Raw genomic sequence first — 53516 nt, 5'->3', positions numbered from 1 at the left:
GTTTCCTGATCAAAGAGCTGCTCGTTGATGTAGAGGATAAACCCGGCATGGTTGCCGTTGAGGTAATAGCGGCGGCGAAACAGCGTGGCATTTTCCGAGAGCAGCGCCGATTGCAGCGCCGAGAGCCATTCGGGCAGGCCATAGATCTCCTGCGCCACATCGGGCTGCATCAGATGGAACACGCGCCCCGGCACAAACTGATGCTCCTGCCCCAACCCCATGTTGACGAACCAATAGGTGTCCGCCGCCACCCCGGCCCGCGTGTGGACCGCCGGACTGTGCTTGGCCGCCGCGATCCGGCCCGACAGGTTGGGCACGTTTTCCAGATAGGCATTGCCCATTTGTACGAAATCCAGCGCAAACCGCTCGAAATCATCGCCGCTCAGCCAGCGAGAGGCCACCATCTGCTGCACCAGCAAATTGACCCGCAGGGCCACCGCGCTGCGGTGATAGGGCGAAACATTGAACACCTGCGCCAGACGCCCCATCGGCAGCGGCGGCTCATACCAGCGCCCATTGTGCCAGACCTCGAAATAGGCCGACAGCTCGCGCCGGTCCAAAACGCTCTCGGCATCGCCAAAGGTGAATACATTGCCGCGTAGGGGCGCATGGGCGCGCGCAGGCTCACCTTCCTGCTCGATCAGGGCCAGTTCGGTCGAAGGCGCATCACTCATAAATCAGGCTCCTGTCAGTCAGAAAACACCACGCGCCCGATGCCTGCCCCACTGGCGGCCCCGGCATCGAGCGGTTCATTGGAAAGGGCGTTGAGCAAGGCCCAGGCAAGGTCGGCATGGCCAATCTCGCCATTGCGCCGGGCGACATAGGTGACGCCGCGCCCGCTGCCGGTCAGCGCGGGCCGGATCGCCATCAGCGCGGCCATCAGGTCGGTCCACTTCTCGTCAAACTCGATGCGGCCGGAATTGAAGACGTTCTGGGCCTTGACGACGAGCGCCGTCTTGCTGGCCACCGAATATTCGATCCGCCGCGCGCGCGGGAACCAGCCCACCACCAGCTCATAGACCGCCTGGCCCGCCCCCGTGGTGTCGATGGCAATGTCGGTGACGTTGTAGCGGCCTGCGATCCCCTTGATGAAATCAGCCTGCCCTTGGAAATCGCGTCCGTTGAGCCGGTACTTGGCCAGCACCCGGAACTTGCCTTTTCCGGGGACGTCCGGCGGCGCCAGCACCACCAGCGCGGCATCATCGCGCCCCTGCTTGTTGGGGTCATAGCCCAGCCACACCGGCCTGTCGCCAAAGGGCCGCCCGCCGGGCACATCGGCCAGCGCGGGCCGGAAATCGCGCCAGCGATAGAAGGCATCAACCCGCGCAGGCGCGATCCGGCTAAACGGAAAGCTGCTCTCGCTGTCATCGACAAACTGGCAATTATAGAGGTTCTCGAACTCCTCTTCGCTGCATTCGGCGCGCAGCTCTTCCTTGTCGATGCGGCTCCCGGCCCCGCCCGCGATGGCGTCGTCCAGCGTGACGATCTGGCACCACGAACCATCGGGCTGCACCGCGCCCGCGCGCAGGTGCTTGTGGCTGGTGTCGAAGCGGCGCTGATCGCCCTTCTTGCGCCCCCGGTTCCATTCCTCGCCGCTCCAAAAGGCATAGGCCTCATGGGTTTTGGTGCTGGGCGTCGAGAAATAGGTGCGCTTGTAAATAGTGAGCGTCGCCATCGCGGCGGCCACCTTGCGCAGCTGGGCAAAGCCGTGGACCCAGAAGAATTCGTCGAAATAGAAGTCGCCGCTTTCGCCCTGGGCGGTGTTGCTGTTGGTGGAAAGCGGATAGAGGCCCACGCTATCCAGCCGGATCTCATCCTTGCCCGCCTCCTCATCCGCCGGGTGCAGGCCTGAGAAATCCAGCATCAGCGGATTGCCCTTGAGGTCCACGCCGGTCACGCGCTTTACCCAACCGACAATCTCGCGGATGAATTTCTTGGCCTGCCGCTCGCTGGCCGACAGGAAGATCTGGTTGCGCGGCTGCTCGCCATTGAGGACCGCCTCGGCAATCTTGGCCATGGCCTCGCGGGCAAAATACCATGTCGCGCCGATCTGGCGGCTCTTGAGGATCTTGCGGGTGCGCTGATCGCGCTGCTCCCACCAGCCCTCCTGATAGGAATCATTCTTCTCGTGGAAATCCTCGAGCAGCGCTTCCCACTGCTCAAGGCTCAGGAAATTCTTGCGCTTCTCGGCCCGCTTGGCCTTGGCCTTGTCATCATTGCGGCGGCCCACCGCCTCGTTGAGGTCGCTCTCCTTGCCGGTCTCGCCATATTTCTCGATCCGGGCCGCGCGCTCCAACATCCGCATCAGATGATCGACGCGCTTCATGTCGCCTTCGGTGTAAGGCTCCCGGCAAAGGTAATTGGCAATCTTGGCCTCGAGATGGTCCTGCACCACTCGCACCGGCTTGTCGTCGTCCCACGCACCGCGCCGCTTCCAACTGGCCACGGTGTCATATTTCTCGCCCAGCTCGCGCGCGATCTCAGCCATGTCAAAACCGCGATGATACATCGACCGCGCTTCCCGCACCTTGGCGCGCGTCACCTGTCGGCTCTGGGCCGTGCGCGCGTCATCGTCGGGGGCGGTTTTGGTGGCCATGATCCTGCCATGCCCTGATCGGGGGGCCTCGCGCGCCACCCATGCCGGGTAAAGCGCCGCCTTACCGCGCCCGCGCGTTGCAGGATCGCCGGGCGGCGTGGATTTCAGGGGGCATGCTGATCCGCCCCGCGCAATCCCTCCCGGAGTAACCCGATGAAGACCAAACCCATTCTGCTCGCCACCGCCGGTTCAACGGTCGATGGCCGCGAAATTGCCGAAGCCGATATCGACCAGATGGCCTCGAGCTATGATCCGAAGACCTATGGCGCGCGGACCAATATCGAACATATCCGGGGCATCAGCGGACAAGCCCCCTTCTTTGCCTATGGCGATGTGGTGTCGGTGTCGGTGGGCGAGGTCGATGTCAATTTCAACGGCAAGCCGGAGAAGCGCAAAGCGCTCTATGGCGTCCTCGACCTGACCGACAATGCCAAGGCGCTGATCGAAGCGGGCCAGAAGGTTTACCCCTCCATCGAGATCATTCCGAACTTTGGCGGCAAGGGTTTCTCGTACCTGGGCGGCGTGGCGCTGACCGACAGCCCCGCCTCCATCGCCACCGACCGGATCAAGTTCAACCGCTTCCAGCCCGGCGCGCTCGTCCTGTCTCGTGACGAAGCCACCACCCTCGAATTTGCCGCCGATGACGCCACCATTGACAGCGCCAAGGGCCTGTTGGCCAGCATGGGCGCCATGTTCGACAAGTTCACCGCCAGCTTTGCCCCCGCCCCCAAGACCGAAACCCCGCCCGAACCCAAGCCCGAAGGCCAGATGCCGGCCACTCTCGATTTCTCCGCCCTGCGCGGCGTGTTTGAGGAATTCGGCCAGACCGTCACCACCTCCATTGATGGCCTGCGCAGCGAATTCCGCGCCGAAGCCGATGCCATGGCGCTCAAGGTCAAAAGACTTGAGGACGCGCAGGAAGCCACCCCCGCGCCCCATTTCCAGCGCCGCCCCATCGCCGACGGCAACAACAACACCGCCATCGAAAAAGCGGTCTTCTGATCCGCCCGCCGCCTTTCAACGCCCCAACGCCCCGCATCCATCCAAGGAACGCAGCTTCATGTCTCAAATGTACACCCTTTCTGATCGCGGGCGCGGCGCGCTGGATCAGCTCTTTGCCGCCATCGCCAGTGTCAACGGCACCCGCAACATCAGCCGCAATTTCGCCCTTTCCCCCACCAGCGAACAGCGCCTCGAGGATCTCCAGCGCGAAAGCGTCGGCTTCCTCCAGCGCGTCAACGTCATGGGCGTGCGCGACCTTCAGGGGCAGGTGATCGGCCTTGGCACGTCCAACATGATCGCAAGCCGCAAGAGCCGCTCCAACCTGCCGCGCACCCCGCGCTATGTCGGCGCACTCCAGGACCGCAAGTTCCAGCTCTATTCGACGCTGTTCGACACGATGCTGCCGTGGGAAGTGATCGACGCCTGGTCGAAATTCCCCGACTTTGCCGCCCGCTATGCCCGCCATGTTGCGGTGTCGGTCGGCCTGTCGCGGATCTCGGTCGGCTTCAACGGGATCGAGGCGGCCGACGATACCGATGCGGAGGACAACCCGCTGGGCGAGGACGTCAACATTGGCTGGCTGCAAAAGCTGCGCCTTGAACGCCCCGACCATGTGGTGGGCCGCGCCACGGTCACCGCCGGAGGCATCACCACTGCGACCGGCGCCGCCGCGCCGATCTATATCGGCCCCGATGCCAGCCATGCCGCTGGCGATTACAAGAATGTCGATGCGCTGGCCTATGAGCTGATCGCGGGCATGCCCTCCTATGCGCGGGCCAGCACCGATCATGTCGTGATCGTCAGCCAGGATCTGGTGGACGAGAAATACTTCCCGATGATCAACCGCCCGCTCTCCGACACGATCGACGGGGGCCGCTCGACCAGCGATCAGGTGGTCTCCGACCTCATCATGTCGACCAAACAGATCGGCGGGCGCCCGGCGGCGATTGCCCCCTTCTTCCCCGAAGGCACGATGGCCATCACCCCGCTGGGCCGCGCCAATGCGCCCGACAGCTCGAACCTCTCGCTCTATTATCAGGAAGGTTCGCGCCGCCGCTACATCAAGGATGAGCCGGAAAACATGGCCGCGCTGGTCGATTATAACAGCGTCAACGAAGGCTATGTGATCGAAAGCACCGATTACATGGTGATGGCCGAAAACATCACCTTCGGCGCCCGCCCGTAATCCCCCCGACCTGCCCGCTGGCGCGCGCGCCGGTGGGCAGGCATCCAGAAAGCCCCGCCCATGGTCTCCGCCTTTCGCCGCCACCAGATGCGCGTGCGCGCCCTGCAATCGGGCGCGGCGCAGCCCGAAGCCGCCCCTTCCGCGCCCGAACGCTCGATGGATACGCCGCCGGGTCAGGAATATGCCGCCCTGCGCGTGACGCTCCATGACAACCTGCGCACCCTCTCCGACATCGCCAGCATCGAAGCCCGCAACCCGGTCAAGATCGAGATGGCCCGCACCTTCGGCCCGTGGATCGAGGGCGTCCTACTGGCAGGCGAACAGGGTCAGGCCGCGCAGGATGAGATCCTTGTTTGGAACCTCGTCTGGGCCATCGACTATCGCGATTGGGATTACGCCCTGCGCCTCGCCGCCCATGCGATCCGCTTCCATCTGGCCGCCCCGGAACGCTACAACCGCACCATCCCCTGCTTTGTGGGCGAGGATATCGCCAAGCTCAGCCTCGATCAGCAGGACGCCGTGCCCCATGATGTGCTGTGCCGCGTGCTGGCGCTTATCGAGGGCCACGATATGCCCGATCCGGCCAAGGCCAAGCTGCACAAGGCGCTGGCCCGCTCCTTTGCCCGCCGCGCCGAGGCTTTCGATCCCGCCGCCGACAATGCCCCCGCCGGTGGCAAACCCGCCTATCTCACCGAAGCCCTCGAACACGCCCGCCGCGCCCACCAGCTCGACAGCAGCATCGGCGTCAAATCCGACATCCGCAGCCTCGAAAAAGCCCTGCGCAAGCTCGCCCCCGAAGGCGCGGACGATGACGCGGGCGAGGATGAGGCCGACACCGAATAACCAGTTCGCCCCACGGCGGCGGGGGGCGGTTAGCGCGGGCGGCGCACTGATGTGACAGCCATCCCACACTATCCTCACCCCCCGTTTTGATAAGGAAGCGCGCATGAGCAGCTTTACTCCCACCCCCATCGCCCCGCCCGATGGTCCCGATGCGCAGGTGGTGGCCGATGGCTGGTTCCCGCCGGTCAGGCTGGCCGATGTGCGCGAGGGAATGAACATCGGCGGCGGCGCGATCACCCAGCTCCAGCTCACCCTCGCCATCGAGGGCGGAATGCTCTCCGCCCTGCGCCAACTGGCCGCATGGCGCACCACCCGCGCGCTGGCCGGGGCCGCCAGCCTTGCCGATGTCACCACCCAAACCCTCAACGAAAAGAACCGCGCCACCCTGCTCTGGACCCGCGCGGTGGGCTATTACGCCGCCGCCGATCTGGCCGGTGGCAACCGCGATCTGGCCTCCTCCGACACCGGCCTTGCCCGCGCCTCAGAAAAGGCAGAGCTGGCCGACGAATACCGGCGCGAGGGCCATGCCGCGATTGCCGACCTGCTCTCCATCGGCGGCGCATCAGTCGCGCGCAACCGAGTGGAGATGCTGTGATGGCCATCAAGCGACACGAAAAGCCTTGCATCCAATGCCGCCATTTTTCGGCCATCACGAGCGGGCGCGACACCTGCCGCCGCCCGATTGCGGCCAGCCCTTGCCCGGTCGAAGGCCTGAAAATCACGCCTCTCAACCGCTCGGCCTATTCAGAGCGCAGCGGCAATTGGTCGCTGTTCGGGCGCCAGAAATGCGGACCGGATGGGCGCCACTTCTGGGAAGGAACGCCCGGCTCTTTTCTGCCTCCTCCTCCCCGGCGCAGGTAATGAGCCAATGACCGACGACGAACGAAAAATGGTCGAGCAGTTGGGCAATGTTTGGAATGCCTTCCTTGCCCTCCCCGACCAGCATCCGCAGGATCAACACGAAATGCTGCATGCGATCCACATGGCCCAACGCATTGTCATGGCCCGCCCGGCCCTTCGTGAAATGCAGGCATCTGGCCAATGACCCAAACCGCCACCGCCATGGACGGCGAAACCGTGGATGAAATCTGCCACCGCGTCCTGGGCAAAACGGCGGCGGTGACCGAACAGGTGCTGGAACTGAACCCCGGCCTTGCCGAACTGGGGCCGCGCCTGCCCGGCGGCACGGCGGTGATCGTGCCCAATGCCAGCGCCGCCCAGACTGTCACCCTCGATATCATCCAGCTCTGGGATTAAGGCCGATGCTCAAGATCAACCTCCTGCGCGCGGCTCTGATGCAGGCAATGCCGGAACTCAAAGCCAGCCCTAAGAGCCTGATAATGTGGGTGGATCGCGGCAAGGCGGTGTCGCGCGATACCGCCGACCTGTCCTTCACCTTCGAATTCCAGCTCAATGTCCTGCTGATCGAATTCGCGGGCGACATTGCCGCCTTTGCCCTCGCCATTCTGATCTGGCTGCGCACCAATCAGCCCGACCTGTTCGCCATGGGCGCCGATGCCTTCGATTTCGAGACCGATATCCTCGACAACGGCAAGGCCGATGTGCAGATCCGCCTGCAACTGCGCCAAAATGTCGAGGCCGTGGTCACGCCCAATGGCGTCACCGCCACCTATCTGCCCGAACCCGATCCGCTCTTCCCCGATGACCTGCCGCTGGGCGGCCTCGATGCGATGCCGCTGCTGAAATCGATCACCGTGAATGACGAGGATCTGCCGCCCGACAACGCAATGGGTAATGCGGTCGATGGCGGATGACCTCTCCCGGCTCGATGAATGGTTCGGCCGGATCATCGCAGGGCTTGAACCGGCCCAGCGCCGCAAGGCCACGCTCAAGCTGGGCCGCCTGCTGCGCCGGTCGAACCTCAAACGCATCGGCGCCAACGTCGATCCCGACGGCGTCCCCTTCGCCCCGCGCAAAGCCCGCCTCGACCGGCGCGGACGCCTGCGCAAGGGCGCGGGCGGCAAGATGTTCAAGGGCCTGCGCAAACTGGCCAAATGGCGCATCAACGCCGCCGCCGATGGCGTGGAAATCATGCCCGTCACCAACACCGCCGACCGCGTCGGTTCGGTCAGCCAGTTCGGCCAGACCGTCACCGTGGGCCGGTTGCGCAATGGCCGAAAGATCCGCGCCAAATATGAGGAGCGCCGGTTGCTGGGCTTTAGCCGCGAGGATGAGGATCTGGCGCTGCAGGTGGCGGGAGAACTGCTTGAGCCGAAGGGGATTTAAGAGCTGGCTTCTGATCTTGTATGTCACCAGCAACGTTGGCTTGAGGCGTAGATATTTTAAGCGAGCAGGCCAAAGTAACAGATGCAATTGAAAATAGTATAGCTGACAACCATCCCGCCAAAGGTATCCACCTTTTATTAAAAACAGAACGAACGGCGAATTTATGAAGCAAATATTCTGATCGGCGGAAACGATTAGTAGTGGTCTCTGCAATCAGCCAATAATCGTGAGCTTCACGAAATAAGGGCATGTCAGTAATTACCGATCTCTGGATAAGCCATCCGTTTAGCAAGGCTGAAAGTACACCGCCGCAGTAAAAAATACCGATAAGCGATGGATGATTTATCTGCCTAACGTTGGAAAGCATTGCGATAAACCCACCGGAATTGAGTGTTAGCAAGCTTGCGAGAAGCCATTTCGCCATATCAGTGGTTTGACTATATAAAATCGTTTGCCCCTCCAGCATCTGCAAACGTTTGGCCTTAGCAAATTCAATGGATGCTTCTGTTGGCATCTCTTGCATTCTAAATCTGAAACGCCGCAGTTTGTTTATTTTCATTTTCTTAAAGTGCATGGATACCACCCCGATATAATCCCCTAAAGCGGCCTGATTAGATCAGAACAAGACGTTCAACAATCTTGGCATCCTTGCTGCGCGAGAAACGATTGGGAGGATTGAGCTGGACTTCTCATCCCCCACCCCCGGTAAACCGCCCCCTTACCGCCCCGCCCTCTCCCCGCGCGCGCGAAGGCCATGCACTGGTTGGGCATGGCCACCAGCACTTCCGTCATCGACCTCTCGCAGCTCCCCGCCCCCACGGTGGTGGAGGCGCTCGACTATGAGGCCATCCGCGCCTCATGGGTCGCCCATATGCAGGAACTGCTCCCGACGTGGGATGCCACGGTAGAGAGCGACCCGGCGGTCAAGGTGCTGGAGGTCGGCGCCTACCGCGAAATGCTCAAGGAACAGCAGTTCAACGAGCGCGCCCTGCAATGCCTGCTGGCCTATGCCAAGGACAGCAACCTCGACCACCTCGGCGCGCTGCTGGGCGTTGCGCGCCTGACCGGCGAGGACGACACCGCCTTTCTTTATCGCATCCAGCTTGCCCCCAGCGCCTTCAGCGTGGCCGGGCCGGAAAGCGCCTACGAATATCTCGCCCTCTCCGCCGACAGCACCTTGGCCGATGCCAGCGTCACCAGCCCCAGCCCCGGCGTGGTGCTGGTCTCGCTGCTCTCCAAGACCGGCGACGGCACGGCCAGCGCGAGCCAGATCGCCAATGTCGAGGCCGCGCTCGCTGGCGCCCGCCCGCTCACCGATCAGGTGATCGTGCAATCGGCCCAGATCATCCCCTACACGATCACCGGCTCGCTCACCCTGTTCGACGGCCCCGACGGCGATGTGGTGGTCGCCACCTCGCAGGCCGCGACGCAGGCCTATGCCGCCGCCGCGCGCAAGATCGGGCGCGACATCAACCGCGCCAATATCTTTGCCGCCATCGCGGTCGCAGGCGTCTCCAATGTCGCGCTGGAAAGCCCGCTGGCGGACATGCCGATGGACAAGACCCAATGCGGCCATTGCGTGGCTATCGACCTGACGGTGGCGGGCCGTGGCGAATAAACGCTCCCTGCTCCCGCCCAACGCGCGCCCGCTCGAACACGCGCTGGCCGCCGCCACGGATCGCATCACCGCGATCCCCACGCCGCTCACCGACCTTGTGCGCCCCGATGCGATTCCCGCCAGCATCCTGCCATGGCTGGCATGGGGCCTGTCGGTTGATCGCTGGCGCCCAAGCTGGAGTGAAGCCCAGCGCCGCGCCGCCACCGCCGCCGCCATCCCCAATGCCAAGATCCGGGGCAGCCGCGCCGCTGCCGAGGCGGTGATCGCCGATTACGACCCGCGCATCACGCTCACCGAATGGTGGGAAGAAGGCGGCACCGGCGTGCCCTACACCTTCTATTGCACCCTGCCGCTCGATGGCGCGTTCGACGATCTGGCCACCGCCGCCTTCGCCACCGAGCTTTACCGCGATCTGGTGCGCGTCAAACCCGCCCGCGCCCATTTCGAGCTGCGCCAGCGCGCCATGGCCAAGGTCACCCTGCCCATGGCCGCCGTGGCGCGCGCATGGCGGATGGACCGCACAATGGCGACCATGATCGCCCCCGACCCCGCCGACGATCTCAAAATCACCACCGAATATGGCGAGCCGCTCGAGGACGCGGACGGCATCGCATGGGAGTACATCTGATGGACCCGCTGCTGATCACCCTCACCAAGGCGGGCCTGTCGGCCATTGTCGGCGATGACAGCCCCTCGCTCGGCCCGGTGGTCATCACCCAGCTCGGCCTGACCGATGCCGCCTTCACGGTCGCCTCCACGCTCGAGGCCCTGCCCGGCGAGTTCAAGCGCGTCGATATCTCCGGCCAACAGGCGGGCGATGACACGCTGCACATGACCGCGCTCGATGCCTCCGACGACACCTACACCTATCGCGGCTTCGCGCTCTATCTGGCCGATGGCACGCTGTTTGCCGTCTATGGTCAGGCTGGCCCCATCGCCGCCAAGGCCGCGCCCTCGGCCTCCTTCTTCGTGCTGGATATCAAGCTGGCCGAGGGGCAGGCCGATAACATCAGCTTCGGCGACACCAACTTCCTCAACCCGCCCGCCACCACCTCGCGCCAGGGCGTGGTGGAACTCGCCACCCATGCCGAGGCCAGCGCGGGCGCCGACACCCAGCGCGCAATCACGCCCGCCGCGATGCAGGCCGCGATCCTCGCCCTGCTCCTGCGCGTCGATGGCGCAGGCTCCGCCCTCGATGCCGATCTGCTCGATGGCCAGCATGGCGCTTGGTATGCCGATATCGTCTCGCGGCTTGGCTATGTGCCGTTCGACAGCGTGGGCTTTACCGGCGCAGCCATCCTCACCCTGCTTAAAACAGTCGATGGCGCGGGCACGGATCTTGATGCCGACCTGCTCGACGGCAAACACGCCGCCGCCTTTGTCCTGGTCGAGGATGCCGCCACCTTCGGCTCCAACGCCAACGGCTATTGGCGCAAGATGCCAAACGGCCTGATTGAACAATGGGGCGAGGCCACCGCAGGCGAGAGCAGCTCGCCGCCCTCCTCCAGCTTCCCGATCCCTTTCACGGATCTCGCCTCGGTCAACCTTCAGGTGACCGCCCGCACCCCCAACCCCGGCGCCGTCAGCGGCAACAGCGTGGGCGGCAACAAGGTCAGCCTCACCCAGTTCAACGTCTTCTCCGACGACCTCGACCGCGCGGTCTTCTGGCGCGCCATCGGAAAGTAAGCCCCCATGGTCAAAATCACCAACCTCGACCTGCTTGATGACGACGCCATCGACGGCACCGAAACCCTGCCGGTTGTCAAAGGCGGCAAAAGCTGGCGCGCGCGTCTGGCCGATCTGGCCGCGCCGATGGTGGCCGCCGCCACCGCTGCGCGCGATGCGACCCTTGCCCTTTTGGCCAGCACCCAAGCCGTGGCCGCCACGCTGCCCTATCCCAACTATGCCAGCACGGCGGCAGCGCAGGCCGACACGCTGCTGTTTGCGGGGCGGCAATATACGGTGCTGTCGGGGCAGCAGATCCTGATTTACACCAAGAACTCGCCCACCGCGTCCAGCTTCTTCGGCGTCATCCCGACCCAATCCTATGTGGATCGTCTGAAATCGCGCGTGGCGATCCCGACCGTGGATTACGGCGCGATTGGCGACGGCGCGCATGCCGTGGCCGATCAGGCGGGCCTTGCCGCCGCCATCGCCGCCTCGGCGGCCAGCGTGAACACGCCCATCGCCAATCAGGTGCTGATCAAGCAGCATATCCCGATTGTGCTGGAACCGGGCGTCTATGATGCGGGCGGCTTCACCTTCAACAATGTGCCGATCAACTTTCAGGCGCGGGTGCCCAATACGGTGGTTATCCGCAATCCCGATGGCGTCTATTTCGCGACGCATACCGGCTCTGCCGGTCCCGGCCATGTCCGCTTTGACGGGCTGATCTTCTCGGGCGGCCTTGGCGTCTATAACTCGACCCATACCGGCACCAATGCCACGTGGCAGGCCGAGTTCCTCAACTGCGGCTTCTACAATTACACCGAATGCGCCATCGGCAACAACGGCGCGGACAGCCCCTTCCTGCACGTCAAGAACTCCCGCTTTGGCGGGGGTGTTGCCTCGGGCAACCAGACGATTGGCATCTGCTGGGGCGGCTATGTCGATGAACTGGTGATTGAGGACTGCTATTTCGGCGGCAATTCCTATCACATCGCCATCGGCCCGCGCCTGTCGGGCCATGCCGTCATTACGCGATGCTATTTCCAAGGCGGCAACAATGCCGGTTTGGGCATGCGGACGCTGGCCGATATCTGGATCAAGCCCAACACCACCGACAGCGGCGAAACCAATTCCGGTCACGGCATCTATGTGACCTATAACAAATTCGGCGGCGAACTGCTCGACACCGCCTATCCCGGCCCGCGCATCCTGATTGCCAACGAGGACACCACCACCGGCGCGCCGACCCGCCGCCAGCAATATAAGCCCGCCACCAATGATGCAGGCTCTATGTCGGGGCTGCATATCTTCGGAAACAAGGTGGGCCAGCCTTCGCCCTGGAGCGCGCCTTTCATCCGCTCCTACATCTCGAACATCCGCTATTGGCGCGTCAATACGAACGTCTTTGTCGGCGGCAATAACTCCTATGCGATTGAGTTTCCCAACGGTCGCAGCGGCAACTATTCGAACAACAACAACCTGTTTCAGTTTGACGACACCGCCGGTTCCGCGCCGCTGCTGTTTACCAACGGGGTGCAGCTGGGGCGGCTGGAGGATCTGTCCGGGCGCTGGCCCGGCGATGTCAACGCGGTGCAGCTGGTGCCGGTCAGCGATGACCCGACGCTGGCCCCGGTCGCGGTGGGCCTGTCGGGCTATGAAATCGGCTATGGCTCGGGCACCACTTCGGTTGCCGTGGCCGACCCTTACGGCACCACCGATTACGCGGCGGTGACCGGGCTTGCGCTTGTCGGCTTCACCGATCCCTATGGCGGGGCGGGCGGGGCGATGTTTGCCGAGGTCAGCCTGTCCAAGGCCGCAAGTAACTCGCTGTCCTATGTCGTGGTCGATGTGGTCAACTATGCCAACAGCACCTATGCGGTGCAAAAGACCGTCGCGCTGCCCGCCAATGGCTCGCCGGTCAAGGTGACATTCCCGGTCCTGCTCCCGCCCAATGCCAGCCCCGGCACGTGGCAATTCCGGGTCTATGGCAGCGGCATTGTTGCGGGCAGCGCCGACACCTTTGTCGTGGGCGATATGTTCCTCTCCAAGGGCAACGGGCGGCTTGGCCGCGCCAAGGTTCTGGAGCGCTTCGGCGGTGTCCAGCCCGCCAACCGTCGGCTTGTCGGCGGCGCGGCGGCAACGCTGCCCAACGGCTGGTCGATGAGCGGCACCCCGGCGGGCGCGACCATCACCGTCACCAAGGTCGGCACCGACAAATATGGCGATTTCGTCGAGTTTTCGCACACCGGCACCACCACCGGCTCAGGCGGTTGGGTGCTGCGCCCGGCCCCGCAAAAATCCATGAGCTATGAGGCAGGGTCCAACTATCGCTGCATCTGGCCCGTCCGCATCATCAGCGGCGATTTCTCGGCGGCCACCACGCAAACCGGTTACGACGGCTCCTCGGGCAAACTCACCATGCAGGTCGGCAGCTACAGCGCGGCGGACGGTCTGCTGGTGCAGCGCGGCATCGCCTTCACCCCGAACAGCACCTTCGCCCTCTACGGGCGCACGCTGACCGAGGGCGCGGCCTATTTCCACAATGCCGCCGATTACCTCTGGCCGCTGCTCAACATCAACTACGCCAGCGGCGTCACGCTGAACACGGTTTTCCGCGTCTACGCCCCCATTTTCAACCGCACCAAATAAGGGCTTTGTCATGTCCACTCCCTTCGCCTTCTCGCTTTCCGGCCTGATGAAAGACGCCCGCACCGATCTGGCCGCGCGGCCCGCCAATGACCCCAGCTTCCCGCAGGCCTGCGCCGATTTCATCCTCGGCCAGCTCGAAGCCATCCCCGAGGACAAGTCCGTCACCCTGACCATTCAGGGCACGCTGGGCTGGCAGGAAGGCCAGATCGCCGGGCCGCTGGCCTTCAGCGTCTTTGGCAATGTGGCCTGAGCCGTGCCCCATGGCTGACCTCTCGCCCCTGCCATCCCGCGCGCTGGCAACCGCAACGCTGGCCGCGCCGCATGCGCGCGGCTGGTGGGACACAATCCTTGCCCTGATGGTGATGGCCTTGGCGAAGTTCTGGGAGGCCCTGCCTCACCTCATCCAATTGGGCGGCCTTGTCGTGGTCTGCCTCACCGCCGTGCAGAAGCTGATCGAGCTGGGCTGGATCAGCAACCCTCTGCGCCGCAAAAAGGAGCAATCCGATGACCTTGGTTGATGATGCGCGCGCGTGCTGGCGCTGGTGGTCGGTGCGCATGGCCGCGCTGGCCGGTGTGGTGGCGGGCGCGCTGGTCGCCCAGCCCCAGATCCTGACCGGGCTGGTCGCCTATGTGCCCGAACCATGGCGCCCCGCCGCCTCGGCGCTGGCCGGGCTGGTGGTGTTTGCCGCGCCCACCATGGCGCGGCTGATCCAGCAAGGGAGCAAGGCCGATGGCAACGCAGCCTGAAACCGGACAGGTCAAACGCGGTGGTGTCGTCGTGCTGATCGCGGCGCTTATCGCCTTGATCGGCCCGGCCACGACGCAACTGGTGCTGACCGAGGTGCCCAAGGAAGAGAGCGGGCGCAAGGTGGCGGTCGCCGTCTCGCCTCAAGCCGGGACCGCCACGATCACGCATATCAGCGGCAAGCAGTATTTGCGAGTCTACCTCGATATGATCGGCGTGGCGACCGCCTGCGACGGTCTGACCGGCGAAGGCATCAAGGTGGGCAAGAGCTTCACCGAGGCCCAATGCGCCCAGATGCTGGTGGACCGGCTGACGGTGGACGGCGCGCATATCATGGCCTGCACGCCCGGCCTCGCCCTCTCGATCCCGCGCCGGGATAATGTCCGCTATGCCGCGCTCAGTCTGGGCCATCATGTGGGCTGGCCGACCTATTGCGCCAGCACCATGCGCCGCCGGATCAACGCGGGCCAGATCCGCGCCGCCTGCACTTCGCTCACATGGTTCAACCGCGCCGGTGGCCGCGTCGTGCCCGGCATCGTCGCGCGCCGCAAAAGGGAGCAGGCGATTTGCCTGAGGGATGCCGCATGATCCGCAAGATCCTCTCCGTCGCCCTTTCCCTGCTCACCGGCTCGCTCTGGCGCTGGCCGCTGGCGCTCCTGCGCTGGATCTTCGCCACGCCTGCGCGGGCTTGGGCCGCTACAGCCATCCTCGCGCTGGCGGCGGCTGGGCTGCAGCACCGCCGCGCCGACCATTGGGAAGAGATCGCGCGCCAAACCCAGACCTCATGGGATGCTCAAAACGCCCGCATATTGGCGGCCGCACGCGCCGCCAAGGCCCAATCGAAGAAGGATGCCGCCCATGCCGACACCAACCACACCGCGCTTGCCGCTGGCGGCGATGGCCGCTTTGCTGCCTATGCTGCTGATCACGGGCTGCGCCAAAACACCGCCCATCGCCCCGGCCCCGTTCAAGCCGACCCTCCCGCACTTCCTGAAAGCCCCGCCCCCGACGCCATCATGGCGGACATCTCCCGCGTCTGGATCACCCGCTCCGACTGGCTGACCTGTGACGCGGATTGGGCCTATGCGCGCGCCGCCCATGATTGGGTGCAAGGGGTCGGCGAGTGAGGATAACGAAATGGCGGTGCCAGCTTGTGCCAGCACCGCCATCTGCGATCCGTTGATAGATCTTTTGCGACCCGAATGACTCGTTTGGCCATTCCGATGCCCAATTTATATATGTTTTTTATACAAACAACACAGCATCAACATAACGATTTCATCGAAATCGTCAGACCAGAGCGACTTGTCCACCGATGCGTTACGATGAAGACGACATTCCCCTCGATCCCTCGACGCTGATCCGCCTCGGCGTGATCAGCGCGGTCACGCTTTCGCCCCCGCGCTGCCGCGTCCGCTTTGGCGATCCCGATGCGGACGATGGCGCGATTGAAAGCCCGCCCATCCGCTGGCTTGCCCTGCGCGCAGGCGCCACCCGCCGCTGGAGCGCGCCCACCGTGGGCGAGGAATGCGTCCTGCTCTGCCCCGATGGCCAGATCGGCAATGGCGTCGCGCTGGCGGGCCTCAACAATGACAATAACCCCGCCCCCGCCTCAACGCTGGCCGAGCTGATCGCCTTCGCCGATGGCGCGATCCTGTCCTATGACCCCGAGAGCCATCATCTGGCCGCCGCCCTGCCCGATGGCGCCAGCGCCACGATCAAGGCCACCACCATCACGCTGGACGCGGAAACGGTCCATGTGACGGGCGACATCACCGCTGATGGCGATATGGTGGCGGGCGGGATAAGTCTAAAAGGGCACCGGCATGGCGGGGTGCAGGCGGGTGGGGCTGTATCGGGTTTGGCGGTTTAACTGCGGGGAATAGAGCAGTCCCTAATCGGTCTGGACAGCGACGCCTCAGGCTGGCCAAAGCCCGTTTGCCAGCTTTCAGAATGACCGGGTAATGGCTATCGATGCGTTGAATGGGCGCTGGGGCGTATATTGCGGGATGCCCAGCCGAAAGGGATTGCCATAGGCAAAGCGATTATCCAGCCGGTTGAGCAGATTAGCAAGTTTCAGGTCGAAATGGCTACGCCCCCAATCGACGCCAGCCTCCAGTCGGCTCTCCAGAACATCACCCATCGGCCTGTTCAAGGCCGGGTCGAAACTGAGGCTTTCAGATCCCAGATATCGCAGGCTCAGTTTGACGTTGGCGGAAATAGGTCCCACCCGAAAGTCGTGATCCATGCTGCCACGTAATGTCAGCATCGGAATCGTAGGTAACTTGCCGTACATGTTTGCAATGAAGGAATTGGTTTCAACAACTTCCGCGTTCTGCACGGTAACGCCTGTGGCAAGGTGCCAACCGTACCTGAGTGGCAGGTCCAGCGTAGCCTCAGCCCCCACGATGCGGGCTTGGCCTACATTATGTGTAACGATCAGCCCGTTAGGCAGCACATGATCGGTTTGAATATCGTGCCACCAGGTTATAAACCCGTCAGCCTCAAAACTGCCGCCATTGGCGAATTTTTCGCGCCAGCCCAACTCAAGCGTGCGCACCCCATCGTCAGCAAGTTGCTTAACCTTGCCGCGCCAACTGAAGTCCATAGCGCCGGGGCGGTTTGCTGTACCATAGTGGATATAGAGCAAGCGGTCCGTAATATGCCATGACAAGGCAGCTGACGGCGTAAATGCCCATTGCCTCGCCCACCGCGTCAGGGTTTGAATGCCGCCAGTAAAATCACCGCTCTGCTCACCATGGTAGACCCGGCCGCCAATCTCAAGCCCCAAACGACCGGTCAGGGGCAGGTTGATTTGCCCGAACGCGCCCGTTTCCTCGGTCTTGCGCAGGGCATAATCGATAGTCATCGGGGAAATGGGATCGAAAGATGAAAGTGTCCGGCTGCCGCGCTCTCGGGCAGCCATATAGGCGAGGCCCAGCAGCCAGCCAGCCCGGCCAAGAGCACCATTGAGCCGGACTTCTGCATCGACAAGACGGTAGCTGCGGACATCCCGAAACAGACTCGGATCAGCCAATCCGAAAGCATCGGCACCAATGGTCGCTTCGAATGTGTCACTGACATTTTGCTCGGTATAACCACCCAGGACAACCGCCTTTACGCTGCCCAGTTTCCCGACAAGTCGGGCCGAATAATGATCAATATTGCTGTCATGCGGTTCGGCCAGTTGCGACGGGCGCCAGAAGCTGCCCTCCGTGTAGGTATACTGGCTGTCGGAAGTATTGATATGCTGGGTCATGGCGCCAAGGTCGGCCCGCCAGCCCTCGCCCAGTTCGACGCCCAGACTGGCCCGACCGCCACGTGTCACGCTGAAATTGCCGTTCGGCCTGTTGCCGGTATCGATCCATCCCGGCTCGTGACTTTCATAACCCACCAGCCGCAGCGCGATCCGGCCCGGAACAATCGGCGTGTTGACAATGACCGAGCCGTTTTCTCCAAAAGTCCCATGCATGGTGAAATTCAGCCCGGCTGAGACGCTGCCGGTAAACTTTTCGACATCGGCCTTTGCCGTGACGATATGAAACACCCCGCCAAGCGTACCCAGCCCATAGAGGGTGCCCTGCGGGCCTTTGAGCAGCTCTACACGCTCGACATCGACCAGCCGCAAATCAGGAGCGGGCGCGGAATAGGTCAGGCGCGTTTCATCCAGCACGACGGCGACCGGCGACTGGTTGGAATCGTTAAACGGGCTGTCGGCCACGCCGCGCAGGAACATCCGGTTCCGACCGGGCCCCAGCGCCGTCAGATTCAGCCCTTCCACCTCGCTGGCGACATAACCGGTATCCCGGTTCGGATCATAACGGTCATGAGGCGTCAGTGCGAGAACGGACAAGGACTGGGGTATGCTGAACAGCGATGCATTTTGCTTCGTGCCCGTCACCACGATGGTGCTGCCTTCTCCAGCCTCGACAGCCGGTGCAAACCGGGAGACCGGGCGGGGCGGCGGCGCTTTTTGCCTGACGATGCGCCAGGCATTGCCGCCCACCTGTCTAGCCTCAAGCCCTGTGCCGTTCAGCAAGCGTGCCAGCGCATCGGCGGCGCCGTGAGCCTTGTGTACCGATGGCGTGCGGATATTAGGAAGATTGCCATCGACGCCGATGGACAGGCCGGTTTGCCGAACAAGGACTTCGAGCGCCTCGGCCAGCGCCAGCGAGGGAATTTCAATTTTGCGGCCGGACGCCTCCGGCTGCGCTTTGGCCTCAGCGCCCGGAAGCGGACAGGCGATCACCGCCAGCATCACGCACAAGCGTGAGGCCCAAGAGCTGGGCAAGATCGCGCTTGGTCGCTTCCTCATCCTTAACCGTCAGAATTCCCGTAAAGCGCCGATCCCGCAATTCCACCGGCACGCCCAGACGTATCCCCGCATAACGCTCAAGATCGAGCGCGACCAGCGATAAAGGTGTCTGCTGGTAACGCAATGCGCCGCCGCGCCAGCTTCCGGGGATGGAAGGATCGATATTCTGTGTTTCGGCAAAGCTGGCAGCAGCATTGTACAGGAGGGCCTTGCCGCGCTGCAAATTGAGCGGCTTAGCAAGTTCGGCAGAAGAAACGGCAACTTGCCCATCCGTTACGCCTATCCGTACCAATGAACCATCGACGCGCACATCGAAGCTGGTGCCGATATCGCGGATCACCAGCGGACCGGCCGCGATTTCCAGAGTGCGCGACGGAACATGGCGAATGGTGAACCACGCCCCGCCCTCCAGTCCCATATGCCCTTGATCCGCGCCTTTGATCGTCAACCTGCTGTGGGGGGCAAGAACGGCCTGAGAACCATCCGCCAGAGTGACGGTGTGCATTTGGGCACCGGCAGTATAGACAAGCTCCGGCTCATGCAGCAGCAACGGCAGGGTAAATACGGCCGCCGCGACCGCCGCAACCGCACCGATACCCAAGGCCCGGTAACCAAAGAGAGATGGCGCAACAATCTTTGCTCGCTGCGCCTCCATAGCTTCAAGCACCTTATGCCGCGCTTCAATCAATCCTGCATCAGCGATGGCAACTTCCTGATAACAAGTTCGATGTTCGGGGCTGGCATCAAGCCAGAGCGTGAACCTTTCCCAGTCCATGTCATCACCCGAGATTGCAAGGTGCCAACGAATAGCCTCTTCAACAACGGTATCAAGCGACGGTTTTTCGTTCGGGTGCATGGTCACTGCTCTCCACCCAGTTGGATCTGGTTCTGTTTTCCTCTTTTACTAGACGAGGACGTCTTCGAATTGTCACACCTCATTTAATCACGATCGCAAAAAAATTTGCGTAAGTGGCGCATGGCCACCACGAGATGCTTTTCCACTCCGCTGCGGGAAATGCCCATGATCCGAGCGATCTCGGCATGCCCCAATCCTTCAAGGCGATAGAGCGTCAAAGCCTTACGGGCTCCCGGTGGAAGATTGACGATGGCCTGCGCCAAAGCTTCGGCTTCCTGCCTCTCTTCAATAACGGCTTCCGCGTTTGGGGATGGATCAGCCTGGTCTTCCGGCGCTCCATCCCCGCGGCCCAAGCTTTCGAGCCAGCTCGACTGGCGGGCCATGGTCTGTTGACGCGAACGGAAATGATCGATCGCCAGATTGTTGGCCATGCGGAACAGATAGGCCCGGCCGTTTCCGACAGGGCCGACCTGCACAATCGCGACCTTGACCCACAATTCCTGCATCAAATCATCCGCCTCGCCCGCATTCTGGCAATGGGCTTCCAGAAAGCGCCGCAATTCGGCGCGATGCTGCTCAAACAGACTCGCAAGGCCGGAGGGGTTTGCAGGAGAAGATGCGGCGGCGTCCATCGGAGCTCTTTGACAGGGAGTCGATTCGAGTTAGGCCCAAGCCCTATAGTGCATCCATTCACCTGCCGCGAGGGGACCAAACACCCTCTGCCAAATAACGTAAATCTACATTTTTTCTGCGCCTGCCAGGATCGAAATACCTGCATTTTCAAACGTATATGGCGATATCTGGTCCGCGCAGGCCTGGGCAACCGCTGCGTGATCCCACCACAAGGCAGGTGCATCTCTCAGACATTGGGTCAATTGCGCCAGATTTCCGGACTCGAACACAAGACCACAGGCAGAATTATTCGCCAGTTCAGGCACACATCCGCACCGGTCAGAGACGATCACAGGGCACCCGAAATGCAACGCCTCATTCACGACCAGCCCCCACGGCTCACTTGAACTCGGCAGAATGAGGGCCGTGGCGTCCAGATAATTCGAATAGAGCGCCTCGCCGGAAAGAGCGCCGGTGTACTCAATCTTGTCGGAAACGCCCAAGTTTTCGGCGAGAACCTTCAACACCTCATCCATCGGGCCCGCACCAACCAACCTCAGCCGCGCCTCTGGAAGATCCACGCTTACCCGCGCAAAGGCCTGGATCAGCAGATCGATACGCTTTTGCTGTGCGAGCCGTCCCACATAAAGGAACAAAGGCGCATTGGCCGCAGGAGCTGCCCTCAGCCTGCGTGCCAACACCTCGGCAGCATCGTAGGTATCGGGCAAGGCCGCCGCCTGACACCCTATTACAGTCTGCTCCACGTCGACCCCAAGACTGACAACATATTCCCGCGACCGCAGACCATAACAAAAGACGATCCTGGCCTTGCCCAGGATGAAGCGCTTAACGAAATCCTTCCACCATACATGTTGACGATCAAATATCGTGGAATCGCAAAAAACGCCCCATGGCTTCCCTCTGGCCCGAAGGATCAGACCCTGCACGATATATTCCGGGCGGTCATAACCTGCGAGAATAACGGCATTTGCTTTGGTCTTAAGGGCATGCCGGGCCAAAACCCAAATCCGCCGCCAAACCGGCGTGTCCGAATAGCTGCCTTTGAACACCAAGGTCATGGGATAGCGATGCAGCCCCGCCTCGACCGAGCCCAGGCCGATACGTTCATGATCGGTTTCGGCTATCTGGAAGACATGCATGGCGATCTGGTGTGTGGCGGCTGCGTTCGCCATCGCGGAGAATATCAACGCTTTATACCGCGACCACATGATATTATGCCATATTTCCAAGGAACTATGCCTTGGCCGCCGGGCATCCAGTCTGGGCAGAACTGGATCAAACATGGAATCTCCCTATCTCATCGGCGCAAAGCAGGTCTCCAAAGCATGAGCGCTCCATGACCTCGAATATTTGACGAAATGCCCCGGTGATCTCCGCAGTCGGTCAGGTAAAAATTTTTATATGTTTTTTATACTCGCTCCCCAACGAGGGAATGCCCACCTTCAGGCATATGACCTCGTGGTAAAACCAACTAAGTTTGATGATGCGCACCTGGCCAAGGCGTGATCCTCGATCCGGTCGAGCAGATTTAAATGCTCGGATTGGAGCGAATTGGCGTCCCCCTCCCCCCTAACTCCCCGGTAAACCGCCCCCTTACCCCGCCGCCCGCTGGCCCGCGCGCGCGCGTCGGGTCATGTCCTTCCCCATGAACGGAATGGACGCCACCACAGGAAAACCCCTCTCGGGCGATGCGCATCTGGCGCAGTCGGTGGCCGATATCCTCACCACGCCCATCGGCTCGCGCGTGATGCGCCGCACCTATGGCTCGCTGATCCCCAGCCTGATCGACGCCCCGATCAACGCCGCCACCCCCATGCTGATCCGCGCCGCCACCGTGCTGGCCATCCGCGCGTGGGAGCCGCGCCTCTCCATCGCCCGCGTCCGCCTGTTCGGCGCGCCCGCGCAGGGCAAGCTCACCATCCAGATCAGCGGGCAGCGCGCCGATACCGGCAAACCCGTCACCCTCTCCATCTCACCCTGAAGGATCACGCCCATGCCCCACGGCCTTACCCTCACCGAATCCACCAGCGGGGCGCGCAGCCTCGCCACCTCCTCCATGGCCGTGATCGGCATCATCGCCACGGCCAGCGCGGCGGCAGGCGCGGCCACCACCGCGCTCGATGCCGCCTTCCCGCTCGACACGCCGGTGCTGATCACCAACATCGCCGAGGCCATCGGCAAGGCGGGCTCCGGCGGCACCCTGCTCCCCACGCTCGAGGCCATCGCCGATCAGGTCACCCCGGTGCTGGTGGTGGTGCGCGTGGCCGAGGGTGAGGATGAGGCGGAAACCAGCGCCAATGTCATCGGCGGCAATGTCGGCGGGGTGAAAACCGGCCTGCAGGCGCTGATCGCTGCCAAGAGCGTCGTCAACGTCCGCCCGCGCATCATCGGCGCCCCCGGCCTCGATACACAGGCCGTCACCGCCGAGCTGGTGATCGCGGCCAAGCGCTTGCGGGGCCGCACCCATGCCCGCGCCATCGGTGATACCGACGCCGAGGTGATGACCTATCGCGAGAATTTCTCCGCGCGCGAACTCACCCTGATCTGGCCCAACACCTCGCCCACCTTCATCGGTGACGCCACCGCCCGCGCGTTGGGCCTGCGCGCCCGGATCGATGAAGAAACGGGCTGGCACAAGACGATCAGCAATGTGGCGATGGATGGCGTCACCGCGCTCACCCGCCATGTCGATTTCGACCTGCTCGATGCCACCACCGAGGCGGGCGTCCTCAACGATGCCGGTATCGTCACGATCATCCGCGAATTCGGCGGCTTCCGCTTCTGGGGCAACACCACCTGCGCAGGGAGCGATCAGTCGGAATACAGCTTCGAAAGCGCCGTGCGCACGCTCCACGCGCTGCAGGATATCGTGATCGAGGCTTTCGCGCCGGAATTCGACAAGCCGATGTCGGTCGCCCTGGTCAAGGATCTGCTCGAAAGCTGCAACACGAAATTCAGCGAGCTGGCCACCTCGGGCTGGATCATGGGCGCCAAGGTCGCGCTGGCCGCCACCGGCAACACCAGCGCCGAACTGGCCGCCGGTCGCCCCAAATTCGCCCTGCGCTTCACCCCCTGCGCGCCGTTCGAAAACCCCACGGTCGATTTCGCGATCACCGAGGAGTTTTACAGCGATTTCGCCTCGCAGGTCGCCGCCTGATCACGCCTTCGCCTTTCTGCCCCCTCTTCTGACAGGAGCGTCCCATGGGCCTTCCCCGCAAGCTCGTAAACCTCAACACCTTCGTCAACGGCGCCGATTTTCGCGGCATCATCGGCGAATTCGAACAGCCCAAGCTCTCGGAAAACACCAATGACTGGCGCGGCGGCGGCATGCCCGGCACGGTCAAGGTCAAGAACGGCCTCAACCCGATGGAGGCCACGCTCACCTTCGGCGGCCATGAAACCGCGCTGGTCCGCCTGTTTGCGCGCGATGACACCCGCATCCGCCTCGTCTGCGCCTATCAGGCCAAGTCCACCAGCACGCCGCAGGCTGTCGATATCTACATGCGCGGCAGCTTCAACGAGATCGACTTCGGCAAGGACAAGCCCGGCGATCAGACCGAACACAAATACAAGGCGGACCTCACCTATTACCGCCGCGAGGTGAACGGCGTGGTCGAAGTCGAGATCGACATGCTCAACGGCATCTACATCGTCGGCGGCGAGGACCGTTACGCCGACATCATGGCCATCCTCGCCGGGTAATTCCCTTTCCCCAGATCCGTGCAGGCGGTCCTTTTGCGGGGCGCCGTCTGCCCGGTGGGCCGGTGGCGCCCTCTCCCGCCACCGGCCCCTTCCCCGCCCCGCGCCATCCGAAAGCCCCGCTCATGACCGACACGCCCCCTGTTGCCGCCGCTCCCGGCTCTTCCAGCCACACCTTCACCCTTGCCGCCCCCATCCTACGCGGCGAGATCGCAATCGATGCCCTCACCATCCGCAAGCCCAGCGCGGGACAGCTGCGCGGCCTCTCGCTGCAAAACCTGCTGGCGCTCGATATCAGCGAGATCCTCAATGTGGTGCCGCGCATCACCATGCCGCCGATCACCGGCGCCGAGGCCGACATGCTCGATCCCTCCGATGTGGCCGAGATCGGGGGCGCGATCCGCGATTTTTTTATGACGCAGGGCGAGCGCAAGCTGCTGCAGATGGTGATCGAGCAGAACACGCCGAAGAGCTGATGGCCGACATCGCCGCCATCTTTCACTGGCCGCTGTCCGAGATTGCGGCCCTCACGCTCGACGAACTGATCCTCTGGCGCGGCCTTGCCGTGGAGAGCTGGAACCGCATGTGGGCGGGCAAGGAAGGTGAAGGATGAGCGACAAGAAGCTCTCGCTGCTGGTCAATTTCATCGCCATCGACAAGATGACCGGCGTGATGAAGAACATCGTCGGCCTTGGCCGCGACGGCTCCAAATCGATCAAGGCGCTGACCGGCGAGACCAAGAAGCTCGATAACCAGTTGCGCAAGGTGCAGGCCGATATTGCCAAGGGCGCGGGCAATATGACTGCGCTGATCGACAAGGAACGCGCGCTGGCGGCCCAACTCGCGCTGACCAACACCCAGCTTGAGAAACAGAAGCGCCTCGCCGCGATCCGCGCCGATACCAATGTGATCCAGCGGCGCGGCGCCGACCTGCGCCAGCGCGGCCAGGACAACATGCTGGGCGGCGTCGGCATGGCCACGCCCTTCATTCTGGCCAGCAAGGCCGCGATGGATTTCTCCAGCGGCATGGTCGATATCCAGCAAAAGGCCGAGCTGACCAACGGCGAGACCGCCCGCATGGCCGCGCGCATCCTCGACCTGTCCAAGGTGGCGCACCAACTGCCTGAGGATATGCGCAGCGGCATCGACACGCTGGCAGGGCTCGGCCTCGATCCGCGCAAGGCCATCGAGATGATCGGCCCCATCGGGCGCCTCGGCACCGCCTTCAAGGTGGATCTGGCCGATGGCGCGAACGCTGCCTTCTCCAACCTCAACAACCTCAAAGTGCCGATTGCCGAGACCGCCCGCGCGCTCGACATCATGGCCGCCTCGGGCAACGCAGGCGCGTTCGAGGTCAAGGATATGGCGCGCTGGTTCCCCTCGCTCACCGCCCAGATGCAGGCGCTGGGGCAAAAGGGCACGCCCGCCGTCGCCGACCTTGCCGCCGCGCTCCAGATCGCCCGGCGCGGTGCGGGCGATGCCGATGCTGCGGCCAACAATATCCAGAACCTGCTCTCCAAGATCCAGTCGCCCGAGACGGTCAAGAAATTCGCCAAATTCGGCATCGACCTGCCCAATGCCCTCAAAAAGGCCGCACGCGAGGGCAAGACGCCACTCGAGGCGATTGCCGAGCTGACCCAGAAGGCGACCAAGGGCGACACCGCCAAGATGGGCAATCTGTTCGAGGATATGCAGGCACAGGGCGCCCTGCGCTCGCTGATCCTCAACATGGATGATTTCCGCAAGATGCGCGCCGATATCGCGCGCAGCGGCGGCACCGTGGACAAAGCCTTCGCCCAGCGCGAGGCGCAGGATGCCAGCATCAAATGGCGCGACTTCATGGGCGCGGTCCAGCGTCTGGGCATTGTCCTGGGCAATGGCTTCCTGCCCGCCGCCACCCGCTTTCTGTCCGTGGCCGATGGCATGATCTCCCGCGTGGCCGCCTTTGCCCAGGCGAACCCGCGCCTCACCACCAGCCTGATGACGCTGCTCGGCGTTCTGGTCGCCGCGCGCATTGGCGTGGGCGCGCTGCAATGGGGCATCGGCGGCCTGTTTGGTCCGATCGCGCTGCTCTATCGCCTGCTCAAAACCTATGAAGGCCTCGCCGGTGTGGTGGCCATCTTCCCCCGGCTTGCGGGCGGCATGGGTCTGGTGGCGGGCATCGCCCCCAAAGTCTCCGGCGCGATCAGCGGCATCATGGCCACCATCCGCCTCTTTGGCCTGTCCTTGCTGACCACACCTTGGGGCCTTGCCGCTCTGGCCGTGCTGGGCGTGGCGGCGGGCGGTTATGCGCTCTATGCCAATTGGGACACGATCAAGGAAAAGTTCGGCGGCGGCCCCGCCAAGCCGACCGGCCCGGCGCCCAAGGGCAATTGGGCGGGCGCAAAAGTCGCCAACCCCTTCCCCGCCCTCGCCCCCGTCCGCCCCGCCGCCAGCGCCGCCGCTGCCCCCGGCGCGCGCGGCCCGGTCACGCTCAACGTCTATCCCGCCCCCGGCCAAAGCCCCGACGCCATCGCCAACCATGTCATCCGCAAGATCGACCATGCCCAGGGCGTGGCCGCGCGCTCCAACATGAACGGCGGGGATGGACGCTGATGGCTGACCTTACCTCTTCCAGCCTGATCGACCTGTCCACGCCGGTCACGATCAACCAGCGCGACCTGCTCTCGCCCGCCGTCCTGATGAGCCTTGGCCTCTTCACCTTCGGCATGGAGCAGGCCGCCTATGACCAGCTCTCGCGCCGGATGACATGGCGCCATGAACAGAACGACCGCTTCCTTGCCCGCCCGGCCAGCCAGTTCGCCGGGCCGGGTGACGATCATGTCTCCATCGCGGGCACGATCATCCCCGAAGTCGCGGGCAATTACGGCGCGCTCACCTTCCTGATCGACATGGCCGATGGCGGCGATGCCTATCCCCTGCTCGATGGTTTGGGCACGCTCTGGGGCTTCTACCGGATCGATGCTCTGGATCAGGCGCATAAGGTCATCATGGCGGGCGGCATCCCGCGCATGATCGACTTTGCCCTCGAACTCTCGCGGGTGGAATGATGGCGGCGAACAAGGCTGGCCTGCGCCTGACGCTCGACAATGGCACCGATCTGGCGGCTAAGATCAACCCGCGCCACCTCTCGCTGACCCTCGTGGAAAAGCGCGACGGCTCGGCGGATGAACTGTCGCTCTCGCTCCAGAATGTCGATGGCAGGCTGGCCGTGCCCAGCGCGGGGGCGATCCTCTCTTTGGCGCTGGGCTGGGAAAGCCGGATCGACGATCACCCGGTCGGCCTGATCGAAAAAGGCCGCTTCCGCGTGGATGAGGTTGAGGAAAGCGGCCCGCCCGATATCATCACCATCCGCGCGCGCTCGGCGGATCTGGCCGGCACCTATGCCAAACGGCGCAACCGCGTCTGGCATGACACCACGCTGGGCGCCGTCATCGCCGACATCGCCGCGCGCCACGGTATCACCGCCCGCGTTCACCCCGATCTGGCGGGCGAGCCCATCGAGGCGCTGGAGCAGCACAACAAATCCGACATGGCCATGGTGCAGGATCTGGGCAAACGCTTCGACGCGGTGGCGACATGGAAGGATCGCAAGATCCTGATCCTGCCCAAGGGCAGCACTACCACAGCGGGCGGGAAGACGATTCAGGCGATCACCCTGTCACGGCAAGATGGCTGGCGATGGCGCTACATCCGCTCCGAACGCGGCGCGCAGTCGGGCGTCGAGGCGCAATATCACGATGGATCGACCGGCGCGCGCAAGACGGTGAGCGAGGGCAGCGGCGATGCCTATCGCCTCAAGCATATCTATGCCAGCAAGAGCAGCGCCACCCGCGCGGCCAAATCGAACCTTGCCAAGCGTCAGCGGGAGAAGAGTAAGTTCGAATATTATCTGGCCGTGGCTGATTGTCGATTGCGGCCGAACCAAAGAGTGGCGCTCACAGGGTGGAGCGCGGCGGTAGGCGGGACAAAGTGGCTGGTCGAGAGCATCGACACGACGATGGATGCCGGTGGGATCAAGCAGATGGTGAGGTTTGAGGGGGGCGTAAAATTCTATCAATTGCCTTTGGCCAGCAGATAAATTTTCACCCCCGCGCCTTTTGCATGACGGCCAAAAGTTGACACTCGACTCGACCTATGTCGAATATCGAACACGGATGTCTGGCAAGAAAGACTTGGTTCGGCTTCGGCTCCAGTTGGACAATCCGTCCTATTGTGTCGTTCGAAAGCACCTGTAGGGGGCCGCAACGGAGCTCAGAGTAGGTATGGACGAAGCATCAGCAAAGGCTCAGGTTTTGAGCCACATCAGGCGATCAGCGCGCTCGGCATTGCCCTTGGTTACGGCTGAGTTTTCTTTAGGGAAGAGCGGTGTGCGGGCCGATTTGGTGCTTCTGGCTGAGAACGAATTGATTGGCATAGAAATCAAAACTGAGCGCGACACTCTCCGCCGCTTGCCGACCCAGATCGCCGGATACAGCCGATATTTTGATTATACCGTGGTTGTAGTTGCGGAATGTCACCTGCCCGGTCTTGCCGCTATTGATTTGTGCGGGGCCAGCGTGTGGGCTTTCTCCAACAACGGCATTCGTACGATTTCCAACGGCCATCGCAACAGTGTGTTGCCATCGGCGTGGCTGGAACTGCTGCCGCTTCAAGAGCGCCGTCGCGTTGTCGCAAGCGAAGTTCCGCTCAGAGACCATGTTTGCCAAGTCTTCACGAACCGCTACAGCAAAATCAGTGCAAGGTTTTGGGCGGAAATAAGCGGTAGAACTATCACGGCTAGGCACATGCCATTGCTCAGCCGCTTTTCGGAGCGGCGAGAAGCCGAGCGCCAAATTTCACTTCAACGCGAAGCCTGCTGGGATAAATGGCACGATGCGATCGCAGCCTTTGCCTAACCATCCCAATCTTCTTCGGTATCATTCGCCAGTCCGGGCTCACCGTAGAAAGTCTGTAGTTGCAGGTGCAGATTGATACGGGCTGCAGTTGCCTTGGTTGGATTATCAATCGCAGAATGATCCCCGCGTGCGGTCCGCTCAATCATTTGCGTGCCCCAGACTCGCAGATCGGGATTCCAGACAGCATTTGCCATAAGCGCTCTAGCTTGCGCACCATAAGCAGACGCTCCCGCATCATCATCACGGAAAAACCACCAGTTATCGAACTGAGGATAGTCGATCCGCGCTGGAATGACCCCGCTCCCGCCCGATAGCGGCTCAGCTCGCGCGCTTCCTCGATCGCTGTATATCAATCGGCCTTCCGGTACGTGCCTGACCACCTCTCGAAAAAGAAGCCTTTCATAAATTTCCCTCTGACGAGGGATATTGCTAAAATTGGAAGGAAACGACGATGCCGAAATTGAAACATGGCTCAACGGGGCAGCGGCAATTATTGTTTGGAAATAACCTAAAACTTGCAAACCGATCGAGAGATGGTCCTTGCTCGCCGTGCCAAAATCGATGAGAAAGCAAACACCTCGTCCACCATCTGTGGCACGCGCCACCCCTTGCGCCAGAACAGGAAGCGAGGGAATGGCCTGCCGTTCCACTGGCACCACAAGCCCCCGTCCCAGTTGAGATAACTGGCGGATCTGCTCAAGTTCATTAAGAGGATCTGACCCGATCTGCGCTACTGGTATGTAATTTGGGTGATTTCGTAAAAAATCTACCCAGTTTGAAAAGCCTTGCACGGGATTTCGCAACCTGTCGATCTCTTGAAAAACCTCTCGGTCACGACCTACTTCTCGCTCTCCCACCGAAACAGCGACTGGCCGTGCTCCATAAGACTGCTCAATACGGTCTGTAACGCTTTTCAACTTTCGTGCAGACACCCAAGACTTAAGGGGAATAATCGGCAACATGGCATCTTTGGTGGGGCCTGGGAGTTCCTCGAGCGCACGCATTTCTGCTGGTTTCATACTCAAGATCGGCAAGTACGAAACTTCAGACCAATTCCTAAGCATCTACGGCCACCCCCAACTGATCGAGCTTAATTTTCATCGCAGCTTCGGAAACAGAAAATGCCTCTGCAAGATAAATGATCAACCCTGCTCCGCCTCTCTCTTCTGCAATTTCCAGATATTCAAGAACAAGGTCATCAGGCATCAGAATATCTGCCGCCAGCCTGTTGGCCTCCGCCTCCACCCGGTTGGAAAGTGTCGAGCGATACAAGACGTCATCTGTTATGCCCTCGCCAATCTGGTCTGCATGCAAGAGAACATGGGCCAGTTCATGCGCAACCGAAAATCGCTGACGCTTCTTCGGATCATGCCGGTTGATACGAGCGATAAACCCGCCGTTGCCATCGGGTCTGACTTCGCCCGAAATCCCAGGCGCCAAAGTCGCTGCTTTGACGGGTACACCCAGCGCTCTCGCAAGATCCGGCAAACGGACGGGTGCGACGTCGTGAAACTGTTTAATCAACTCCCGGACTCGCTCCGGCAAGTGCCTCCATTCAGGGCTCATGCTTCGCTATCCTCTTCATCTAACAAGGTATCCTCGGCAGGATTTCCAAAGGCCACCTTCTGTACAGCAGCTTCGATCAATGGGACCATCTCAGGTGAGTTGATTTTGTCAGTGATTAATCGGTCCACCTCTGAGGAGATATAAGACCGCAGTTCGCCTGCTCCAATCTCTTCTTTGAGATGCTGTAAAGCCGCCGCAGTTGCCTGTTCGACCGAAGCCTCGATTGAAGCCTTTTTCGCCTCTTCTTTCATTTGGGAAAACCCCCAAAGAGCGGCCAAGGCCAATAGTCCTCCAAAGAGAGCGACAATCACGCTGACGGCGGCAAGGAGGGTAGCCGCCAAATCTGGATAGCTCATCTCTGGATACCCATGATCAACGCGCATTGTAGTAACCAATGCCGTCCCGACGGCCCCGACCAAGCTGTAAAAGATGGGCAAACCTGCTGCTTTACCCCAAGCCTTTACCCGCAGGAACGCTGTCACTCAGACCTCCTCAACTCACAAACTACCAACTACTTATGCTGCTGTTCACTATCTCTCCCAATCAGTTCTCCCCCACACCCGCCGCAGGCAAAACCACATCAACCAACTTCCACCCCAAATCATCACGCTTGAACACCAGTTCCGGCGCAGGGCCACCGGCGGTTTCAGGCCTAGCCGTAAATCGCCCAATGCCTTTATGAGTAATCGTCCATTTCGCTTCCGGCGCCGCACTTACCTCAGCGTCGGCCTGCGGGCGGATTTTGCCCTTGTTGATCATGGCTCTTAGACCATCCGCCGAGACAATTCCGTCAACAAGATGATCGACCATCGCCATGCCCACCATACTGCCCAAGGCAGCAAACGGATTGCTGTCCTGCTGCTTGGCGACTTCCGCCATCACAACGGCCTTGGCTTGGCTCTTGATGGATTCTCGAACCGCAGGGAAGTCAACCTTCTCGGCCAGATCGTCGCGATCGCCCTCCCGCACCGCCTCTTTCAAATCGCGCATCGCAAGATAAGGCGATCCAAAATACCACGTAGGTGGAGCAACAACTGCAACAATCGCAGCCGCGATAATCGCTGCCTTTTTCACTATGATGCCCCCTCATCCCATCCACGAATCTACGTAATGCAGATAGGTCGATTTCTGTGAAACCTTAAACTCCATACCTCTTATTGCCGCCACTGGTGATGCAATACCGCCCGCCACGCGGCCCGACACACACATTGCCGCCATTGCACGGGCAAGATCCTGTGCTGCTCTCGCCACGGCTTGAATAGCCGCCCGAGAAACCACGCACACGCGACCGCCTGCTGTGCTTAGAGAATGAACTGTGGCTCGAATAGCCCCATCCGCCTCGTCCGCGCGCCTGCACGCTATCCGTCGCGCCAACGGTAAACAGCGTCCCCACGAACACCCCCAAAGCAACAGCGTTACGCAAAAACATGTGCCACCTCGCCCGTCTCGTTGATAGGGTTGCCCTGCCGCTCTTTCCGCAACCGAGCCTTTTCCTGCTCTCGCCATTTTAGCCGCAAATCATTTCTGGCTTTTGAAATTTCCTCAGGCGTTTCAGAACCATTGATGTACCCCATCAAATGACCATCGATAAGGCGTGGGTTCCATTTAACACCCGAGTAATAATTCTGGGTACAACGCAGCATATGATAGCAATGCCTCGCGTAAGTATTTCGCAGATCATCTCCAAAATCCTCGCTCCATTCGATACGACTATTGCGCCCCATAAGCAATTTCAGCGTATCATTCACAATGGAATCATAGATAAAAAACGCCATCGGGGCGTGAAAATGGAGGTACTTGGAAACAAACGAGGTACGCCCATGCACCTTACGGGTGCCATCGGCAGTCCGCCCTCTCCATTGCTTTATACTCGATACAATAAGGTCGTTTAGAAACCTATGTGTCTCAATGATTTGGCTGAGATTTCTGAAACTCACCCGCCCGATATTCCGACATTGTTCGATCATCCGATCAAGCTCGACACCCTGCTCAACAACCGCTCGGGCCAGATGTTGATACAGGCCATCGGCTTCGCTTGCGGAATCTTCCCCCTTGCTTCCACCGCCTCTCGTCACTGCCGCAGAATAGACCCTGCCAATAATCAGCATCTTATCCTGCACTATGGCCGGGTCTTTGTGATCGGGGTAATCCCGAACCATGCGGTAAAGCACGGTATTGCCCATGCCTCCGGCCGCTTGTTGATCGCATACCCAATCAGGCTCGGTCATAAATTCCCCCCATCAAAACCCCTACCCCTCCCCAAACCACTCGGCATCGCTGATCGCCCGCTCATTCACGCGGGGGCTGGCGGCGCTGGTGGCTAGGGATTGGATGATTTGCATGACGGAATCGCGGTCGCTGGGGGAAAGGGCCTGAATGTGGCGCAGCATTTCCAGATCTTCGCGGCTGTAGGCCAGGGCGAAGGCATCTTGCGAGGCGTCGTCGGTGTATCCGGCAAGGTATTCGGGGGAGACTTTCAAGGCGCGGGCGATTTCATACAGGTCGAGGAATTGGGGCAGTTTTCCGGCGGTCAGATCGCTGATCACCTTGGAGGGAACCCGCGCCTCATAGGCCAGCATTGCCTGCGACTTGCGTAAAAAACGCATACAAAGCCGTACCCTGAATGAGGTTACGGCTGATTTGGGATGAAGGTATGCCACCATTATGGAGCCGATTGCTCCGGATCGGGGCGATGGTGGCGACTGGCCAAAGTCCGCAGAATATGGAGTGCCGCCGCCCGATCTTTGGGCTGGACGCGGTGGAACAAGTCCAACCATTCTCGTTCTTCTGACGATAACGTGACCTCAGCAGTTTCACTAAGGGGGTCGTCGGTCTCTCCGGCCAAATAAGCCGGGGAGACACTCAACTCACGGGCAAGCTCAATCAGGGCCGAAGAACTGCGGGTTTCGCCGGAAATGAGCCGCCCAATTGACGGCTGCTTAAGCCCTACTCGGCGCGCAAGCTCGCTTTGGCTGATCTGTCGATCAGCCATCAGCTTTTCGAGTCTGTCACCTCTGATCGTTGCCATAGCTAAGGGTTATACGGAAACGAATAACACCACACGCAACATTTATGTTGCGATAGACTATGCATATCCGTATAGGCTGGCCCATGGAAACCGCCCCGACCCGCTATGAGGCCCTGCAACAAGTGGCCGCCCGCTACCCCTCGCAACAGGCGATGGCCGATGCGTTTGGGGTTTCCCAACCCACAATCTGGCGCTGGCTCAATCAGGCAAAACAGATCCCGCCCACCTTTGCCCTGTTGGCCGAAAGCCTCACCGGCATCTCCCGCCATCACCTGCGCCCCGATATCTATCCTCCTGAAATCCCGCTCGCCCCGGCCCGCTTCTGCGGCGTAGATCACACCGCTTCCCTCGTCGCGTTCAATCGCGGCGCGGCTTTGCGCGAAGGAGCGCAGGCATGAAGACCGCACCCCATCAAATCATCGGAGAAGATCTTTGGCTCGTGAACCACACGAACAAGCCGTCGCGCTCGACTGCCTGCGCATTGCCATCGACGGCGCCAAGCACTTGGGTTTCGAGGCCCTGCTTACAAATGCCGAAGGTAACCCCTGCCTCACCTCGACTGCCGCACGGCTTTATTCATTCGTCACCGGCGAGGCGGAAGACGACGCCAAGCGCAAGCTCAGCGCCGTCCGGGAAACGCTTAATCCTAGCTGAAGTAGACCTGCGACTTTGCGCCACCGGTACGCTCATCGAGCAATTCCTTTTCGGCAGCCAAAATACGCTTACGAAAACTCTTGTACGCCAAGACCAACTCTTCCTGAGACCCATGAAATGCACCGGTCTCAGTCTTGGCCCACGCCGCGGCCAACTGCGCCGCCACCAACGCTTGGGTATCTTCGCTAATCGCCATTCCGAATCTCCTGTCTTGTTTGGAAACAACAGGATGGCCAAAGCCGGGGGCGCTTCAAACGCCCTCGGCGGAGGTTATGCACAATGACCCTGCGCCGCGAACCGCTCACTTATGAAAATACTATGCTGGCTGTGGCGCGGGTGCTGGGCTGGGATACGGTCGCGGGCATCTGCGGCGTGTCCTCGCGCTCGGCGCGCTATTGGGCCGAACCGGAATGCCAAAAACAGATCCGTATGATCGACGCCGAACGGCTCGACCGCGCCTTTGTTGAGGCGGGCGGCGATCATCGGCCCTTCCATCGCCTGATGACGATGCGGCTCGATATTGCCGATATGGCCGCCAATGCCGCGCTGGCCGACCTGTCCACGCTGGCCGCCATCGCGGCCAAGGAGGCGGGCGAGGCCATCTCGGCCCTCATCATCGCCTCGCAATCGGGCGACCGCGCCAGCATCCGCAACGCGCGCAAAGAGGCGGAGGAAGCCATCCACGCCCTGCACGCCAGCGTGGCCGGCATCGAAAGCCGCGAGGCCCGCGCATGAGCGGCGAAGGCGCGCTGGGCCATCGCCCGCTGGTCTATGCCCCGCTCGAATTCCGCCTCCGCTCCGGCGGGGGCCAGGCCAAGGGGCGGGCCTTCATCACCTGCCCCAAATGCGATGCGCCGATGTTCATCCGCCGGTCCGAACGCCAGACCGAAACCGTCAAACATATCGACGCCCATTGTACGAACACCGGCTGCACGATGACCGGCATGTTCGAACTGGTCTTCATCCATTTCTTCAATCCCGGCCTGCTCGATCGCGCTGATCTCAAACTCAAAGCCTGCCCGCGCGATCAAATCCCCCACGTCCTGCCGCCGCCGCGCGATGATGCCGACGACGCGCAAATCTCCATGTTCGATCACCCCTAAACCCCCTGCGAGGTCCGCCATGCCCATGCCAAAAGCCGCCGCCGCCATCGCCACCGTCGCCCTGCTGTTCACCACCGCCCTGCTGGCCATCGACCGCGTGATCGCGGGCGCGGTGCAATGCGGCGCCCTCTCCTGCCTCAACGCCTGATCGCTGTGGCCTGCCCTAACCCCAATTCGCGCGGCGGCGCCCTGTGGACGCTGGCGATCCTGCTGGGCGCCCTGTCGGGCGCCGCATGGGCCGATTGGCATGCCCCGCACATTTCCCGCCCGCCGGGTCGCACCGCCCCGATCAGCGCCCAAGGCGCGGTCGGGGCACCCTTTCCCGGCGGCGGCGCATGACGCGCCCTTGGAAACCCGAAGGCTGCGCCGATTGCGGCCTCCTCCACCCCACCCACAGCCTCAACGGATCGCACGGCCCATGGCGCTGCCGCGATTGCCATGTCGAGGCGCAGAAGAACAGAAAGGCCGCCTGATGGCTGTCCAGCCCGCCCGCGTGCGCATGGTCGAAGCTCAGCGCATCCTCAAAGCTGCCCGCAATTCGGGCCTCACCCCCAAACGCATCCGCGTGCATGACACCGGCTATGACATCATCTTTGATGATGACGGCCTGCCCGGCTCAACCCTGCCCAACCCGTGGGACGAAGGGGTGAAACAGTGACCAAGCGCCGCTGGCTTCCCCCAAACGTTACCCGCTATCAGGACAAAACCGGCCGCTGGCGCTATCGCTATCGCAAGGCGGGCAAGGCAACCTACAGCTTCCGCTCCGCCCCCGGCACGCCCGAATTTCTGGCCGAATATGAAGCGGCCCAAGCGGGCAAGCCGGTCGGCATCGACCGCGTCAAACCCGGTTCGGTCGATGCGCTGTGCGCCGCCTATTACCGCTCGCCCCGCTGGCAATCGACCCAACCGACCACGCAAAAGGTCTATCGCAGCATCATCGAACGCTGGCGCAAACTGCATGGTGACAAGCCCATTGACCGGCTCGAACCGCGCCATGTCGATGCATGGCTTGCCGCGATGAGCGACCGCCCCTCCGCCGCCAACAACCTGCGCAAGGCGCTGATGCGCCTGTTCCGCTATGGCGTGCGCATGGGGTGGATGGCCCGCAACCCCATCATCAACACCGAACCCTATCGCATCACCGGCAATGGCATCCACGCCTGGACCGAGGAAGAAATCGCCGCCTTTCAGGCCCGCTGGCCCTTTGGCACGCGCGAAAGGCTGGCGCTCGAACTGATGCTGTGGACCGGCCTGCGCAAAAGCGACGTCATCCGCCTCGGCCCGGCCCAGCGTCAGGACGACCGCTTCTATCTGCGCCATTCCAAGAACAATTCGGACACCATCCTGCCCGTCGCGCCCGATGTCGATCGCGCGATCTCGTCGCTCGATCCGGCCTATGTGGGGGTCAAAACCTATCTGGTCACCGAATTCGGCAAGCCCTTCACCGCCGCCGGATTCGGCAACTGGTTCCGCGCCCGCTGTGATCTGGCCGACCTGAAAAATTGCAGCGCCCACGGCCTGCGCAAAGCGCTGAGCCGCCGCATCGCCGAGGCTGGCGGCACCGCAAATCAGGGCCGCGCCGTCACCGGCCACAAGACCGACCGCATGTTCGCCTACTACTCACAAAGCGCCGACAAAGCCGCTCTTGCGAACACAATTTTGGCGAACGTCTCCGAAAAGTTCGCCAAACTCAACAAGCAAACCTCTGAAAAATAAAGGTTTTCATATGTATAATGGTGCACCCGACGGGATTCGAACCCATGGCCCTCAGATTAGGAATCTGATGCTCTATCCTGCTGAGCTACGGATGCACGCGAAGCTGGCCATAATGGCGCGGGCGCGCTCTGGCAACCACCGGCGCGCACAAAGGCTCAGTTAATCTGATCGGGCGGAGCGACGGGGATCAGCAAGGGCATGATCTCGACCCCCTCCTCGACCAGTGCTTTGGCGTCCTCGGGGCTGGCCTGACCGTGGATGGCGGCGGGCTCCTTGTCGCCATAATGCATGGCGCGCGCATCCTCGGCAAAATTCTTGCCGACCCAGCGCGAGGATTTGATCGCCTCGGCCTGCGCCTGGGCAAGAACGGTGATGGCAGCCTGCAATTTCTCGCGCGCTTCGGGCGGCAGAGGCGGCATTGATGAAACGGCAGGCGCGGCGGCGGGCACAGCAGTAGAAGTCGGCACCGGCGCGGCGGCCTGCTGGTTGCCCTTGCGGTTCAGGCGCGGGGCCATCGGGGCCTTGAACACATCATGGCTGTCGCATTGCGGACAGGAAACCAGCCCGCGCAATTGCTGCTGCTCAAAATCCTGCGACGAGGCGAACCAGCCTTCAAACCGATGCCCATGGTCGCGGCAGACAAGATCGAACACAATCATGGCGCGGAAATCGTGCGCCGGTTGGCAAGGCTAGGCAATTGGGCGCGGATTTCGGCAAGGCGCTGGGGCTCGATCTCGGCAAAACCAAGACCCGCCACGTCGCCGCCCAGATCGAGCAGCACATCGCCCCAAGGATCGACCGCCAGCGAATGACCATAGGTGGCACGACCATCCTGATGCTGGCCCACCTGCGCGGCGGATATAACATAGGCGCTGGCCTCGATGGCGCGGGCGCGCTGCATGATATGCCAATGCGCCGCGCCGGTGGGCACGGTAAAGGCGGCGGGAATGGCGATCAGATCGCACCGCGCCCGGCCTAAAGCCTCAAACAGCGCAGGGAAACGCAGGTCATAGCAAATCGCCAGCCCCAGCCGCCCGGCGGGCGTGTCCACCGTCACCACCTGCTCGCCCGGACGATAGGCCCGGCTCTCGCGCCAGCTCTCGCCGGTGGCAAGGTCCACGTCAAACATATGGATCTTGTCGTAATGCGCGGCAATCCGGCCCTTGGCGTCGATCACAAAGGTGCGATTGGCGGCGCGTTCTTCGCCATCCACGCGCACGGCTAACGAGCCCAGCACGACCCAGATGCCTTCCTGCGCGGCAACCTCGCGCGCGGCGGCCAGCACCGGGTTTTCCTCGGGCGCGACGATATGGGGCGCAGCGCGCAGGCGGTCGCGGTCGATCAGACCGCACATTTCCGGCGTGAACAGCATCGTCGCCCCGCCTGCCGCCGCCGCGCGCGCGGCATCGGCAATCGCGGCGGCATTGGCGGCGGGATCGATCCCGCTCGTCATCTGAAGCAGGGCGACGCGGGCCATGTTAGAGCCCCAGCAGCGGGTCGAGCTTGCCCGCCGCGTCCAGCGCGTGAATGTCGTCGCTGCCGCCCAGGGCGGAATCGTTGACGAAAACCTGCGGCACGGTGCGCGCGCCCGGATTGCGCTCGGCCATCTCGCGGCGCTTGGCGGTGTCCATTGTCACATCGATCTCGGTATAGGCCACGTTCTTGCTGTCGAGCAGCGCCTTGGCGCGCACGCAATAGGGGCAGCCCCATTGGGTATAGATTTCGACCTTGGGGGTGGTCATCGGGCAAGTCCTTCTTTGTCGTCTGTCGGGGTCTTGAAATAGGTCGCGGCTAACATATCTCAAGACGCGTGTCATGCGCCGCACCGGGCATGACCACAAATGCAAAGCGCCGACAAGGGCTTTCAACGAACCGAAAATTGCTCATATTGCACGAGGATTTTTGCTATGACCCGTTTTGACTTCACCCCCTATCGCCGCAACACGGTGGGTTTTGACCGCCTGTTCGACCTGCTGGAAAACGCCAATCGCGCGGGGGCGAGCGACAATTACCCCCCCTTCAACATTGAGCGCAAGGGCGAGGATTCCTACCGCATCACGCTGGCTGTGGCCGGTTTCAAGCCTGCCGATATCGAGATCGTCGCACAGCAAAACCTGCTGATCATTCAGGGCCGCAAGCATGACGAACATGCCGCCGCCCAGAGCGAATTTCTCCACCTTGGCATTGCCCAGCGCGGTTTCGAGCGTCGCTTTGAACTGGCCGATTTCGTCCGGGTCGAGGCCGCCAATCTCGAAGACGGGTTGCTGGTCATCGACCTGATCCGCGAAGTGCCCGAGGCGATGAAGCCCAAGAAGATCGCCATCGGCACGACCGGCCCCGCCCCGCTGACCGTGGTGGAAGGCAAGAACGCGGCCTGATTTTCACGCGCTTCCCAAGAAAGCCTTCCGCGTCCACCCTGCGCGGAAGGCTTTTTATGCCTCCCGCGCGTTGCGGCTCAATTGCCCGATCTGAAGCGCGATGGCCACCAGTTCGGCCTCGCGCCGCACGCCGCATTTCTGGAAAATCGAGCGCATCTGGGCGGTGACCGTCTGGACGCTGGTGCTGCGCGCGGCGGCGATGGCTTGCCTGCTTTGCCCCATGGCCACCAATGCAGTCACATCACCCTCAGCCCGCGTCAGGCCCAACGCCTGCGCCAGCACCGCACCATCGAGCATATCGCCGCGCAGAGGCGAGCGGAAAGTGATGATCGCGGCCGGGGCAAAGCCGAAACTCCACGGCCGCAGGGGCAAGGGATTGACCTCGACCAGCAGCGGCGGCGAAGCATGGGGCACCCACAGATCCTGCAAAGGAACCGGCTGCGAGGCGATGGCGGCCCCCACGGCGCGCTGAAGCATGGTGTCGAAACCGGTATGGGCGGCCTGCAACTGCCCGTCCGCGATGGAGAGCAGCCCGCCCGACAAGACACCCTCGGCCTGATGGGTCCATGCGCAGACCCGCCCTGCCCCGTCGATCAGCATCGCGGCCGTGCGCATCATGTCGAGCGAGCCGCGCAGCAGCTCGGTGCCCTGATGGTCAATCGCATTTTGCAAACGCACCCCGGCCAGCACATGGGGCAGGCAAGCGCCAAAGACCGCGCGCTGATCCGGGGTGGACAGCCCGTCGGCATTGCCATGCAGCATCGCCAGCCCGATCATCGAACCTTCGCCCTGCATCAACACGGACTGACAGCCGAATTCGCCCTCCAGATCGCGCGCATGGCTCAGATAGACTTCGTTGGTGCCCGCCTGCTGGCGAAAGGCGTCATAATCGGCCTCGAAAGTGACGGCCATGGGGGCCCCCATCGCGCCGATGCGGTAATTCACCTCGGGCTTATAGGCCTCGATATCGACAAACGTCTGTCCGTAATCGAGCGGGGCGTCGGTCATCCAGTTGAAACGCGCATGGCGCTGGTTCATCGCGATCAGATGCCCGCGCGAGGACCCCGTGGCGCTGGCAAGGGCGCGCAGAGCCTTATCCCACCCATCATCGGAAAGAGGCGCAGCAAGAAACGCTTCGGCCAGAGTTTGCCCCAGAATCCCCGATTCCTCCCCAAAACAAGACGTTCAGCCTAATCCCCCGCCGTCCTCCTTGCAATGGGTTACACAGGCGGTAACCCTGACCATGATCGCTCCCTCATGATCGCCCCATTCGTCGCGGTTGACGCGCCGCCGCCCCGCGCCCATGGGCAAACGCATGACCCCGGCGCCATCCCCCACCTCGCATTATTTCACCAGCCAGAGCCTGCACCTGCACTATCTGGATTGGGGCAACCCGGATGCTCCGGTGCTGATCCTTCAGCATGGCGGGTTCGATCATGCCCGCTCGATGGACTGGATTGCGCGCGAACTGGCGGCGGACTGGCATGTCATCGCGCCTGATCTGCGCGGCCATGGTGACAGCGACTGGTCGGGCGATGCGGCCTATAATATGGCCGGTTTCATCTTCGATTTCGTCAATCTGATCGAGGAAATCGGACAGGATCGCGTAACCATCTGCGCCCATTCGCTTGGTGCGATGATCACCACGCGCTATGCCGGGCTCTATCCCGAAAAGGTGGCCAAATTCGTCAATATCGAGGGGCTGAGCGTGCCCGCCAATGCTGACCCGCTGCTGGCCATCACGCCCTTTGCGGCGCGGTTGCGCGAATGGGTGGCCCAGCATCGCGCCGCGCCCAGCCGCCGCCCCCGCTCCTATATCAGCGAGGCGCAGGCCCGCGAAAGGATGCGCGAAAAGAACGGGCATCTCAACGAGGAGCAGGTCCACCACCTGACCCACCACGCCCTGCGCGCGCAGGAGGATGGCACCTATCGCTGGAAATTCGACCCCCGGCTCAACATCTTCCCGCTGGTCGATTTTCAGCAGGAGGAGATCGAGAGCCTGTGGCAGGCCGTCGCCTGTCCGATGCTGTTCATTCAGGGCAGCGAGAGCTTCATGCCCAACCCGGCGCAGGATGGCCGGATCGGACATTTCCGCGACGCCCGCCTGATCGAATATGACCGGGCCAGCCACTGGCCCCACCATGACCGCTTCGACGCCTTTATGCCCGACCTGCGGGCCTTCCTTCAGGCCTAGCCACGCAGTTCCGCGATCTCGGCGCGCAATTCGGCAATGCGCACCAAAGGCCCGCGGATATATTGGTCCAGCGTGGGCAGATCGTCCATCTCCACCCCATGCGCGGCGGCATAATGCGCGATCAGATCGTCGGATTCGCGCATATAGATTCCCGGCGCGATCTGGACCGTGGGGAAACTGGGCTTGGCGAAATGCGGGGCCAGTTCTTCGCGGATCGCGGCCTCGCGATCATCGCCGGGGACGAATTCGCGAAAATCGAAATGGCCGCGAAGGCCCGATTCAAGCAGAAACAGGCGGAATTTCAAACACCACGGACAGCGATCCTTCAGATAGACAATCGGGCGGAAATCAGAGGAGCTCATCGTGCCTATCCTGCTTGGGTTTCTGTGAGGGTGGTTTGGCCGTCATCGGGGTCGTTTTGTCAAGTGCGCTTGGGTGATGGCCTCCATCGCGCGCACCGCTACTGAAAGCGCTTGCAAGAAATCGCACCCTTGCCTATCCTTGGAGCCATAACAAGCGGTGGCAAGGGAGAGCCATGTGACGAAGGGCCATATGACCCGGCAAAAACACTCGGCCATTGAACTGGTGACTTTGTCCTATCTGCTTTCCTATCTGCCCTATGTCATCCTGACCCGTTATCTGGCCACCAATGGCATGGACAGCCATGGCCACCCGCTGACCGGGCTGCATATCCTGCCGGTGATGCTGATCAGCGCCGCGGTCTCGACCTATGGCTTCATCTGGATTTCGGGATGGGGTCGGTTGATGCACCGGGTGCGCGTGGGCGGCCTGTCGCTGCCGGGGGCCACGCGGGCCACGTTCTGGTCAGGGCTGTGCACGGTCTTTGTGCTGACGACGGTGCCTTTGTCTTATACGTTCCGCGATGTTTCGATCCCTTTCATGCAATTGCTGATGCGGGGCGACATTCTGATTATCGCGCCGCTGGTCGATGTGCTGCTGGGGCGGCGGGTGCATTGGTGGTCGTGGGGGGCGCTGGTGCTGGTGGCGCTGGCGCTGTTTCATACGCTGAGCGCGCGCAGAGGACTGGCGCTGCCGCCTTTGGCGCTTCTCACGCTGCTTATCTATACGGCGGGCTATTTCGGCCGCCTCTGGGTGATGACGCGCGTGGCCAAGGATGATGATCCGGTCCGTCTGCGCCGCTTTTTCAGCGAGGAAAAGCTGGTTGCCTTTCCCATTGCCATCCTCTCGCTGGCAGGCATCGCATGGACGGATCGGGCGCCGGGCGGCGCGGGCGCGCAATTGCTCTGGGGCTTTACCGATGCGTGGCGCAGCGAGCATCTGCCCGCGATGATCCTGACCGGATTGATGGTCTGCGCGACGGGGGTATTTTCCGGCCTCATCCTGCTCGATGGACGCGAAAACAGCTTTTGCGTGCCGCTGGAACGCTCGGCCAGCATTCTGGCCGGCGTGGGCGGCACGGTGATCCTTGCCGCATTCTATGGCGGCAAATGGCCCAGCGGGGCCGAATTCATCGGCGCCGGACTGCTGCTGATCGCGGTGCTGCTGCTATCGGTCGGGCCGCGCCTGCCGCGCCGCACTTGAAAACACGGGGTTTGCCATGACTATCCTGTTTCGGGCCACGGGCGATATTGGTCCGAACCGCCCCAATCCGGCGCAATGTTTCGCGCCATCGGCCCCGCTGCTGCAAAAGGCCGACATCACCTTCGGCCAATTGGAATGCGTAATTTCCGACAGGGGCTTTCGCCTGCCGCAGGTGCGCCACACCCATCGCGCCATCCCCGCCGCCGCACAGGCGATTGCCGAGGCAGGCTATGACGTGATCTCCTTTGCGGGCAATCACTGCATGGACTGGGGGCCGGAAGGGCTGGATGACACGGTGGCCCATCTGGGCGCGGCGGGTCTGGATGTGGTCGGCGTCGGGCAAAATATCGCGCAGGCGCGCCGCCCCGTCATCCGCAAGGTAAACGGCGTGCGCGTGGCCTTTCTGGCCGCCTGCTCGATCCTGCCGCCTGGCTTCTGGGCCGAGGAGCGCCGCGCCGGATGTATGCCGATGCGCGCTCACACGCTGTATGAGCAAATCGAGATCGATCAGCCCGGCACCCCGGCCCGCATCCACACTTATGCCCATGCCGATGATCTGGCCGCGTTTCTGGCCGACATTCGCGCAGCAAAGGCGCAGGCCGATGTGGTGGTCGCATCGCTGCATTGGGGCATCCATTTCGTGCCCGCCACCATCGCCGATTATCAGTTCGAAGTGGGCCGCGCAGTCATCGATGCCGGGGCCGACATCATCCTTGGCCACCATGCCCATATCCTGAAAGGCGTGGACATCTATCGCGGCCGGCCGATCTTCTACAGTCTGGGCAATTTCGCCATCGACCTGCCGATGACGCGCGAACATGCGCAATCCAAAGGCTTTAAGGAGATCCAGAAACTGGCTCCCGAATGGCAGCCTAATTTCGAGAGCATGTATAACTTCCCGCCCGATTCCCGCATGACGATGATCGTGGAATGCGATCTGACGCGCGAAGGCATCGCCCGGACCGCCTTTCGCCCCGCCTTCATCAATGATGATGCGCAGGCCGAACCTCTGCCCGCCGATGATCCGCGCTTCGGCAAAGTGCTGGCCTATATGCGCTGGTGCAATGAAGAAGCGGGGCTGAACGCCACCTATGAGGCGCAGGGCGACACCATTGTTGTTGGGTGAACAAAGCGCCAAACCTGTCACGGCGTTCATATAAGCTCAGCTTCTATCCATATTGCAAAGAATGTTTTACGCAGAAAGACGATAGAATGCAGGGCAAATAGCCCAAAAATGCGGCAAAAATGTCACCTTGTACGCCTTTTTCCGCTTGCGGCCTGATTCCTTGGTTACAATCCATGTTTTGTTGGTTGTCCTGCGGGACAATCGGGGTCTAGGGGGGAGCCACGGTCGCTAGCCGCCCCCCGGCGAACGACCGAATAAACATAAATTTCTTCGCCAAGTGAATGAGGACATTCCTATGACCCACTTCCGCCAAGCCCTTCTGGCTGGCGTCGGCTCCGCATTGGCGGTGGTCGTCAGCACCCCCGCATGGGCCGCAGACCAGAACAACGGCGACATCGTCGTGACCGGCACCCGCGCCCAGAACCGCACCAAGCTGGACTCCGTCGCCCCCGTCGACGTCCTGTCGCTTGACAGCCTTTCGCGTCAGGGTTCGACCGAACTGGGCGCTTCGCTGGCCGCTGTTGCGCCCTCGATCGACTTCCCGCGCCCTGCTGGCACCGATGGCACGGACTCGATCCGCCCGGCCACGCTGCGCGGCCTGTCGCCCGATCAGGCGCTGGTGCTGATTAACGGCGTGCGCGGTCATGCCTCGGCGCTGCTCAACGTAAACGGCTCGGTGGGTCGTGGTTCGGCGGCTGTCGATCTCAACACAATCCCCACGCTGGCCCTTTCGCAGGTCGAAGTTCTGCGCGATGGCGCATCGGCGCAATATGGCTCGGACGCGATTGCGGGCGTCATCAACCTGCGCCTGCGCGAAGCCAGCCATGGCGGCGGCGCGACCGCTTCCTATGGCCAGTATGACACGCAGTTCAACGGCGCGCGTTCGTCGCGTCACATCTCGGACGGCGGCACGCTGACGCTGGGCGCATGGCAGGGCTTTAAGCTGGGCAACAATGGCGGCTTCCTGACCGTTACGGGCGAATATCTGGATCGCGGCCTGACGGGCCGTTCGGATCTGGATACGCGCTACAGCCCCAACACCGTGCGTTCGCGCATCGGCGATCCCAAGGTTCTGCAGGGCACCGGCTATATCAACGCCGCGCTGCCGATTGGCGACACCAACTGGACCGCGTTTGCCTTTGGCGGCTATCAGTTCCGCGACAGCACCAGCTCGGCCTTTGCCCGCGAACCCAGCAACGTGAACAACGTTCTGGCGATCTATCCCGACGGCTTCCTGCCCCAGATCAAGGTTCTCTCGAAGGACCTGACGATCACGGCGGGCGTGCGCGGCCAGATGGGCGAATGGAACGCTACGATCAAGGCTTCCTATGGGCGCAACCGTCTGGACTATCGCACCCAGAACTCGCTGAACTCGACCTATGGCGCGGCTTCGCAGACCAGCTTCTATGACGGCGCGCTGATCTATGATCAGGCTCTGGGCGGCATGGATCTGTCCAAGCTCTACAAGCTGGGCGGCACGGATCTGAACGTGGCGTGGGGCGTGGAAGTGCGCCGCGAAGGCTATCGCATCATCGCGGGCGAGCCGACCTCGTACAACCGCGCATCGGGCGCTTCAAGCAGCCTGACCAGCGGCGCGCAGGGCTTCATCGGCTTCCAGGCGGGCAATGCTCTGAAGGCCAGCCGCATCAGCAACGCGATCTATCTGGATCTCGAAGCCAAGCTGCCCAGCATCTTCACCTTTGGCGGTGCGGTGCGCGGCGAGCACTATTCCGACTTCGGCGACATCGCCACCGGCAAGTTCTCGGCCCGCGCCGATCTGGCCGACTGGTTCGCGCTGCGCGGCACGGTTTCGACCGGCTTCCGTGCGCCTTCGCTGCAACAGCAGTATTTCACCTCGACCGCTTCGGTCCTGACCACCACGGGCACGCCCCCGGTCTCGACCATCGTGGAAACCGGCACCTTCCCGTCGAGCAGCGCGATTGCGCGTTCGCTGGGCGGACAGGCTCTGCGTCCGGAAAAGTCGGTGAACTATTCGGCGGGCGCGGTGTTCCGCAAGGGCGGGTTTGACCTGACCATCGACGGGTACATCATCAAGATCCGCGACCAGCTTGGCCTGTCGGAAAACATCACCCTGTCGGCTGCCGATCAGGTGACCTATGCGGTTCAGGCCGCCCGCTTCTTCATCAACGGTCTGCACACCACGACCAAGGGTGTGGACATCGTGGGCCATTACAAGCTGCGCACCGCATCGGTGGGCACGTTTGACCTGACGGCGGCTGCCAACATCAACAAGATCACCGTTGACAGCTATCCCACCTCGTCCACGGCTACGCTGTTTGCGCGTCAGCGCATCCTGACGATCACCGAAGGCACGCCGGGCGAAAAGCTCGTCGGTTCGGTCGACTGGTCGTTTGACAAGCTGGGCGCGACGGCCCGTGCGTCCTACTATGGCAATGTGATCCAGCCCGCTTCGACCGCCGCCGGCGATCTGAGCACCGGCCGCAAGACGATCATCGATCTGGAAGCGCGCTACAAGCTGATCGAAAAGGCGACCCTGTCGGTGGGTGCGAACAATGTGTTCGACATCTATCCGCGCCAGACGCCCGCCAATCTGCTGGCCACCAATGGCGGCGTGGCGTTCCCCTACTATGCGCCGTGGGGCTTCAACGGTCGCTATCTCTATGCCAAGCTGAGCCTGAACTGGTAATCAGCGGTCAAGGAAGCGCCCCGTCCAATCGGCGGGGCGCTTTTTTGTGCCCGCACCATACGCGATCCATAAAAACGGGCCCGGCATCGCTGCCAGACCCGCCAGACAGGCGAAATTGTAAAGCGCTCAGCCCTGATAGGCCCTTTCGCGCAGCGGCCTTTCGCTCGGTTCGACCTCCAGCACCACTTCACGAAAGCCCCGGTCGCCCATTTCGACCGCCAGCACCCAGGCCGAAAAGCCCGAACCCCCGCCATAGACCGCCTCGCGCAACCAGCAGTCATGGCTGATATAACCGATCACCCGGCCATAGCGATCCACCGCCGCAATGGCCGAGGGATCATGCGGATTGCCCGGTTCAAGCTGCAACGTGATCGGCATACCCTCGGTCAGGCTGTTGACCGCCTCGCGATGCTGATCCTCGCCCACCAGACCGATCATATAGGCATTGGGATTGCCGATGCTGGGCACCATGCCCAGATTGGGCTTGTCGCCGGGCAGCACTTCCTCTTCCTCGTCATCATCGAAGATCGAGCCGCGCAGGAATTCTTCCGAAATCGTGGCGGGAGCAGGCGTAGGCGCATAAACAGGCGCGGGCGGGGCCATTTCAAAGGCGGCCACCGGAGCGGTCTCGGCGACGGGCGCATCATAAGCGGGCGTTTCGGGCGCGATCGTCTTGCCCGGTTCCATGGGCTGGCCTTGCGCCATGCGGACCATGTTGCCGAAAAAACGCTTCAAGAAACTGAACATGCTGATCCCTTTGCCTTCACACGATGGCGAGCGTGGCGTTTATCCGCCGCCGCAAACTCCATCGCCGCAATCCCATTCAGACGCGCGCCTAGGGCCATAAGGGCCATCAAGGCAAGGTAAACTATGCATATACGCGGTATCGCCCGCGACCATACCGGACCTTTGCAAAATGCAATGAGCCGGCCTTGAGCAATGCGGCGAAGATAGAACCAAACCCTCATGGGCTTGCCTTAACCGTGCGATAACCAAGTCGTTCTATCGACAGTTCGGTAAATTGTCGCATGGTAGGGAAATGGGCGCGCATACTATAGGCATCGCATCGTCGGCTTCGGCCCGGTCGATGTTCGACATTGCTTTCGAAGTTGCCGCGATCGGCATGGCGCTGGTCGACCCGGACGGTCGCCTGCTGGCCGTGAACAGCGCCTTTGCCCGGATGCTGGGCTATGATCAGGCCGAGATCACCGATGTCGATTTCCGCGCAATCACCCATCCCGAAGACATCGATGCCGATGAGGCGCAATTCCGCCGTGTTCTGGCCGGCGAAATCGATACATACAGCATGGAAAAGCGCTATTACCGCAAGGACCGCAGCATCGCCTATGGCGTGCTGAGCGTGGCTACGATGCGCGACGGGGATGGCAAGGCCCAGCTCTTCGTCTCGCAGATCGTTGACATCAGCGAACGCAAACTGGCCGAACATGCGCTGGCCCAGGCCAATGCCAAACTCTCCCTGGCCATGGGGATGATGGATTGCGGGATCTGGCAATATGACATTGCCACACGCCGCTTTACCCCTTCGCAGCATTTCATCGAACTGGTGGGCGGCCATCAGGCCACAGCGCAGAACTATTTCAAACTCGCCAGTCTGGTCGATGCATCAGACCGGCGTGCGGCCAGCCTGCGGCCCTTGCTCTCTGGCGCGGTGGATCGCAGCGTCACCGAATATCGCATCCGCATCCATGATGGCTCAGTGCGCTGGTTCCGTTGCCACCGGCAAATGCTGCTGGACGACAATGGTCGCCCCGAACAGGTGATCGGCAGCGTGATCGACATCACTGAAGAACGCGCGCAGGTTGTGCATCTGGAGAAGAAGGCATCTACCGATGCCTTGACCGGATTGCTGAACCGTCGCGGCATGAAGCGCTATGTCAAAACCATTCCGGCGGCAGATCTGAGCACGGTCGGGATCATCATGCTCGATCTGGACCATTTCAAACAGGCCAATGACGCCTATGGCCATGCTGCGGGCGACGCCATTCTGGTCGAAGCCGCCGGGCGTCTGCGCCAACTGGTGCGCAACAATGATGCGGTGGTGCGCCTTGGCGGCGATGAATTTGCGGTGATCCTGCGCAACACCGATGGTGCCGATGCGCGCCGCGCCGTGGACCGGGTGCTGCGCGCCATGATGGAAACCTATGGCTATCGCGGCCAGATCATCCGCATCGGCGCCAGCGCGGGGCTGGCCATCGGTTCAGAGCGCGACCACAGCGTGGGCGACATTGTCACCCGCGCCGATGCCGCGCTCTATCTTGCCAAACAACAGGGCCGCAATACCTGGAGATGGGCGGCCTAGACCGAGCTTGAGGCTTGCGCCTCAGGCCCGGTCCGGGGTGGCGCTGACCAGAGTGACCTGCCCCGGCTCGATGGGGTCATCATCGCCAGGCTCGCGCGGGGTGATCAGGCGGGCCAGACGCGGACGCAGCCGCATTTCCAGACTGTCGATCAATTCATAAACCACCGGCACCATCACCAGCGAGAGCATCGTCGAGCTGATCAGCCCGCCGATGACCGCAATCGCCATGGGCTGACGAAAGGTCGAACCCTCGCCAAGGCCCAAAGCCGTGGGCAGCATGCCCGCAGCCATGGCCACCGTGGTCATCACGATGGGGCGTGCACGCTCGCGGCAGGCGTTCATGATCGCCTCGCGCTGGGGCTGGCCCGCGCGCTCGTCCTCAATGGCGAATTCGACCAGCAGGATCGAATTCTTCGCCGCCAGACCCAGCAGCATCAGCATCCCGATCAGCACCGGCAGCGTGATGGCAATGCCCGTGACCTTGAGCGCCACAAAAGCCCCCAGCATGGTCAAAGGCAGGGCCGAAAGGATCGTGATCGGCTTGAAGAAGCTGTGGAACAACATCACCAGCACGAAATAGATCATCAAAATGCCCGAGGCCATCGCCCCTACGATCCCACCGAACAGGTCGGCCATGGCCTCGCTGTCGCCGGTCTTGGCCTCATGCACGCCTGCGGGCAGGTGCTTCATCGCGTCCAGCTTGGACACTTCATTCAGCGCCTGACCGATGGTGGTGCCGTTAAGGTCGGCCTGAACCGAGACGCGGCGTTCGCGGTCATAGCGCTGGATCTGGCCCGGCCCGGAGGCGATCGACAATTCGGCCACCGTGCGCAGCGGCGTCATCTTGCCATTGAGCGTGGGAACCTGAAGATTGCCGATCTGGTCCAGATCGACCCGCGCATCATGGGGCAGACGCACGCGGATCGACAAGCGTTGCTGGAGCGTCGAGAATTTGGCGACATTGGCGTCGATATCGCCGATCGTGGCGATACGGGCCACCTGCGCAATGGCTTGCGAGGACACGTTCAACCGCGCCGCCGCATCGGGCAGAGGGCGAATGATCAGTTCAGGCGCCGATGGCGGCGGCGCGGGGCGCGGGTCAAGCGTGGTCTTCATGCCCCGCATCTCGCGCAGCAACGCGGCCTGCGCGCGGGCCAGCGCATCGCCGTCGCGGCCCGCCAGCACCACCTCGACGCCCGCCGCGCCAAAGCCACCCTGATTGTTCAGCCGCACTTCCGGAATCTGGCGCAACAGGCCGGTGATCGAGCGCTGGAACGCATCGGTGGTCATCGAACGGTCGTGCTTGAGCACCACGGTCAGCGTGCCGGTCTGCAGATCCGATCCGCTGCCGCCGCCGCCCGGCCCGCTGGTGGTGGTCGAACCGACCTGGGCAAAGACGCGCTGGACATCGGGCATCTTGCGCAGCCGCGCGGTCACATCACGCACGGCATTGTCCATCGTATCATGGGTGGCGCCCGCAGTGCCTTGCATCGAGAGGTAGAAATAGCCCGGATCGCCGGTCGGCTGAAAACCGATGGGGATCGTGGCCGCAATCGCCAGCGCGCCCACGAACACGCCGATGCCGATACCCACCGTCGATTTAGGATTGGCCAGCGCCCAGTCCAAAACCTTGGGATAGGCCCCGCGCAACCGGTGGGGCGGCTCGCTGTGGGTCGACGGCTTAAGGAAATAGGCCGCCATCAAGGGCGTGACAAAGCGCGCCACCAGCAACGAGAAGAACACCGCCACCGCCACGGTCAACCCGAATTCGCGGAAGAACTGGCCCGATTGGCCGCCCATGAACGAAACCGGCGCAAAGACCACGATGATCGTGGCCGTGGTCGCCACCACCGCAAGGCCAATCGCGTCCGCCCCGATCAGCGAGGCACGATAGGGCGAAGCACCGCCCTCAATGCGTTTCTGGATATTCTCGATTTCCACGATGGCATCATCGACCAGAATGCCGATCACCAAAGTCAGACCCAGCAGCGTGATGATATTCAGGCTGAAACCGAACAGGATCATCGCGCCAAAGGTTGGCACCAGCGACAGCGGCATGGCCAGCGCGGCAATCACTGTGGCGCGCCAGTCGCGCAGGAACAGAAACACCACCAGCGCCGCCAGCAGCATGCCCTCGATCAGCACATGGACGGTGGCCTGATAGGAGGCGCGCGTATCGGCCACGGTCGAAACGACCTTGGTGATGGCAATGCCTTTGTTTTCCGCACTCAGCCTGGCAATCGCGCGGTCCACGCCGTCCTCGACCGAAACGTCGCTTGCCGCCGTGGTCTTGCTGACCTGAAAGGCGATGGCCGGGTGGCCGTCGAGGCGGGCAAAACCGCGCTCTTCGGCATGGCTGTCGGTGATCGTGGCCAGATCGCCAAGGCGGACATATTGCGTGGCGCTGATCGGGATGTTCAATTCGCGCAGGCGATCCACCGTGGCCGATGAGCCCAGCACGCGGATCGTCTGTTCACGTCCGCCCGCCTCGGCGCGGCCGCCGCTGTCGTCGCGGTGGAATTGCGCCAGAGCGGTGCTGATCGAGGAGGCCGTCACGCCATGGGCCGTCATCCGGTCGGGGTCGAGATTGACGTTGATTTCGCGCGCCACCCCGCCGATGCGCTTGACCTGCGCCACGCCGCGCTGGGCCTGAAGCGCGCGGGCTACAGTGTCATCGACAAACCATGACAGGTCGACCGCGCTCATCCCCGGTGCGCTGACCGCATAGGTCAGGATCGGGGCCGAGGACATATCGACGCGCTGCACGCTGGGCGCGTCAATGCCCTGCGGCAGGACGGGGCGGGTGCGCTCCACAGCGGTACGCACATCCTCGACCGCCTTTTGCATGTCGGTGCCGATTTCAAACTCGGCGCTGGTGGAGGAAGATCCCAGCCGCACGGTCGAACTGGTATGGCGCAGGCCCGCAATGCCGGTCAGCGCATCCTCGATGGGGCGCGTGATCTGCTGCTCCATTTCGCTGGGCGCGGCGCCGCTTTGCGTAACGGTGACCGAAACCACCGGAAATTCGACATTGGGAAAGCGCTTGACCGGCAGCATCATATAAGACGCAATACCTGCCAGCGTCAGCGCGATCATGATGACCGCCACGGGAATGGGATGGCGGATCGCCCATGCGGAAATCTTCATGGAATCAACGCCCCTTCTGGACCGGCTGGACCTTTTCGCCGTCCAGCACAAAGTCCTGCGATCCGGTCAGCACGCGCGCGCCTGCCGCCGGGCCCTGGGTCAATTCGATCATGCCGCCGCCGCGCGCGCCGGTTTTGACGGCAACGCGGCGCACCTTGTCGCCCGCTTCGATCACCGTGACCGAGGCGCCGTTGCCATCATAGGACACCGAGGATTCCGGCACGGCCAGCACCGGCATCGGCTTTCCGGCCAGTTCGGCGCGAGCATAGCCGCCGGGACGGATCTCGCGGTCCACCGGCAAAAGAATGCGCGCGCGGCCAAGGCGCGTCTGCGCATCGACCTGTGCGGCCACAAGGCGCACTGTGCCATCGACCCAGCGGCCCGAGGCGAGGCGCACCCGCGCATGATCGCCTGCATGGATGCCGCTCAGCACTTCCTCGGGGATTTCCGCGTCCAGTTCAGCGCGGTCATCGCGCGCCATGGTGAACATCACGGTTGAGGGCGAGGCGACATCGCCGGGGCGAACCGTGCGTGTCAGGATGCGGCCCGAAACCGGCGCGCGCACCACCATCAGCCCTTGCTTGACCAATTGCGCGGACAATTGCGCCTGCGACTGATCGACCTGCGCATGGGCGGTGCGGGCGGCAAGGCGGCGCTGGGCGATGGCTTCGTCGGACAGGACGCCGGTGTGGTCGAGTACATTGACGCGCGAGGATTCCTGATCGGCCTTATCGGCAGCCACGCGGGTCTGCGCCAGCGCAGCGCGGCTTTGCGCGATATCGGCGCGCAGCAAGGTGGCGTCGAGTTCGGCCAAAGGCTGACCCGCCCGCACCAGCGCATCCTGATCCACCAGCACGCGCGCCACCAGATAGCCCGAAAGCTGGCTGGAAACAGCCGCTTCCTCACGCGCGACAAGGCGACCATTGACATTGATCCCCGCCCCCAGAGGCTGGCGCGTGACCGTGGCGAAAGGCACCGCGCGGGGCGTGTCGGCGCCGGGCGGCGGGGCCTCAGACTTGCTGCATGCGGCCAGTGCCAGAAAGCAAGGCGCGATGAGGGCGACGAGGACAAGCGGACGGGCGTTCATGGCTTTTGATC

General features: G+C 62.3%; 67 protein-coding genes and 1 tRNA gene (2 of these 68 only partly in view). 42 read left to right on the top strand and 26 right to left on the bottom strand.

From position 1 onward, the window contains the following. Positions 1 to 674 carry the 5' portion of a phage portal protein gene (locus tag FHW96_RS14255; protein ID WP_172341241.1) on the bottom strand. 433 nt of this gene lie to the left of the window's left edge, so 674 of the gene's 1107 nt are visible here — the first part of the coding sequence; its start codon is at positions 672 to 674; its stop codon lies beyond the left edge, outside the window. 14 nt (positions 675 to 688) lie between these two features. Beyond that, entirely contained in the window at positions 689 to 2596 is a 1908-nt protein-coding gene (locus FHW96_RS14250) for a terminase large subunit domain-containing protein (protein WP_172341240.1), read from the bottom strand. Between the two features lie 153 nt (positions 2597 to 2749). On the opposite strand from FHW96_RS14250, the gene FHW96_RS14245 reads away from it, so the two are divergent. The 9 genes from FHW96_RS14245 (at position 2750) to FHW96_RS14205 (ending at position 7874) form a co-directional block, all read left to right on the top strand. Beyond that, positions 2750 to 3598 (top strand): GPO family capsid scaffolding protein, encoded by an 849-nt coding sequence (locus FHW96_RS14245; RefSeq protein ID WP_172341239.1) that lies wholly within the window; start codon positions 2750 to 2752, stop codon positions 3596 to 3598. A 58-nt stretch (positions 3599 to 3656) separates the two neighbouring features. Then, on the top strand, positions 3657 to 4784 hold the full coding sequence (locus FHW96_RS14240; protein WP_172341238.1) for a phage major capsid protein, P2 family: 1128 nt from the start codon (positions 3657 to 3659) through the stop codon (positions 4782 to 4784). A gap of 60 nt (positions 4785 to 4844) precedes the next feature. Next, complete coding sequence (gpM, locus tag FHW96_RS14235; RefSeq protein ID WP_172341237.1) at positions 4845 to 5627, top strand: phage terminase small subunit; 783 nt, start codon at positions 4845 to 4847, stop codon at positions 5625 to 5627. Positions 5628 to 5730: 103 nt separating this feature from the next. Beyond that, complete coding sequence (locus tag FHW96_RS14230) at positions 5731 to 6222, top strand: head completion/stabilization protein (protein ID WP_172341236.1); 492 nt, start codon at positions 5731 to 5733, stop codon at positions 6220 to 6222. Beyond that, positions 6222 to 6488 carry a hypothetical protein gene (locus FHW96_RS14225; RefSeq protein WP_172341235.1) on the top strand — a complete coding sequence of 89 codons (267 nt, stop codon included), beginning with the start codon at positions 6222 to 6224 and terminating at the stop codon, positions 6486 to 6488. Before FHW96_RS14230 ends, FHW96_RS14225 begins: the two co-directional genes overlap by 1 nt. A gap of 7 nt (positions 6489 to 6495) precedes the next feature. Beyond that, positions 6496 to 6672: a hypothetical protein gene (locus FHW96_RS14220; protein ID WP_172341234.1), complete on the top strand. Its 177-nt coding sequence runs from the start codon at positions 6496 to 6498 to the stop codon at positions 6670 to 6672. After that, positions 6669 to 6884, top strand: coding sequence for a tail protein X (locus tag FHW96_RS14215; RefSeq protein WP_172341233.1), 216 nt, complete (start codon positions 6669 to 6671; stop codon positions 6882 to 6884). The genes FHW96_RS14220 and FHW96_RS14215 overlap by 4 nt, the downstream gene beginning before the upstream one ends. A gap of 5 nt (positions 6885 to 6889) precedes the next feature. After that, the gene (locus tag FHW96_RS14210) at positions 6890 to 7402 is read left to right on the top strand and encodes a phage tail protein (protein ID WP_172341232.1); all 513 of its coding nucleotides are present in this window, start codon (positions 6890 to 6892) and stop codon (positions 7400 to 7402) included. Then, positions 7392 to 7874 (top strand): phage virion morphogenesis protein, encoded by a 483-nt coding sequence (locus tag FHW96_RS14205; protein WP_172341231.1) that lies wholly within the window; start codon positions 7392 to 7394, stop codon positions 7872 to 7874. Before FHW96_RS14210 ends, FHW96_RS14205 begins: the two co-directional genes overlap by 11 nt. Here the strand turns inward: FHW96_RS14205 and FHW96_RS14200 are convergent. Next, the gene (locus FHW96_RS14200; protein WP_172341230.1) at positions 7807 to 8448 is read right to left on the bottom strand and encodes a hypothetical protein; all 642 of its coding nucleotides are present in this window, start codon (positions 8446 to 8448) and stop codon (positions 7807 to 7809) included. The two genes, FHW96_RS14205 and FHW96_RS14200, sit on opposite strands and share 68 nt — an antisense overlap. A gap of 195 nt (positions 8449 to 8643) precedes the next feature. Here FHW96_RS14200 and FHW96_RS14195 point away from each other — a divergent pair, with 195 nt between their 5' ends. From FHW96_RS14195 to FHW96_RS14150, 10 genes are all read left to right on the top strand, one after another. Then, the gene (locus tag FHW96_RS14195; RefSeq protein ID WP_172341229.1) at positions 8644 to 9492 is read left to right on the top strand and encodes a baseplate J/gp47 family protein; all 849 of its coding nucleotides are present in this window, start codon (positions 8644 to 8646) and stop codon (positions 9490 to 9492) included. Further along, a complete protein-coding gene (locus FHW96_RS14190; RefSeq protein ID WP_172341228.1) occupies positions 9482 to 10120 on the top strand; it encodes a phage tail protein I in 639 nt (212 codons plus the stop codon). The genes FHW96_RS14195 and FHW96_RS14190 overlap by 11 nt, the downstream gene beginning before the upstream one ends. Beyond that, the gene (locus FHW96_RS14185; protein ID WP_172341227.1) at positions 10120 to 11178 is read left to right on the top strand and encodes a hypothetical protein; all 1059 of its coding nucleotides are present in this window, start codon (positions 10120 to 10122) and stop codon (positions 11176 to 11178) included. Before FHW96_RS14190 ends, FHW96_RS14185 begins: the two co-directional genes overlap by 1 nt. A gap of 6 nt (positions 11179 to 11184) precedes the next feature. Next, positions 11185 to 13809: a hypothetical protein gene (locus FHW96_RS14180; protein WP_172341226.1), complete on the top strand. Its 2625-nt coding sequence runs from the start codon at positions 11185 to 11187 to the stop codon at positions 13807 to 13809. A gap of 10 nt (positions 13810 to 13819) precedes the next feature. Next, on the top strand, positions 13820 to 14059 hold the full coding sequence (locus FHW96_RS14175) for a hypothetical protein (protein WP_172341225.1): 240 nt from the start codon (positions 13820 to 13822) through the stop codon (positions 14057 to 14059). 10 nt (positions 14060 to 14069) lie between these two features. Continuing rightward, on the top strand, positions 14070 to 14327 hold the full coding sequence (locus tag FHW96_RS14170) for a hypothetical protein (RefSeq protein ID WP_172341224.1): 258 nt from the start codon (positions 14070 to 14072) through the stop codon (positions 14325 to 14327). After that, positions 14314 to 14556: a hypothetical protein gene (locus FHW96_RS14165; RefSeq protein ID WP_172341223.1), complete on the top strand. Its 243-nt coding sequence runs from the start codon at positions 14314 to 14316 to the stop codon at positions 14554 to 14556. The genes FHW96_RS14170 and FHW96_RS14165 overlap by 14 nt, the downstream gene beginning before the upstream one ends. Continuing rightward, positions 14540 to 15142 (top strand): lysozyme, encoded by a 603-nt coding sequence (locus tag FHW96_RS14160; protein ID WP_172341222.1) that lies wholly within the window; start codon positions 14540 to 14542, stop codon positions 15140 to 15142. Before FHW96_RS14165 ends, FHW96_RS14160 begins: the two co-directional genes overlap by 17 nt. Next, entirely contained in the window at positions 15139 to 15681 is a 543-nt protein-coding gene (locus FHW96_RS14155) for a hypothetical protein (protein WP_172341221.1), read from the top strand. Before FHW96_RS14160 ends, FHW96_RS14155 begins: the two co-directional genes overlap by 4 nt. A 188-nt stretch (positions 15682 to 15869) precedes the next feature. After that, the gene (locus FHW96_RS14150) at positions 15870 to 16427 is read left to right on the top strand and encodes a phage baseplate assembly protein V (RefSeq protein ID WP_172341220.1); all 558 of its coding nucleotides are present in this window, start codon (positions 15870 to 15872) and stop codon (positions 16425 to 16427) included. A gap of 75 nt (positions 16428 to 16502) precedes the next feature. On the opposite strand, the gene FHW96_RS14145 is transcribed toward FHW96_RS14150, so the two are convergent. The 4 genes from FHW96_RS14145 to FHW96_RS14130 form a co-directional block, all read right to left on the bottom strand. Further along, positions 16503 to 18812: a TonB-dependent receptor gene (locus FHW96_RS14145; protein WP_172341219.1), complete on the bottom strand. Its 2310-nt coding sequence runs from the start codon at positions 18810 to 18812 to the stop codon at positions 16503 to 16505. Continuing rightward, positions 18775 to 19725, bottom strand: coding sequence for a FecR domain-containing protein (locus FHW96_RS14140; protein ID WP_172341218.1), 951 nt, complete (start codon positions 19723 to 19725; stop codon positions 18775 to 18777). The genes FHW96_RS14145 and FHW96_RS14140 overlap by 38 nt, the downstream gene beginning before the upstream one ends. An 83-nt stretch (positions 19726 to 19808) precedes the next feature. After that, the gene (locus tag FHW96_RS14135) at positions 19809 to 20357 is read right to left on the bottom strand and encodes an RNA polymerase sigma factor (protein WP_253950956.1); all 549 of its coding nucleotides are present in this window, start codon (positions 20355 to 20357) and stop codon (positions 19809 to 19811) included. A gap of 105 nt (positions 20358 to 20462) precedes the next feature. Beyond that, positions 20463 to 21566, bottom strand: coding sequence for a glycosyltransferase (locus FHW96_RS14130; RefSeq protein ID WP_172341217.1), 1104 nt, complete (start codon positions 21564 to 21566; stop codon positions 20463 to 20465). Positions 21567 to 22003: 437 nt separating this feature from the next. On the opposite strand from FHW96_RS14130, the gene FHW96_RS14125 reads away from it, so the two are divergent. The 9 genes from FHW96_RS14125 (at position 22004) to FHW96_RS14085 (ending at position 28955) form a co-directional block, all read left to right on the top strand. Further along, positions 22004 to 22339 (top strand): GPW/gp25 family protein, encoded by a 336-nt coding sequence (locus tag FHW96_RS14125; RefSeq protein ID WP_172341216.1) that lies wholly within the window; start codon positions 22004 to 22006, stop codon positions 22337 to 22339. 12 nt (positions 22340 to 22351) lie between these two features. After that, positions 22352 to 23515: a phage tail sheath subtilisin-like domain-containing protein gene (locus FHW96_RS14120; RefSeq protein ID WP_172341215.1), complete on the top strand. Its 1164-nt coding sequence runs from the start codon at positions 22352 to 22354 to the stop codon at positions 23513 to 23515. A gap of 44 nt (positions 23516 to 23559) precedes the next feature. Continuing rightward, positions 23560 to 24060, top strand: coding sequence for a phage major tail tube protein (locus FHW96_RS14115; RefSeq protein ID WP_172341214.1), 501 nt, complete (start codon positions 23560 to 23562; stop codon positions 24058 to 24060). A gap of 122 nt (positions 24061 to 24182) precedes the next feature. Further along, positions 24183 to 24533 (top strand): phage tail assembly protein, encoded by a 351-nt coding sequence (locus FHW96_RS25970; RefSeq protein ID WP_216650897.1) that lies wholly within the window; start codon positions 24183 to 24185, stop codon positions 24531 to 24533. Beyond that, positions 24533 to 24670 (top strand): GpE family phage tail protein, encoded by a 138-nt coding sequence (locus FHW96_RS14105; RefSeq protein WP_172341213.1) that lies wholly within the window; start codon positions 24533 to 24535, stop codon positions 24668 to 24670. The genes FHW96_RS25970 and FHW96_RS14105 overlap by 1 nt, the downstream gene beginning before the upstream one ends. Then, positions 24667 to 26652 carry a phage tail tape measure protein gene (locus FHW96_RS14100; RefSeq protein WP_172341212.1) on the top strand — a complete coding sequence of 662 codons (1986 nt, stop codon included), beginning with the start codon at positions 24667 to 24669 and terminating at the stop codon, positions 26650 to 26652. The genes FHW96_RS14105 and FHW96_RS14100 overlap by 4 nt, the downstream gene beginning before the upstream one ends. Then, positions 26652 to 27107, top strand: a complete 456-nt coding sequence (locus FHW96_RS14095) for a phage tail protein (protein WP_172341211.1) — start codon at positions 26652 to 26654, stop codon at positions 27105 to 27107. The genes FHW96_RS14100 and FHW96_RS14095 overlap by 1 nt, the downstream gene beginning before the upstream one ends. Next, a complete protein-coding gene (locus tag FHW96_RS14090) occupies positions 27104 to 28138 on the top strand; it encodes a contractile injection system protein, VgrG/Pvc8 family (protein ID WP_172341210.1) in 1035 nt (344 codons plus the stop codon). Before FHW96_RS14095 ends, FHW96_RS14090 begins: the two co-directional genes overlap by 4 nt. Positions 28139 to 28322: 184 nt before the next feature. Further along, a complete protein-coding gene (locus FHW96_RS14085) occupies positions 28323 to 28955 on the top strand; it encodes a sce7726 family protein (RefSeq protein WP_172341209.1) in 633 nt (210 codons plus the stop codon). Here FHW96_RS14085 and FHW96_RS14080 read toward each other — a convergent pair. The 7 genes from FHW96_RS14080 to FHW96_RS14050 form a co-directional block, all read right to left on the bottom strand. Further along, a complete protein-coding gene (locus FHW96_RS14080) occupies positions 28952 to 30019 on the bottom strand; it encodes a beta family protein (RefSeq protein WP_256432862.1) in 1068 nt (355 codons plus the stop codon). The genes FHW96_RS14085 and FHW96_RS14080 overlap by 4 nt on opposite strands. Next, entirely contained in the window at positions 30012 to 30521 is a 510-nt protein-coding gene (locus tag FHW96_RS14075; RefSeq protein WP_172341207.1) for an ImmA/IrrE family metallo-endopeptidase, read from the bottom strand. The genes FHW96_RS14080 and FHW96_RS14075 overlap by 8 nt, the downstream gene beginning before the upstream one ends. Continuing rightward, positions 30518 to 31003, bottom strand: coding sequence for a hypothetical protein (locus FHW96_RS14070; RefSeq protein WP_172341206.1), 486 nt, complete (start codon positions 31001 to 31003; stop codon positions 30518 to 30520). Before FHW96_RS14070 ends, FHW96_RS14075 begins: the two co-directional genes overlap by 4 nt. 61 nt (positions 31004 to 31064) lie before the next feature. Further along, complete coding sequence (locus FHW96_RS14065) at positions 31065 to 31595, bottom strand: DUF2939 domain-containing protein (RefSeq protein WP_172341205.1); 531 nt, start codon at positions 31593 to 31595, stop codon at positions 31065 to 31067. A 341-nt stretch (positions 31596 to 31936) separates the two neighbouring features. Continuing rightward, complete coding sequence (locus tag FHW96_RS14060; protein WP_172341204.1) at positions 31937 to 32749, bottom strand: hypothetical protein; 813 nt, start codon at positions 32747 to 32749, stop codon at positions 31937 to 31939. Between the two features lie 21 nt (positions 32750 to 32770). Further along, on the bottom strand, positions 32771 to 33100 hold the full coding sequence (locus FHW96_RS14055; protein WP_172341203.1) for a hypothetical protein: 330 nt from the start codon (positions 33098 to 33100) through the stop codon (positions 32771 to 32773). 83 nt (positions 33101 to 33183) lie between these two features. After that, positions 33184 to 33549 carry a helix-turn-helix domain-containing protein gene (locus FHW96_RS14050; protein ID WP_172341202.1) on the bottom strand — a complete coding sequence of 122 codons (366 nt, stop codon included), beginning with the start codon at positions 33547 to 33549 and terminating at the stop codon, positions 33184 to 33186. Positions 33550 to 33632: 83 nt separating this feature from the next. Between FHW96_RS14050 and FHW96_RS14045 the strand changes: the two genes are divergently transcribed. Then, on the top strand, positions 33633 to 33947 hold the full coding sequence (locus FHW96_RS14045; protein WP_172341201.1) for a YdaS family helix-turn-helix protein: 315 nt from the start codon (positions 33633 to 33635) through the stop codon (positions 33945 to 33947). Between the two features lie 34 nt (positions 33948 to 33981). Continuing rightward, positions 33982 to 34203 carry a hypothetical protein gene (locus FHW96_RS14040; protein ID WP_172341200.1) on the top strand — a complete coding sequence of 74 codons (222 nt, stop codon included), beginning with the start codon at positions 33982 to 33984 and terminating at the stop codon, positions 34201 to 34203. On the opposite strand, the gene FHW96_RS14035 is transcribed toward FHW96_RS14040, so the two are convergent. Then, a complete protein-coding gene (locus tag FHW96_RS14035; RefSeq protein ID WP_172341199.1) occupies positions 34196 to 34399 on the bottom strand; it encodes a hypothetical protein in 204 nt (67 codons plus the stop codon). The genes FHW96_RS14040 and FHW96_RS14035 overlap by 8 nt on opposite strands. Before the next feature lie 83 nt (positions 34400 to 34482). Between FHW96_RS14035 and FHW96_RS14030 the strand changes: the two genes are divergently transcribed. The 6 genes from FHW96_RS14030 (at position 34483) to FHW96_RS26755 (ending at position 37022) form a co-directional block, all read left to right on the top strand. Next, on the top strand, positions 34483 to 34938 hold the full coding sequence (locus tag FHW96_RS14030) for a hypothetical protein (protein WP_172341198.1): 456 nt from the start codon (positions 34483 to 34485) through the stop codon (positions 34936 to 34938). Further along, positions 34935 to 35306, top strand: a complete 372-nt coding sequence (locus tag FHW96_RS14025; protein WP_172341197.1) for an ogr/Delta-like zinc finger family protein — start codon at positions 34935 to 34937, stop codon at positions 35304 to 35306. Before FHW96_RS14030 ends, FHW96_RS14025 begins: the two co-directional genes overlap by 4 nt. Before the next feature lie 19 nt (positions 35307 to 35325). Next, complete coding sequence (locus FHW96_RS26510) at positions 35326 to 35454, top strand: hypothetical protein (RefSeq protein ID WP_256432861.1); 129 nt, start codon at positions 35326 to 35328, stop codon at positions 35452 to 35454. Further along, positions 35424 to 35645, top strand: coding sequence for a hypothetical protein (locus tag FHW96_RS14020; RefSeq protein ID WP_172341196.1), 222 nt, complete (start codon positions 35424 to 35426; stop codon positions 35643 to 35645). The genes FHW96_RS26510 and FHW96_RS14020 overlap by 31 nt, the downstream gene beginning before the upstream one ends. 133 nt (positions 35646 to 35778) lie before the next feature. Beyond that, positions 35779 to 35964 (top strand): hypothetical protein, encoded by a 186-nt coding sequence (locus tag FHW96_RS14015; protein WP_172341195.1) that lies wholly within the window; start codon positions 35779 to 35781, stop codon positions 35962 to 35964. Then, positions 35961 to 37022, top strand: a complete 1062-nt coding sequence (locus FHW96_RS26755; protein ID WP_172341194.1) for a tyrosine-type recombinase/integrase — start codon at positions 35961 to 35963, stop codon at positions 37020 to 37022. The genes FHW96_RS14015 and FHW96_RS26755 overlap by 4 nt, the downstream gene beginning before the upstream one ends. 18 nt (positions 37023 to 37040) lie before the next feature. On the opposite strand, the gene FHW96_RS14005 is transcribed toward FHW96_RS26755, so the two are convergent. The 4 genes from FHW96_RS14005 to grxC all read right to left on the bottom strand — a co-directional run bounded on the left by FHW96_RS14005 (position 37041) and on the right by grxC (position 38764). Continuing rightward, positions 37041 to 37117: transfer RNA gene (locus tag FHW96_RS14005), tRNA-Arg, on the bottom strand. A gap of 60 nt (positions 37118 to 37177) precedes the next feature. Beyond that, positions 37178 to 37681, bottom strand: coding sequence for a DUF1178 family protein (locus FHW96_RS14000; protein WP_172341193.1), 504 nt, complete (start codon positions 37679 to 37681; stop codon positions 37178 to 37180). After that, on the bottom strand, positions 37678 to 38499 hold the full coding sequence (locus FHW96_RS13995) for a carbon-nitrogen hydrolase family protein (protein ID WP_172341192.1): 822 nt from the start codon (positions 38497 to 38499) through the stop codon (positions 37678 to 37680). Before FHW96_RS13995 ends, FHW96_RS14000 begins: the two co-directional genes overlap by 4 nt. A gap of 1 nt (position 38500) precedes the next feature. Then, positions 38501 to 38764: a glutaredoxin 3 gene (gene grxC / locus FHW96_RS13990; protein WP_172341191.1), complete on the bottom strand. Its 264-nt coding sequence runs from the start codon at positions 38762 to 38764 to the stop codon at positions 38501 to 38503. A 165-nt stretch (positions 38765 to 38929) separates the two neighbouring features. Here grxC and FHW96_RS13985 point away from each other — a divergent pair, with 165 nt between their 5' ends. Continuing rightward, on the top strand, positions 38930 to 39400 hold the full coding sequence (locus tag FHW96_RS13985; protein WP_172341190.1) for an Hsp20 family protein: 471 nt from the start codon (positions 38930 to 38932) through the stop codon (positions 39398 to 39400). A 54-nt stretch (positions 39401 to 39454) separates the two neighbouring features. Here the strand turns inward: FHW96_RS13985 and FHW96_RS13980 are convergent, their stop codons facing one another. Beyond that, positions 39455 to 40438 carry a helix-turn-helix transcriptional regulator gene (locus FHW96_RS13980; RefSeq protein WP_172341189.1) on the bottom strand — a complete coding sequence of 328 codons (984 nt, stop codon included), beginning with the start codon at positions 40436 to 40438 and terminating at the stop codon, positions 39455 to 39457. 147 nt (positions 40439 to 40585) lie between these two features. Next, positions 40586 to 40717, bottom strand: coding sequence for a hypothetical protein (locus FHW96_RS26505; protein WP_256432860.1), 132 nt, complete (start codon positions 40715 to 40717; stop codon positions 40586 to 40588). On the opposite strand from FHW96_RS26505, the gene FHW96_RS13975 reads away from it, so the two are divergent. Next, positions 40716 to 41594 carry an alpha/beta fold hydrolase gene (locus FHW96_RS13975; protein WP_172341188.1) on the top strand — a complete coding sequence of 293 codons (879 nt, stop codon included), beginning with the start codon at positions 40716 to 40718 and terminating at the stop codon, positions 41592 to 41594. The genes FHW96_RS26505 and FHW96_RS13975 overlap by 2 nt on opposite strands. Here FHW96_RS13975 and FHW96_RS13970 read toward each other — a convergent pair. Further along, on the bottom strand, positions 41591 to 41956 hold the full coding sequence (locus tag FHW96_RS13970; RefSeq protein ID WP_172341187.1) for a glutathione S-transferase N-terminal domain-containing protein: 366 nt from the start codon (positions 41954 to 41956) through the stop codon (positions 41591 to 41593). The two genes, FHW96_RS13975 and FHW96_RS13970, sit on opposite strands and share 4 nt — an antisense overlap. A 175-nt stretch (positions 41957 to 42131) precedes the next feature. On the opposite strand from FHW96_RS13970, the gene FHW96_RS13965 reads away from it, so the two are divergent. The 3 genes from FHW96_RS13965 (at position 42132) to FHW96_RS13955 (ending at position 46951) form a co-directional block, all read left to right on the top strand. Beyond that, positions 42132 to 43157: a hypothetical protein gene (locus FHW96_RS13965; RefSeq protein ID WP_371815718.1), complete on the top strand. Its 1026-nt coding sequence runs from the start codon at positions 42132 to 42134 to the stop codon at positions 43155 to 43157. A gap of 16 nt (positions 43158 to 43173) precedes the next feature. After that, positions 43174 to 44283 (top strand): CapA family protein, encoded by a 1110-nt coding sequence (locus FHW96_RS13960; RefSeq protein ID WP_172341186.1) that lies wholly within the window; start codon positions 43174 to 43176, stop codon positions 44281 to 44283. A gap of 295 nt (positions 44284 to 44578) precedes the next feature. Beyond that, a complete protein-coding gene (locus FHW96_RS13955; RefSeq protein WP_172341185.1) occupies positions 44579 to 46951 on the top strand; it encodes a TonB-dependent siderophore receptor in 2373 nt (790 codons plus the stop codon). Positions 46952 to 47077: 126 nt separating this feature from the next. Here FHW96_RS13955 and FHW96_RS13950 read toward each other — a convergent pair whose 3' ends face one another. Further along, complete coding sequence (locus tag FHW96_RS13950) at positions 47078 to 47698, bottom strand: HIRAN domain-containing protein (protein ID WP_172341184.1); 621 nt, start codon at positions 47696 to 47698, stop codon at positions 47078 to 47080. 292 nt (positions 47699 to 47990) lie between these two features. Here FHW96_RS13950 and FHW96_RS13945 point away from each other — a divergent pair, with 292 nt between their 5' ends. Continuing rightward, complete coding sequence (locus FHW96_RS13945; RefSeq protein WP_172341183.1) at positions 47991 to 49271, top strand: diguanylate cyclase; 1281 nt, start codon at positions 47991 to 47993, stop codon at positions 49269 to 49271. A 21-nt stretch (positions 49272 to 49292) separates the two neighbouring features. On the opposite strand, the gene FHW96_RS13940 is transcribed toward FHW96_RS13945, so the two are convergent. The 3 genes in view from FHW96_RS13940 to FHW96_RS13930 are tightly spaced (at most 4 nt apart) and all read right to left on the bottom strand, a layout consistent with a single transcriptional unit that may run on beyond the window. Beyond that, the gene (locus FHW96_RS13940; protein WP_172341182.1) at positions 49293 to 52418 is read right to left on the bottom strand and encodes an efflux RND transporter permease subunit; all 3126 of its coding nucleotides are present in this window, start codon (positions 52416 to 52418) and stop codon (positions 49293 to 49295) included. Positions 52419 to 52422: 4 nt separating this feature from the next. Further along, positions 52423 to 53505: an efflux RND transporter periplasmic adaptor subunit gene (locus FHW96_RS13935; RefSeq protein ID WP_172341181.1), complete on the bottom strand. Its 1083-nt coding sequence runs from the start codon at positions 53503 to 53505 to the stop codon at positions 52423 to 52425. Then, a protein-coding gene (locus FHW96_RS13930) for an efflux transporter outer membrane subunit (protein WP_172341180.1) crosses the window boundary here: on the bottom strand, positions 53502 to 53516 show its final stretch. It continues 1446 nt past the right edge of the window; the window shows 15 of its 1461 coding nt (coding positions 1447-1461); the start codon falls outside the window, past its right edge — the gene reads right to left on this strand; it ends in the stop codon at positions 53502 to 53504. The genes FHW96_RS13935 and FHW96_RS13930 overlap by 4 nt, the downstream gene beginning before the upstream one ends.

It is taken from the genome of Novosphingobium sp. SG751A, assembly GCF_013149295.1.
Lineage (GTDB): Bacteria > Pseudomonadota > Alphaproteobacteria > Sphingomonadales > Sphingomonadaceae > Novosphingobium.
This window is presented reverse-complemented; position numbering and strand designations above follow the sequence as displayed.

Coding starts and splice junctions, on each gene's coding strand:
- FHW96_RS14250 (WP_172341240.1), bottom strand. CDS start 2,596: ATGGCCACCAAAACCGCCCCCGACGATGACGCGCGCACGGCCCAGAGC.
- FHW96_RS14245 (WP_172341239.1), top strand. CDS start 2,750: ATGAAGACCAAACCCATTCTGCTCGCCACCGCCGGTTCAACGGTCGAT.
- FHW96_RS14240 (WP_172341238.1), top strand. CDS start 3,657: ATGTCTCAAATGTACACCCTTTCTGATCGCGGGCGCGGCGCGCTGGAT.
- gpM (WP_172341237.1), top strand. CDS start 4,845: ATGGTCTCCGCCTTTCGCCGCCACCAGATGCGCGTGCGCGCCCTGCAA.
- FHW96_RS14230 (WP_172341236.1), top strand. CDS start 5,731: ATGAGCAGCTTTACTCCCACCCCCATCGCCCCGCCCGATGGTCCCGAT.
- FHW96_RS14225 (WP_172341235.1), top strand. CDS start 6,222: ATGGCCATCAAGCGACACGAAAAGCCTTGCATCCAATGCCGCCATTTT.
- FHW96_RS14220 (WP_172341234.1), top strand. CDS start 6,496: ATGACCGACGACGAACGAAAAATGGTCGAGCAGTTGGGCAATGTTTGG.
- FHW96_RS14215 (WP_172341233.1), top strand. CDS start 6,669: ATGACCCAAACCGCCACCGCCATGGACGGCGAAACCGTGGATGAAATC.
- FHW96_RS14210 (WP_172341232.1), top strand. CDS start 6,890: ATGCTCAAGATCAACCTCCTGCGCGCGGCTCTGATGCAGGCAATGCCG.
- FHW96_RS14205 (WP_172341231.1), top strand. CDS start 7,392: ATGGCGGATGACCTCTCCCGGCTCGATGAATGGTTCGGCCGGATCATC.
- FHW96_RS14200 (WP_172341230.1), bottom strand. CDS start 8,448: ATGCACTTTAAGAAAATGAAAATAAACAAACTGCGGCGTTTCAGATTT.
- FHW96_RS14195 (WP_172341229.1), top strand. CDS start 8,644: ATGGCCACCAGCACTTCCGTCATCGACCTCTCGCAGCTCCCCGCCCCC.
- FHW96_RS14185 (WP_172341227.1), top strand. CDS start 10,120: ATGGACCCGCTGCTGATCACCCTCACCAAGGCGGGCCTGTCGGCCATT.
- FHW96_RS14180 (WP_172341226.1), top strand. CDS start 11,185: ATGGTCAAAATCACCAACCTCGACCTGCTTGATGACGACGCCATCGAC.
- FHW96_RS14175 (WP_172341225.1), top strand. CDS start 13,820: ATGTCCACTCCCTTCGCCTTCTCGCTTTCCGGCCTGATGAAAGACGCC.
- FHW96_RS14170 (WP_172341224.1), top strand. CDS start 14,070: ATGGCTGACCTCTCGCCCCTGCCATCCCGCGCGCTGGCAACCGCAACG.
- FHW96_RS14165 (WP_172341223.1), top strand. CDS start 14,314: ATGACCTTGGTTGATGATGCGCGCGCGTGCTGGCGCTGGTGGTCGGTG.
- FHW96_RS14160 (WP_172341222.1), top strand. CDS start 14,540: ATGGCAACGCAGCCTGAAACCGGACAGGTCAAACGCGGTGGTGTCGTC.
- FHW96_RS14155 (WP_172341221.1), top strand. CDS start 15,139: ATGATCCGCAAGATCCTCTCCGTCGCCCTTTCCCTGCTCACCGGCTCG.
- FHW96_RS14150 (WP_172341220.1), top strand. CDS start 15,870: ATGCGTTACGATGAAGACGACATTCCCCTCGATCCCTCGACGCTGATC.
- FHW96_RS14145 (WP_172341219.1), bottom strand. CDS start 18,812: ATGCTGGCGGTGATCGCCTGTCCGCTTCCGGGCGCTGAGGCCAAAGCG.
- FHW96_RS14140 (WP_172341218.1), bottom strand. CDS start 19,725: ATGCACCCGAACGAAAAACCGTCGCTTGATACCGTTGTTGAAGAGGCT.
- FHW96_RS14135 (WP_253950956.1), bottom strand. CDS start 20,357: ATGGACGCCGCCGCATCTTCTCCTGCAAACCCCTCCGGCCTTGCGAGT.
- FHW96_RS14130 (WP_172341217.1), bottom strand. CDS start 21,566: ATGTGGTCGCGGTATAAAGCGTTGATATTCTCCGCGATGGCGAACGCA.
- FHW96_RS14125 (WP_172341216.1), top strand. CDS start 22,004: ATGAACGGAATGGACGCCACCACAGGAAAACCCCTCTCGGGCGATGCG.
- FHW96_RS14120 (WP_172341215.1), top strand. CDS start 22,352: ATGCCCCACGGCCTTACCCTCACCGAATCCACCAGCGGGGCGCGCAGC.
- FHW96_RS14115 (WP_172341214.1), top strand. CDS start 23,560: ATGGGCCTTCCCCGCAAGCTCGTAAACCTCAACACCTTCGTCAACGGC.
- FHW96_RS25970 (WP_216650897.1), top strand. CDS start 24,183: ATGACCGACACGCCCCCTGTTGCCGCCGCTCCCGGCTCTTCCAGCCAC.
- FHW96_RS14105 (WP_172341213.1), top strand. CDS start 24,533: ATGGCCGACATCGCCGCCATCTTTCACTGGCCGCTGTCCGAGATTGCG.
- FHW96_RS14100 (WP_172341212.1), top strand. CDS start 24,667: ATGAGCGACAAGAAGCTCTCGCTGCTGGTCAATTTCATCGCCATCGAC.
- FHW96_RS14095 (WP_172341211.1), top strand. CDS start 26,652: ATGGCTGACCTTACCTCTTCCAGCCTGATCGACCTGTCCACGCCGGTC.
- FHW96_RS14090 (WP_172341210.1), top strand. CDS start 27,104: ATGATGGCGGCGAACAAGGCTGGCCTGCGCCTGACGCTCGACAATGGC.
- FHW96_RS14085 (WP_172341209.1), top strand. CDS start 28,323: ATGGACGAAGCATCAGCAAAGGCTCAGGTTTTGAGCCACATCAGGCGA.
- FHW96_RS14080 (WP_256432862.1), bottom strand. CDS start 30,019: ATGCTTAGGAATTGGTCTGAAGTTTCGTACTTGCCGATCTTGAGTATG.
- FHW96_RS14075 (WP_172341207.1), bottom strand. CDS start 30,521: ATGAGCCCTGAATGGAGGCACTTGCCGGAGCGAGTCCGGGAGTTGATT.
- FHW96_RS14060 (WP_172341204.1), bottom strand. CDS start 32,749: ATGACCGAGCCTGATTGGGTATGCGATCAACAAGCGGCCGGAGGCATG.
- FHW96_RS14055 (WP_172341203.1), bottom strand. CDS start 33,100: ATGCTGGCCTATGAGGCGCGGGTTCCCTCCAAGGTGATCAGCGATCTG.
- FHW96_RS14050 (WP_172341202.1), bottom strand. CDS start 33,549: ATGGCAACGATCAGAGGTGACAGACTCGAAAAGCTGATGGCTGATCGA.
- FHW96_RS14045 (WP_172341201.1), top strand. CDS start 33,633: ATGGAAACCGCCCCGACCCGCTATGAGGCCCTGCAACAAGTGGCCGCC.
- FHW96_RS14035 (WP_172341199.1), bottom strand. CDS start 34,399: ATGGCGATTAGCGAAGATACCCAAGCGTTGGTGGCGGCGCAGTTGGCC.
- FHW96_RS14030 (WP_172341198.1), top strand. CDS start 34,483: ATGACCCTGCGCCGCGAACCGCTCACTTATGAAAATACTATGCTGGCT.
- FHW96_RS14025 (WP_172341197.1), top strand. CDS start 34,935: ATGAGCGGCGAAGGCGCGCTGGGCCATCGCCCGCTGGTCTATGCCCCG.
- FHW96_RS26510 (WP_256432861.1), top strand. CDS start 35,326: ATGCCCATGCCAAAAGCCGCCGCCGCCATCGCCACCGTCGCCCTGCTG.
- FHW96_RS14020 (WP_172341196.1), top strand. CDS start 35,424: ATGCGGCGCCCTCTCCTGCCTCAACGCCTGATCGCTGTGGCCTGCCCT.
- FHW96_RS14015 (WP_172341195.1), top strand. CDS start 35,779: ATGGCTGTCCAGCCCGCCCGCGTGCGCATGGTCGAAGCTCAGCGCATC.
- FHW96_RS14000 (WP_172341193.1), bottom strand. CDS start 37,681: ATGATTGTGTTCGATCTTGTCTGCCGCGACCATGGGCATCGGTTTGAA.
- FHW96_RS13995 (WP_172341192.1), bottom strand. CDS start 38,499: ATGGCCCGCGTCGCCCTGCTTCAGATGACGAGCGGGATCGATCCCGCC.
- grxC (WP_172341191.1), bottom strand. CDS start 38,764: ATGACCACCCCCAAGGTCGAAATCTATACCCAATGGGGCTGCCCCTAT.
- FHW96_RS13985 (WP_172341190.1), top strand. CDS start 38,930: ATGACCCGTTTTGACTTCACCCCCTATCGCCGCAACACGGTGGGTTTT.
- FHW96_RS13980 (WP_172341189.1), bottom strand. CDS start 40,438: ATGAACCAGCGCCATGCGCGTTTCAACTGGATGACCGACGCCCCGCTC.
- FHW96_RS13975 (WP_172341188.1), top strand. CDS start 40,716: ATGACCCCGGCGCCATCCCCCACCTCGCATTATTTCACCAGCCAGAGC.
- FHW96_RS26505 (WP_256432860.1), bottom strand. CDS start 40,717: ATGCGTTTGCCCATGGGCGCGGGGCGGCGGCGCGTCAACCGCGACGAA.
- FHW96_RS13970 (WP_172341187.1), bottom strand. CDS start 41,956: ATGAGCTCCTCTGATTTCCGCCCGATTGTCTATCTGAAGGATCGCTGT.
- FHW96_RS13960 (WP_172341186.1), top strand. CDS start 43,174: ATGACTATCCTGTTTCGGGCCACGGGCGATATTGGTCCGAACCGCCCC.
- FHW96_RS13955 (WP_172341185.1), top strand. CDS start 44,579: ATGACCCACTTCCGCCAAGCCCTTCTGGCTGGCGTCGGCTCCGCATTG.
- FHW96_RS13950 (WP_172341184.1), bottom strand. CDS start 47,698: ATGTTCAGTTTCTTGAAGCGTTTTTTCGGCAACATGGTCCGCATGGCG.
- FHW96_RS13945 (WP_172341183.1), top strand. CDS start 47,991: ATGGGCGCGCATACTATAGGCATCGCATCGTCGGCTTCGGCCCGGTCG.
- FHW96_RS13940 (WP_172341182.1), bottom strand. CDS start 52,418: ATGAAGATTTCCGCATGGGCGATCCGCCATCCCATTCCCGTGGCGGTC.
- FHW96_RS13935 (WP_172341181.1), bottom strand. CDS start 53,505: ATGAACGCCCGTCCGCTTGTCCTCGTCGCCCTCATCGCGCCTTGCTTT.